The organism is Streptomyces sp. NPDC033229 (genome assembly GCF_055576875.1).
In genome coordinates, this window is sequence record NZ_JBVIQR010000029.1 from 57,473 (window position 1) to 110,971 (window position 53,499).

52 protein-coding genes are annotated in these 53,499 nt (G+C 70.9%); 44 read left to right on the top strand and 8 right to left on the bottom strand.

Annotated features, from left to right (window positions below; all coding sequences use genetic code 11):
* The first annotated feature begins 141 nt into the window (after positions 1-141).
* The 12 genes from ACZ53N_RS24380 (at position 142) to ACZ53N_RS24435 (ending at position 12,812) form a co-directional block, all read left to right on the top strand.
* Positions 142-684 (top strand): LemA family protein, encoded by a 543-nt coding sequence (locus tag ACZ53N_RS24380; RefSeq protein ID WP_469142920.1) that lies wholly within the window; start codon positions 142-144, stop codon positions 682-684.
* A 99-nt stretch (positions 685-783) separates the two neighbouring features.
* On the top strand, positions 784-1,698 hold the full coding sequence (gene pdxS / locus ACZ53N_RS24385; RefSeq protein WP_130876891.1) for a pyridoxal 5'-phosphate synthase lyase subunit PdxS: 915 nt from the start codon (positions 784-786) through the stop codon (positions 1,696-1,698).
* Between the two features lie 80 nt (positions 1,699-1,778).
* On the top strand, positions 1,779-2,390 hold the full coding sequence (gene pdxT / locus ACZ53N_RS24390) for a pyridoxal 5'-phosphate synthase glutaminase subunit PdxT (RefSeq protein WP_469142921.1): 612 nt from the start codon (positions 1,779-1,781) through the stop codon (positions 2,388-2,390).
* A 62-nt stretch (positions 2,391-2,452) separates the two neighbouring features.
* Positions 2,453-3,205 (top strand): YebC/PmpR family DNA-binding transcriptional regulator, encoded by a 753-nt coding sequence (locus ACZ53N_RS24395; RefSeq protein ID WP_130876889.1) that lies wholly within the window; start codon positions 2,453-2,455, stop codon positions 3,203-3,205.
* 122 nt (positions 3,206-3,327) lie between these two features.
* Entirely contained in the window at positions 3,328-3,891 is a 564-nt protein-coding gene (gene ruvC, locus ACZ53N_RS24400; RefSeq protein ID WP_469142922.1) for a crossover junction endodeoxyribonuclease RuvC, read from the top strand.
* Positions 3,888-4,505 (top strand): Holliday junction branch migration protein RuvA, encoded by a 618-nt coding sequence (gene ruvA, locus ACZ53N_RS24405; protein WP_469142923.1) that lies wholly within the window; start codon positions 3,888-3,890, stop codon positions 4,503-4,505. Before ruvC ends, ruvA begins: the two co-directional genes overlap by 4 nt.
* Positions 4,506-4,601: 96 nt before the next feature.
* A complete protein-coding gene (gene ruvB / locus ACZ53N_RS24410; protein WP_469142924.1) occupies positions 4,602-5,690 on the top strand; it encodes a Holliday junction branch migration DNA helicase RuvB in 1,089 nt (362 codons plus the stop codon).
* A 162-nt stretch (positions 5,691-5,852) separates the two neighbouring features.
* Positions 5,853-6,344 carry a preprotein translocase subunit YajC gene (gene yajC, locus ACZ53N_RS24415; RefSeq protein ID WP_469142925.1) on the top strand — a complete coding sequence of 164 codons (492 nt, stop codon included), beginning with the start codon at positions 5,853-5,855 and terminating at the stop codon, positions 6,342-6,344.
* 149 nt (positions 6,345-6,493) lie between these two features.
* Positions 6,494-8,290, top strand: coding sequence for a protein translocase subunit SecD (secD, locus tag ACZ53N_RS24420; protein ID WP_469142926.1), 1,797 nt, complete (start codon positions 6,494-6,496; stop codon positions 8,288-8,290).
* Position 8,291: 1 nt separating this feature from the next.
* Positions 8,292-9,434, top strand: coding sequence for a protein translocase subunit SecF (secF, locus tag ACZ53N_RS24425; RefSeq protein ID WP_469142927.1), 1,143 nt, complete (start codon positions 8,292-8,294; stop codon positions 9,432-9,434).
* Positions 9,431-9,997: an adenine phosphoribosyltransferase gene (locus ACZ53N_RS24430; protein WP_469142928.1), complete on the top strand. Its 567-nt coding sequence runs from the start codon at positions 9,431-9,433 to the stop codon at positions 9,995-9,997. Before secF ends, ACZ53N_RS24430 begins: the two co-directional genes overlap by 4 nt.
* Positions 9,998-10,214: 217 nt before the next feature.
* Positions 10,215-12,812 (top strand): RelA/SpoT family protein, encoded by a 2,598-nt coding sequence (locus tag ACZ53N_RS24435; RefSeq protein WP_469142929.1) that lies wholly within the window; start codon positions 10,215-10,217, stop codon positions 12,810-12,812.
* A 61-nt stretch (positions 12,813-12,873) separates the two neighbouring features.
* Here the strand turns inward: ACZ53N_RS24435 and ACZ53N_RS24440 are convergent, their stop codons facing one another.
* Together ACZ53N_RS24440 and ACZ53N_RS24445 are read right to left on the bottom strand one after the other, a co-directional pair.
* Positions 12,874-14,103 carry a DUF349 domain-containing protein gene (locus ACZ53N_RS24440; protein WP_469142930.1) on the bottom strand — a complete coding sequence of 410 codons (1,230 nt, stop codon included), beginning with the start codon at positions 14,101-14,103 and terminating at the stop codon, positions 12,874-12,876.
* 228 nt (positions 14,104-14,331) lie between these two features.
* Positions 14,332-15,147 (bottom strand): peptidylprolyl isomerase, encoded by an 816-nt coding sequence (locus ACZ53N_RS24445; protein ID WP_469142931.1) that lies wholly within the window; start codon positions 15,145-15,147, stop codon positions 14,332-14,334.
* A 207-nt stretch (positions 15,148-15,354) separates the two neighbouring features.
* Between ACZ53N_RS24445 and ACZ53N_RS24450 the strand changes: the two genes are divergently transcribed.
* The 4 genes from ACZ53N_RS24450 to ACZ53N_RS24465 all read left to right on the top strand — a co-directional run bounded on the left by ACZ53N_RS24450 (position 15,355) and on the right by ACZ53N_RS24465 (position 19,657).
* Positions 15,355-16,089: an MBL fold metallo-hydrolase gene (locus tag ACZ53N_RS24450; protein ID WP_418098569.1), complete on the top strand. Its 735-nt coding sequence runs from the start codon at positions 15,355-15,357 to the stop codon at positions 16,087-16,089.
* A 10-nt stretch (positions 16,090-16,099) separates the two neighbouring features.
* Entirely contained in the window at positions 16,100-17,362 is a 1,263-nt protein-coding gene (gene hisS / locus ACZ53N_RS24455; RefSeq protein ID WP_469142932.1) for a histidine--tRNA ligase, read from the top strand.
* A 59-nt stretch (positions 17,363-17,421) separates the two neighbouring features.
* On the top strand, positions 17,422-18,084 hold the full coding sequence (locus tag ACZ53N_RS24460; RefSeq protein WP_356452519.1) for a vitamin K epoxide reductase family protein: 663 nt from the start codon (positions 17,422-17,424) through the stop codon (positions 18,082-18,084).
* A 202-nt stretch (positions 18,085-18,286) separates the two neighbouring features.
* The gene (locus ACZ53N_RS24465) at positions 18,287-19,657 is read left to right on the top strand and encodes a replication-associated recombination protein A (protein WP_469142933.1); all 1,371 of its coding nucleotides are present in this window, start codon (positions 18,287-18,289) and stop codon (positions 19,655-19,657) included.
* Positions 19,658-19,703: 46 nt separating this feature from the next.
* Here the strand turns inward: ACZ53N_RS24465 and ACZ53N_RS24470 are convergent, their stop codons facing one another.
* Positions 19,704-20,450 carry a DUF2470 domain-containing protein gene (locus tag ACZ53N_RS24470; RefSeq protein WP_469142934.1) on the bottom strand — a complete coding sequence of 249 codons (747 nt, stop codon included), beginning with the start codon at positions 20,448-20,450 and terminating at the stop codon, positions 19,704-19,706.
* A 185-nt stretch (positions 20,451-20,635) separates the two neighbouring features.
* Here ACZ53N_RS24470 and rpsD point away from each other — a divergent pair, with 185 nt between their 5' ends.
* The gene (rpsD, locus tag ACZ53N_RS24475; RefSeq protein WP_130876873.1) at positions 20,636-21,250 is read left to right on the top strand and encodes a 30S ribosomal protein S4; all 615 of its coding nucleotides are present in this window, start codon (positions 20,636-20,638) and stop codon (positions 21,248-21,250) included.
* 189 nt (positions 21,251-21,439) lie between these two features.
* Here rpsD and ACZ53N_RS24480 read toward each other — a convergent pair whose 3' ends face one another.
* On the bottom strand, positions 21,440-21,754 hold the full coding sequence (locus ACZ53N_RS24480; RefSeq protein WP_469142935.1) for a hypothetical protein: 315 nt from the start codon (positions 21,752-21,754) through the stop codon (positions 21,440-21,442).
* A gap of 457 nt (positions 21,755-22,211) precedes the next feature.
* Between ACZ53N_RS24480 and ACZ53N_RS24485 the strand changes: the two genes are divergently transcribed.
* The 14 genes from ACZ53N_RS24485 to nusB all read left to right on the top strand — a co-directional run bounded on the left by ACZ53N_RS24485 (position 22,212) and on the right by nusB (position 35,315).
* Entirely contained in the window at positions 22,212-22,652 is a 441-nt protein-coding gene (locus tag ACZ53N_RS24485) for a DUF948 domain-containing protein (protein ID WP_165451501.1), read from the top strand.
* Positions 22,653-22,660: 8 nt separating this feature from the next.
* On the top strand, positions 22,661-22,987 hold the full coding sequence (locus tag ACZ53N_RS24490) for a DUF6167 family protein (protein WP_362214136.1): 327 nt from the start codon (positions 22,661-22,663) through the stop codon (positions 22,985-22,987).
* Complete coding sequence (gene alaS / locus ACZ53N_RS24495; RefSeq protein WP_469142936.1) at positions 22,987-25,656, top strand: alanine--tRNA ligase; 2,670 nt, start codon at positions 22,987-22,989, stop codon at positions 25,654-25,656. Before ACZ53N_RS24490 ends, alaS begins: the two co-directional genes overlap by 1 nt.
* Positions 25,657-25,658: 2 nt before the next feature.
* Entirely contained in the window at positions 25,659-26,123 is a 465-nt protein-coding gene (gene ruvX, locus ACZ53N_RS24500; protein WP_130876870.1) for a Holliday junction resolvase RuvX, read from the top strand.
* Positions 26,124-26,249: 126 nt separating this feature from the next.
* Positions 26,250-27,953 (top strand): endolytic transglycosylase MltG, encoded by a 1,704-nt coding sequence (mltG, locus tag ACZ53N_RS24505; RefSeq protein WP_469142937.1) that lies wholly within the window; start codon positions 26,250-26,252, stop codon positions 27,951-27,953.
* A complete protein-coding gene (locus ACZ53N_RS24510; RefSeq protein ID WP_469142938.1) occupies positions 27,950-28,795 on the top strand; it encodes a shikimate dehydrogenase in 846 nt (281 codons plus the stop codon). Before mltG ends, ACZ53N_RS24510 begins: the two co-directional genes overlap by 4 nt.
* Before the next feature lie 176 nt (positions 28,796-28,971).
* A complete protein-coding gene (aroC, locus tag ACZ53N_RS24515) occupies positions 28,972-30,156 on the top strand; it encodes a chorismate synthase (RefSeq protein ID WP_469142939.1) in 1,185 nt (394 codons plus the stop codon).
* Positions 30,153-30,698, top strand: coding sequence for a shikimate kinase (locus ACZ53N_RS24520; protein ID WP_469142940.1), 546 nt, complete (start codon positions 30,153-30,155; stop codon positions 30,696-30,698). Before aroC ends, ACZ53N_RS24520 begins: the two co-directional genes overlap by 4 nt.
* 7 nt (positions 30,699-30,705) lie before the next feature.
* Positions 30,706-31,797 carry a 3-dehydroquinate synthase gene (aroB, locus tag ACZ53N_RS24525; protein WP_130876865.1) on the top strand — a complete coding sequence of 364 codons (1,092 nt, stop codon included), beginning with the start codon at positions 30,706-30,708 and terminating at the stop codon, positions 31,795-31,797.
* The gene (gene aroQ, locus ACZ53N_RS24530) at positions 31,794-32,237 is read left to right on the top strand and encodes a type II 3-dehydroquinate dehydratase (protein WP_209514340.1); all 444 of its coding nucleotides are present in this window, start codon (positions 31,794-31,796) and stop codon (positions 32,235-32,237) included. The genes aroB and aroQ overlap by 4 nt, the downstream gene beginning before the upstream one ends.
* A gap of 16 nt (positions 32,238-32,253) precedes the next feature.
* On the top strand, positions 32,254-33,078 hold the full coding sequence (locus ACZ53N_RS24535; RefSeq protein ID WP_469142941.1) for an AAA family ATPase: 825 nt from the start codon (positions 32,254-32,256) through the stop codon (positions 33,076-33,078).
* 81 nt (positions 33,079-33,159) lie between these two features.
* Entirely contained in the window at positions 33,160-34,266 is a 1,107-nt protein-coding gene (locus ACZ53N_RS24540) for an aminopeptidase P family protein (RefSeq protein WP_469142942.1), read from the top strand.
* Between the two features lie 48 nt (positions 34,267-34,314).
* A complete protein-coding gene (gene efp / locus ACZ53N_RS24545; RefSeq protein ID WP_130876862.1) occupies positions 34,315-34,881 on the top strand; it encodes an elongation factor P in 567 nt (188 codons plus the stop codon).
* A 2-nt stretch (positions 34,882-34,883) separates the two neighbouring features.
* The gene (gene nusB, locus ACZ53N_RS24550) at positions 34,884-35,315 is read left to right on the top strand and encodes a transcription antitermination factor NusB (RefSeq protein ID WP_130876861.1); all 432 of its coding nucleotides are present in this window, start codon (positions 34,884-34,886) and stop codon (positions 35,313-35,315) included.
* Positions 35,316-35,471: 156 nt separating this feature from the next.
* Here the strand turns inward: nusB and bldD are convergent, their stop codons facing one another.
* Positions 35,472-35,972 carry a transcriptional regulator BldD gene (gene bldD, locus ACZ53N_RS24555; RefSeq protein WP_004948690.1) on the bottom strand — a complete coding sequence of 167 codons (501 nt, stop codon included), beginning with the start codon at positions 35,970-35,972 and terminating at the stop codon, positions 35,472-35,474.
* Positions 35,973-36,193: 221 nt separating this feature from the next.
* On the opposite strand from bldD, the gene pyrR reads away from it, so the two are divergent.
* From pyrR to metK, 13 genes are all read left to right on the top strand, one after another.
* Complete coding sequence (gene pyrR, locus ACZ53N_RS24560) at positions 36,194-36,793, top strand: bifunctional pyr operon transcriptional regulator/uracil phosphoribosyltransferase PyrR (RefSeq protein WP_469142943.1); 600 nt, start codon at positions 36,194-36,196, stop codon at positions 36,791-36,793.
* A gap of 127 nt (positions 36,794-36,920) precedes the next feature.
* Positions 36,921-37,955, top strand: a complete 1,035-nt coding sequence (locus tag ACZ53N_RS24565; RefSeq protein WP_469142944.1) for an aspartate carbamoyltransferase catalytic subunit — start codon at positions 36,921-36,923, stop codon at positions 37,953-37,955.
* A 2-nt stretch (positions 37,956-37,957) separates the two neighbouring features.
* On the top strand, positions 37,958-39,244 hold the full coding sequence (locus ACZ53N_RS24570; protein WP_130876858.1) for a dihydroorotase: 1,287 nt from the start codon (positions 37,958-37,960) through the stop codon (positions 39,242-39,244).
* Entirely contained in the window at positions 39,241-39,831 is a 591-nt protein-coding gene (locus ACZ53N_RS24575; RefSeq protein WP_469142945.1) for a PH-like domain-containing protein, read from the top strand. Before ACZ53N_RS24570 ends, ACZ53N_RS24575 begins: the two co-directional genes overlap by 4 nt.
* Positions 39,828-40,970: a glutamine-hydrolyzing carbamoyl-phosphate synthase small subunit gene (gene carA, locus ACZ53N_RS24580; RefSeq protein WP_469142946.1), complete on the top strand. Its 1,143-nt coding sequence runs from the start codon at positions 39,828-39,830 to the stop codon at positions 40,968-40,970. Before ACZ53N_RS24575 ends, carA begins: the two co-directional genes overlap by 4 nt.
* Positions 40,963-44,271 carry a carbamoyl-phosphate synthase large subunit gene (gene carB, locus ACZ53N_RS24585; protein WP_469142947.1) on the top strand — a complete coding sequence of 1,103 codons (3,309 nt, stop codon included), beginning with the start codon at positions 40,963-40,965 and terminating at the stop codon, positions 44,269-44,271. The genes carA and carB overlap by 8 nt, the downstream gene beginning before the upstream one ends.
* Before the next feature lie 86 nt (positions 44,272-44,357).
* Positions 44,358-45,473 carry a quinone-dependent dihydroorotate dehydrogenase gene (locus tag ACZ53N_RS24590; protein WP_469142948.1) on the top strand — a complete coding sequence of 372 codons (1,116 nt, stop codon included), beginning with the start codon at positions 44,358-44,360 and terminating at the stop codon, positions 45,471-45,473.
* Positions 45,470-46,342, top strand: coding sequence for an orotidine-5'-phosphate decarboxylase (gene pyrF / locus ACZ53N_RS24595; RefSeq protein ID WP_469142949.1), 873 nt, complete (start codon positions 45,470-45,472; stop codon positions 46,340-46,342). The genes ACZ53N_RS24590 and pyrF overlap by 4 nt, the downstream gene beginning before the upstream one ends.
* Positions 46,343-46,556: 214 nt before the next feature.
* Positions 46,557-46,880 carry an integration host factor gene (locus ACZ53N_RS24600; RefSeq protein ID WP_130876853.1) on the top strand — a complete coding sequence of 108 codons (324 nt, stop codon included), beginning with the start codon at positions 46,557-46,559 and terminating at the stop codon, positions 46,878-46,880.
* Positions 46,881-46,918: 38 nt separating this feature from the next.
* Entirely contained in the window at positions 46,919-47,509 is a 591-nt protein-coding gene (gene gmk / locus ACZ53N_RS24605; protein ID WP_469142950.1) for a guanylate kinase, read from the top strand.
* Between the two features lie 81 nt (positions 47,510-47,590).
* Positions 47,591-47,863: a DNA-directed RNA polymerase subunit omega gene (gene rpoZ / locus ACZ53N_RS24610; protein ID WP_004948662.1), complete on the top strand. Its 273-nt coding sequence runs from the start codon at positions 47,591-47,593 to the stop codon at positions 47,861-47,863.
* A gap of 102 nt (positions 47,864-47,965) precedes the next feature.
* Positions 47,966-49,174 (top strand): bifunctional phosphopantothenoylcysteine decarboxylase/phosphopantothenate--cysteine ligase CoaBC, encoded by a 1,209-nt coding sequence (gene coaBC, locus ACZ53N_RS24615; protein ID WP_469142951.1) that lies wholly within the window; start codon positions 47,966-47,968, stop codon positions 49,172-49,174.
* Between the two features lie 164 nt (positions 49,175-49,338).
* Positions 49,339-50,547 (top strand): methionine adenosyltransferase, encoded by a 1,209-nt coding sequence (metK, locus tag ACZ53N_RS24620; RefSeq protein WP_130876850.1) that lies wholly within the window; start codon positions 49,339-49,341, stop codon positions 50,545-50,547.
* Positions 50,548-50,828: 281 nt separating this feature from the next.
* On the opposite strand, the gene ACZ53N_RS24625 is transcribed toward metK, so the two are convergent.
* The 3 genes from ACZ53N_RS24625 to ACZ53N_RS24635 are packed head-to-tail and all read right to left on the bottom strand — an operon-like array spanning position 50,829 to position 53,295.
* Positions 50,829-52,442: a multicopper oxidase family protein gene (locus tag ACZ53N_RS24625; protein ID WP_469142952.1), complete on the bottom strand. Its 1,614-nt coding sequence runs from the start codon at positions 52,440-52,442 to the stop codon at positions 50,829-50,831.
* Positions 52,439-52,897, bottom strand: coding sequence for a hypothetical protein (locus tag ACZ53N_RS24630; protein WP_469142953.1), 459 nt, complete (start codon positions 52,895-52,897; stop codon positions 52,439-52,441). Before ACZ53N_RS24630 ends, ACZ53N_RS24625 begins: the two co-directional genes overlap by 4 nt.
* Before the next feature lie 56 nt (positions 52,898-52,953).
* The gene (locus tag ACZ53N_RS24635) at positions 52,954-53,295 is read right to left on the bottom strand and encodes a darcynin family protein (protein ID WP_469142954.1); all 342 of its coding nucleotides are present in this window, start codon (positions 53,293-53,295) and stop codon (positions 52,954-52,956) included.
* Between the last annotated feature and the right edge of the window lie 204 nt (positions 53,296-53,499).

The following is a 53,499-nucleotide window of genomic DNA, read 5'->3' on the forward strand; positions in this document are numbered from 1 at the left end:
CGCTTGTCTGTGGTGGTGTCGGAGCCCCCCCCAACCCAACCCCTTCCGGCGCTTGAGGACGCGCCCGCAGGGCGCCCCGCCGCCGCAGGCGGCACACACAGCCCGCGGAGCGACCCGCGGCGAGCGGTAACGTGAGGCCGCGTGACCACACTGATCTGGATCGCGGCCGCTCTGGTCGTCATCGGCATCTATCTGAGCTGGACAGCCGGCCGGCTGGACCGGCTCCACAGCCGTATCGACGCCGCGCGGGCCGCGCTGGACGCCCAACTGCTGCGGCGGGCCTCGGTCGCCCAGGAGCTCGGTACCGCCTCCGTCCTCGACCCCGCCTCCTCCATCGTTCTCTACCAGGCCGCGCACGCCGCCCGGCAGGCCGAGGAGGAGCACCGCGAGGTCGCCGAGAGCGAGCTGAGCCAGGCGCTGCGCGCCGTCTTCGCCGAGGCACCGCAGGTCGAGGCCGTACGGCAGGCGCCGGGCGGTGAGGAGTCACTGCGGGAGCTGACGGAGGCCGTACGCCGGGTGCCGATGGCCCGGCGGTTCCACAACGACGCGGTGCGCGCCGCGCGGGCGGTGCGCAGGCACCGGGTGGTGCGCTGGTTCCGGCTCGCCGGGCACGCGCCGTTCCCGCTCGCCTTCGAGATGGACGACGAGCCTCCGGTGGCACTGGGGGACCGGGCGGGCCACTAAGAAGCCACCGGCCTCGGATTGGCCCTTTTTCCGCGGGCGCGGCGCTGGGTTGTATGAGGGTGCAGTATTGCCGCCGCCCTTGATAGTGAGGTCACCATCGTGTCCAGCACGACCACCAGCACGTCCGCCAACCCCGAGACCGGCACCGCGCGCGTCAAGCGCGGCATGGCCGAGCAGCTCAAGGGCGGCGTGATCATGGACGTCGTCAACGCCGAGCAGGCGAAGATCGCCGAGGACGCGGGCGCCGTCGCGGTCATGGCGCTGGAGCGGGTTCCGGCCGACATCCGCAAGGACGGCGGCGTGGCCCGGATGTCGGACCCGAACATGATCGAGGAGATCATCGGCGCCGTCTCCATCCCGGTCATGGCCAAGTCCCGCATCGGCCACTTCGTCGAGGCCCAGGTGCTGCAGTCCCTCGGCGTCGACTACATCGACGAGTCCGAGGTCCTCACCCCGGCCGACGAGATCAACCACAGCGACAAGTGGGCCTTCACCACCCCCTTCGTCTGCGGTGCCACCAACCTGGGCGAGGCCCTGCGCCGCATCGCCGAGGGCGCGGCCATGATCCGCTCCAAGGGCGAGGCCGGCACCGGCAACGTCGTTGAGGCCGTCCGCCACCTGCGCCAGATCAAGAACGAGATCGCCCGGCTGCGCGGCTACGACAACAACGAGCTGTTCGCCGCCGCCAAGGAGCTGCGCGCCCCGTACGAGCTGGTCAAGGAGGTCGCCGAGCTCGGCAAGCTCCCCGTGGTCCTGTTCTCCGCCGGTGGCGTCGCCACCCCCGCCGACGCCGCGCTGATGCGCCAGCTCGGTGCCGAGGGCGTCTTCGTCGGCTCGGGCATCTTCAAGTCCGGCGACCCGGCCAAGCGCGCCGCCGCCATCGTGAAGGCCACCACCTTCTTCGACGACCCGAAGGTCATCGCGGACGCCTCCCGCAACCTGGGCGAGGCCATGGTCGGCATCAACTGCGACACCCTCCCCGAGTCGGAGCGCTACGCCAACCGCGGCTGGTAGTCCCGTCGTCTTCCCCGTGTGGGCGGTCCCCTTCCGCGGGGCCGCCCACCGGCCGTAGAAAGTGTTTGAGAGGTACCACCGTGTCCACTCCCGTCATCGGCGTACTCGCTCTGCAGGGCGATGTCCGCGAACACCTCATCGCCCTCGCCGCGGCGGACGCCGTCGCCCGCCCGGTCCGCCGTCCCGAGGAGCTCGACGACCTCGACGGCCTGGTCATACCCGGCGGCGAGTCCACCACCATGTCCAAGCTCGCGGTCGCCTTCGGCATGCTGGAGCCGCTGCGCGAGCGGGTGAAGGCCGGGCTGCCGGTCTACGGCACCTGCGCCGGCATGATCATGGTCGCCGACAAGCTGCTGGACGGACGGGAGGACCAGGAGACCCTCGGCGGCATCGAGATGATCGTGCGCCGTAACGCGTTCGGGCGGCAGAACGAGTCCTTCGAGGCGGCCGTCGAGGTGGCCGGCATCGAGGGCGGACCGGTCGAGGGCGTCTTCATCCGCGCCCCGTGGGTGGAGTCGGTAGGCGCCCAGGTCGAGGTGCTCGCCCGGTACGACGGGCACACCGTCGCCGTGCGGCAGGGCAACGTCCTGGCCACGTCGTTCCACCCCGAGCTGACCGGCGACCACCGGGTGCACGCGCTGTTCGTCGAGATGGCCCGTCGATGCGTGGGTACGGTGGGCGCCACGACCTGAACCGATCCCGGTAGGATCTCAGTCGTTCGTTAAGAAATTGGTTACGCGAAGGAGACAGGCGGATGTCCGGCCACTCTAAATGGGCTACGACGAAGCACAAGAAGGCCGTGATCGACGCCAAGCGCGGCAAGCTCTTCGCGAAGATGATCAAGAACATCGAGGTGGCGGCCCGTACGGGCGGCGCCGACCCGGCCGGTAACCCGACGCTCTTCGACGCCATCCAGAAGGCCAAGAAGAGCTCGGTCCCCAACAAGAACATCGACAGTGCCGTCAAGCGCGGCGCGGGTCTCGAAGCCGGCGGCGCCGACTACCAGACCATCATGTACGAGGGCTACGGGCCGAACGGCGTCGCGGTGCTCATCGAGTGCCTCACCGACAACCGCAACCGCGCCGCCTCCGACGTGCGCGTCGCCATGACCCGCAACGGCGGTTCGATGGCCGACCCCGGCTCGGTGTCGTACCTCTTCAACCGCAAGGGCGTCATCATCGTCCCCAAGGGCGAGCTGAGCGAGGACGACGTCCTGGGCGCGGTCCTCGACGCGGGCGCCGAAGAGGTCAACGACCTCGGCGAGACCTTCGAGGTCGTCAGCGAGGCCACCGACATGGTCGCGGTCCGCACCGCCCTCGTCGACGCCGGCATCGACTACGACTCGGCCGACGCCAACTTCCTGCCGACCATGCAGGTCGAGCTGGACGAGGACGGCGCGCGCAAGATCTTCAAGCTCATCGACGCGCTGGAGGACAGCGACGACGTGCAGAACGTCTTCGCCAACTTCGACGTCTCCGACGAGGTCATGGCCAAGGTCGACGCCTGATCGCCGGCACCTGATTTCCGCGAACAGAGCACAACGGGCCGACGGACACACTCCGTCGGCCCGTCGCTTTGTCAGTGGCAGCCGATAGCCTGCACAAACAGGTGACCGAAGGGAGGGGCACGATGCGGGTATTGGGCGTGGACCCGGGGCTGACGCGCTGTGGCGTCGGCGTGGTGGACGGCGTCGCCGGCCGACCGCTGAGCATGATCGGCGTCGGTGTCGTGCGGACCCCGGCGGACACCGACATCGCCGAGCGGCTCGTCCTCGTCGAGCAGGGCATCGAGCAGTGGCTGGACGAGTTCCGGCCCGAATTCGTCGCCGTGGAGCGCGTGTTCAGCCAGCACAACGTCCGCACGGTCATGGGCACCGCCCAGGCCAGCGCCGTCGCCATGCTCTGTGCCGCCCGGCGCGGACTGCCCGTCGCCCTGCACACCCCCAGCGAGGTCAAGGCGGCCGTCACCGGCTCCGGCCGGGCCGACAAGGCACAGGTCGGCGCCATGGTCACCCGGCTGCTGCGGCTCGACGCGCCACCCAAGCCGGCCGACGCCGCCGACGCCCTGGCCCTGGCCATCTGTCACATCTGGCGGGCCCCGGCCACCAACCGCCTCCAGGAGGCGGTGGCCGCCCACCGCCGCACCACGCGTCTTCAGGACGCCTCCGTACGAGCCCTGAAGGGCAGCGCATGATCGCCTTCGTCTCCGGCCCCGTCGCGGCCCTCGCCCCGGACACCGCCGTCGTCGAGGTCGGCGGCATCGGCATGGCCGTCCAGTGCACCCCGAGCACCCTCGCCACGCTGCGCGTCGGCCAGCACGCCAAGCTCGCCACCACCCTGGTCGTCCGTGAGGAGTCGCTGACCCTCTACGGCTTCGCCGACGACGACGAGCGCCAGGTGTTCGAGCTGCTGCAGACGGCCAGCGGCGTCGGACCGCGCCTCGCCCAGGCCATGCTCGCCGTGCACCGCCCGGACGCCCTGCGGCGCGCCGTCGCCTCCGGTGACGAGAAGGCGCTCACCGCCGTCCCCGGCATCGGCAAGAAGGGTGCCCAGCGCCTGCTGCTCGAACTCAAGGACCGCCTCGGCGACCCCGTCGGCCCCGGCCAGGGTGTCGGCGCGCCCGTCACCTCCGGCTGGCGCGACCAGCTGCACGCCGCCCTGATCGGCCTCGGCTACGCCACGCGAGAGGCGGACGAAGCGGTGACGGCCGTCGCCCCCCAGGCCGAGGCCGTCCTCGCCGAAGGGGCCCAGCCCCAGGTGGGCCAGCTGCTGCGGGCGGCGCTCCAAAGCCTGAACCGGGCCCGCTGACGGACGGGGTTCACCCCTCGCGGGGTGTAGCCCCCCTCAGCAACCGGCGGCCCGACCGTGCCGCCCCGCACCATTACCGACCGTGAGGTTCAATCCGTGAACTGGGACGACGAGTCCGCCCCCGAGACAGACGGCCCGTACACCGCGGGTGACCGGCTGGTCGGGTCCCTCGCCGACGGTGAGGAGCAGGCCGTCGAGGCGGCCCTGCGCCCCAAGGATCTCGACGAATTCGTCGGGCAGGAGCGGGTCCGCGAGCAGCTCGACCTCGTGCTCCGCGCCGCCCGCCAGCGCAGCGCCACGGCCGACCACGTACTGCTCTCCGGCGCGCCCGGCCTCGGCAAGACCACCCTCTCGATGATCATCGCCGCCGAGATGGGTGCCCCCATCCGCATCACCTCCGGCCCCGCCATCCAGCACGCCGGCGACCTGGCCGCGATCCTGTCCTCCCTCACCGAGGGCGAGGTCCTCTTCCTCGACGAGATCCACCGCATGTCCCGGCCCGCCGAGGAGATGCTGTACATGGCGATGGAGGACTTCCGCGTCGACGTCATCGTCGGCAAGGGCCCCGGTGCCACCGCCATCCCGCTGGAGCTGCCGCCCTTCACCCTTGTCGGCGCCACCACCCGGGCCGGACTGCTGCCGCCCCCGCTGCGGGACCGCTTCGGCTTCACCGGGCACATGGAGTTCTACGCCCCGGCCGAGCTCCAGCGCGTCATCCACCGCTCGGCCCGTCTCCTGGACGTGGAGATAGAGAGCGACGGGGCCGCCGAGATCGCCGGCCGCTCCCGCGGCACCCCGCGCATCGCCAACCGGCTGCTGCGCCGCGTGCGCGACTACGCCCAGGTCAAGGCCGACGGCGTCGTCACACGCGAGATCGCAGCCCAGGCACTGAGCGTCTACGAGGTCGACGCCCGGGGGCTGGACCGGCTGGACCGCGCCGTGCTGACCGCCCTCCTGAAGCTCTTCGGCGGCGGACCCGTCGGCCTGTCCACCCTCGCCGTCGCCGTCGGCGAGGAGCGCGAGACGGTCGAGGAGGTCGCCGAGCCCTTCCTCGTCCGGGAGGGCCTGCTGGCCCGTACCCCCAGGGGCCGGGTCGCGACCCCGGCGGCCTGGGCACACCTCGGCATGGTGCCGCCCCAGCAGTCCGCGGGCGGCCCCGGCCAGCAGGGACTCTTCGGCGGGTGACGGCGCGGGGACTTCTCGCCCCAGGAACCCCGGTGCCATGCTGAGCGTTGTTCCTTAGGCGCGGACTCGCTTAGACTCCGCCGATGCCGTCCGTATCGGTACGGCATACCACCCCCGAAGACCAGGCCGCCCCCCGCGGTCGTGTGAAGGAAACCCCGCCCCGTGAATATCGTGACTCTCCTGCCGTTCATCGTGCTCATCGGGGCCATGTTCCTGATGACGCGATCGGCCAAGAACAAGCAGCGCCAGGCCGCGCAGATGCGCGACCAGATGCAGCCGGGCACCGGTGTGCGGACGATCGGCGGCATGTACGCGACCGTCAAGGAGATCAGCGAGGACTCCGTGCTCCTCGAGGTCGCCCCGGGCGTCCACGCGATCTACGCGAAGAACTCCATCGGCGCCGTCCTGGAGGACGCGGAGTACAACCGCATCGTCCACGGCATCGAGCCCGACGAGACCGAGGTCCCCGACGACGCCTCCTCGCTGACCGAGGGCGACGCCCCGGCCGACGAGAAGAAGATCGACCTCGGCAAGGAGGCCCCCGAGGCCCCGGCTGTGGCCGATAAGGCCGACAAGGCCGACGAATCGGGCGAGGCCTCGGCGAAGGACGCCAAGCAGGACATCAAGCGGGACGGCGACGCCGACGCCAAGTAACCCCTTCAAAGAACCGCGGAACACCCACCGAGCGGTGTGCCGCGGTTCTCTTACGGTCTAGGCTCCGGCGGGGGGCAAGTCCCCACAACACATCGTGGCCGTCCGGCGAACACCCGACGCCCGGCGGTTGGACAGGGAGAAACGACAAGGTGGCAGCACCGAAGAAGGGCCGCAGGTCCCCGGGCGGCCAGGGCAGGCCGGGCCGCGTCCTGGCCCTGATCCTGATCGCCATGGTGGCGCTCATCGGGGGCATGTTCGCCTCCGGCGACACCACGCCACGGTTGGGCATCGACCTCGCGGGCGGCACCAGCTTCACGCTGGAGGCCAAGAACGAGCCCGGCAAGCCCAACGCGATCAACAAGACCAACATGGACACCGCGGTCGGCATCATGGACCGGCGTGTCAACGGTCTGGGCGTCTCGGAATCCGAGGTGCAGACGCAGGGCGCGAAGCACATCATCGTGAACATCCCCAAGGGGACGAACGCGAAGCAGGCCCGTCAGCAGGTCGGTACCACCGCCAAGCTGGGCTTCCGCCCCGTCCTGACCTCGGCGCCCGGGGTCAAGTCCCCCGAGCCCAAGCCGAGTGCCTCGGTCGGCGACAAGGACAAGGCCAAGGGCGACAAGAGCAAGGACGACAAGACCAAGCCGTCCGGCTCGCCCGCCGCGTCCGCGAGCCCCCAGGGCCGCGCCGTCACCGACGCCCTCAAGGCCAACCCGGCGGTGGACCCGAGCGCGTCCGCCTCGGCCAAGGACGACAAGGCCAAGGACGACAAGACCGGGTCCGACAAGAAGAAGGACCCGAAGGCGCCCACGCCCACGCCGGTCCCGGGTGACGTCGCCGCGCTGCAGAAGCAGCTCGCGGCGCTCGACTGCTCCACCCCGGCCTCGCGCGCCAAGGCGAGCAAGGCGGCGTCCGCGGCCAAGTCCAGTGACCCCATCGTCGCCTGCAAGACCGACGGCTCCGCCAAGGAGATCCTCGGTCCGGTGGCCGTCGAGGGCACCGGCGTCGACAAGGCGTCTGCCGTCATCGACACCCAGCAGGGCAAGGGCTGGATCGTCCAGCTCAAGTTCACCAAGGACGGCGCCAAGAAGTTCGCCGACGTCACGGGCAAGCTGGCGACCCAGCAGCCCCCGCAGAACCAGTTCGCGATCGTCCTGGACGGCGAGGTCGTCTCCGACCCCTCGGTGACCAGCTCCATCGCGGGCGGCCAGGCGGAGATCTCCGGCGGCTTCACCCAGGCGAGCTCCCGGGACCTCGCCAACGTGCTGTCCTACGGCGCGCTGCCGCTGTCCTTCGACGTCGTCAACGAGACCACGGTCAGCCCCGCGCTCGGTGGTGAGCAGCTGCGCGCCGGTCTGATCGCCGGTGCCATCGGCCTCCTCCTCGTGATCATCTACCTGGTGGCGTACTACCGCGGACTGGCGCTCGTCGCCCTGGCCAGCCTCCTGGTCTCCGCGATCCTCACCTACACGATCATGGTGCTGCTCGGTATGGCCCTCGGCTTCGCGCTGAACCTGCCGGCCGTCTGCGGTGCCATCGTGGCGATCGGCATCACCGCCGACTCCTTCATCGTCTACTTCGAGCGGATCCGGGACGAGATCCGGGAGGGCCGGTCCCTGCGCCCGGCCGTCGAGCGTGGCTGGCCGCGTGCCCGTCGCACCATCCTGGTCTCGGACTTCGTGTCCTTCCTCGCCGCCGCGGTGCTCTTCATCGTCACCGTCGGCAAGGTGCAGGGCTTCGCGTTCACGCTCGGTCTGACCACGCTCCTCGACGTCGTGGTGGTCTTCTTCTTCACCAAGCCGCTCATGACGATCCTCGCGCGCCGCAAGTTCTTCGCCAGCGGCCACCCGTGGTCCGGCCTGGACCCCAAGCGTCTCGGCGTCAAGCCGCCGCTGCGGGCCTCCCGCCGCCCCGCCGCCCCCGTCGACCCCAAGGAGGCGTGAGATGTCGAAACTCGGAAACCTGGGCGCCCGGCTCTACCGCGGCGAGGTCGGCTACGACTTCGTCGGCAAGCGGATGATCTGGTACGGCATCTCGATCCTCATCACCATCACGGCCATCGTCGGTCTGTCGGTGCGCGGCCTGAACATGGGCATCGAGTTCTCCGGCGGCGCGGTCTTCAACACCCCGAAGACCTCCGTCTCGGCCACCGAGGCCCAGCACGCCGTGGAGGAGACCTCCGGTCACACCGCGATCGTGCAGAAGCTCGGTGACAGCACGCTGCGCATCCAGGTCAGCGAGCTGACGCCCGAGCAGTCGCGGACGGCGCAGGAGGCGCTGTCCAAGAAGCTCGACGTCCCGCTCGACAAGATCAACACCGATATCGTCGGCCCCAGCTGGGGTGAGCAGATCGCCAACAAGGCCTGGCAGGGTCTCGCGATCTTCATGATCCTGGTGGTGATCTACCTCGCGATCGCCTTCGAGTGGCGCATGGCGCTCGCCGCCCTGGTCGCCCTGATCCACGACCTCACCATCACCGTCGGTGTGTACGCACTGGTCGGCTTCGAGGTCACCCCGGGCACCGTGATCGGTCTGCTGACCATCCTCGGTTACTCCCTCTACGACACCGTCGTCGTCTTCGACGGTCTCAAGGAGGGCGCGAAGGACATCACCAAGCAGACCCGCTGGACGTACAGCGAGATCGCCAACCGCAGCCTCAACTCGACCCTGGTGCGCTCGATCAACACCACGGTCGTGGCGCTGCTGCCGGTCGCCGGTCTGCTCTTCATCGGCGGCGGCTTCCTCGGCGCCGGCATGCTCAACGACATCTCGCTCGCCCTGTTCGTCGGCCTCGCGGCCGGCGCGTACTCCTCGATCTTCATCGCCACCCCGCTGGTCGCCGACCTCAAGGAGCGCGAACCGCAGATGAAGGCCCTGGCCAAGCGGGTACGCGCGAAGCGCGCCGCCGCGGCCGCCAAGGGCGAGTCGGGCACGGAGCAGCCGCAGGACGCGGTGGACGAGCAGGATGGCGAGGCCGACGACGACACGGCCGCGGCCGGTGTCGTCGGCCCGCGCCGCCAGTCGGCGGGCCGGGGCGGCCGCGACGGCCGCGGTGGCCGCGGCCGTCCGTCGGGGAAGCGCCGATGAGCGCGGCGGTCACCGGCGGGGCCGATGCGGAGCTGCGTGAGCTGCTCCTCGACCGGATCCACGACGTGCCGGACTACCCGAAGCCGGGCGTGATGTTCAAGGACATCACCCCGCTGCTCGCCGACGCCAAGGCGTTCGGCGCGCTGACCGACGCCCTCGTCGAGCTGTGCGAGCGGTACGACGCGGACAAGGTCGTGGGCCTGGAGGCCCGTGGCTTCATCCTCGCCGCCCCGGTCGCCGTCCGCGCCGGGCTCGGCTTCGTGCCCGTCCGCAAGGCGGGCAAGCTGCCCGGCGCGACGCTGTCCCAGGCCTACGACCTGGAGTACGGCACCGCCGAGATCGAGATCCACGCCGACGCGCTGAGCAGCGGCGACCGGGTGCTGGTCATCGATGACGTGCTGGCCACCGGCGGTACGGCCGAGGCGTCGCTGCGGCTCATCCGCCGTGCCGGCGCGGAGGTGGCCGGTGTGGCCGTCCTGATGGAGCTCGGGTTCCTCGACGGCCGGCAGCGGCTGGCGGGCGCCCTCGAGGGCGCCCCGCTGGAGGCACTGATCACGGTCTGATCCGTACCGACGTCATGGATCCGCGCAAACCGGTCCATGGCGGCGGTGCGAGCCCGGAAATCGGGCACGCGAGGCCACGAGGCGGGCATCGGGGAGAACCCGGTGCCCGCCTCGCGCGTCTCTTCGGGTGCCCGGCCGACGGGAGCGATCCGGCCGGGATCGATACCATGGCAGTCCGGACCTGATCGGGGGGCCGGACCCCGCATGAGGAGTGCTCTTGCCAGACAAGGCCCAGCCGCTCACCGCCGCACAGTCGGACAAGTCGTCTCCCGAGGCCGCGGCGGCCAAGGGCACGCCCGAGGGCCGCCCCCAGAGCGGCGCGCCCGAGTCCGGCTCCACGGCCGCTGGACAGAGCGCGGCCCAGCCGAACACCCCGGCGGCCGAACCGCGTCACGAGGCCGCCTCCCGCCCCGAGGCGCCCACCCCGGCCGCACGGCCGCGCGCCTCCGGCGACAAGCCGGCCACCGTCGCCGGCGCCGGCCCGGTCCGGCCCGCGCCCCCGCAGGGCCCCACGCCCCGCCCCGGCTCCTCCAGCCGTGTCCGGGCCCGCCTCGCCCGCCTCGGCGTCCAGCGCTCCAGCCCGTACAACCCCGTCCTCGAACCGTTGCTGCGCATCGTCCGGGGCAACGACCCCAAGGCCGACGTCACCACCCTGCGCCAGATCGAGCGTGCCTACCAGGTCGCCGAGCGCTGGCACCGCGGCCAGAAGCGCAAGAGCGGCGACCCGTACATCACCCACCCCCTGGCCGTCACCACGATCCTCGCCGAGCTGGGCATGGACCCGGCCACCTTGATGGCGGGGCTGCTGCACGACACCGTCGAGGACACCGAGTACGGCCTGGACGATCTGCGCCGCGACTTCGGCGACCAGGTGGCCCTCCTCGTCGACGGCGTCACCAAGCTCGACCGGGTCCAGTTCGGTGAGGCCGCGCAGGCCGAGACCGTGCGCAAGATGGTCGTCGCCATGGCCAAGGACCCGCGCGTCCTGGTCATCAAGCTCGCCGACCGTCTGCACAACATGCGCACCATGCGCTACCTCAAGCGGGAGAAGCAGGAGAAGAAGGCCCGCGAGACCCTGGAGATCTACGCCCCGCTGGCACACCGGCTGGGCATGAACACCATCAAGTGGGAGCTGGAGGACCTCGCCTTCGCGATCCTCTACCCCAAGATGTACGACGAGATCGTCCGCCTCGTCGCCGAGCGGGCCCCCAAGCGCGACGAATACCTGGCCGTCGTCACCGACGAGGTCCAGGCCGATCTGCGCGCCGCCCGCATCAAGGCCACCGTCACCGGCCGCCCGAAGCACTACTACAGCGTGTACCAGAAGATGATCGTGCGAGGCCGTGACTTCGCCGAGATCTACGACCTGGTGGGCATCCGCGTCCTCGTCGACACCGTCCGCGACTGCTACGCGGCGCTCGGCACCGTCCACGCCCGGTGGAACCCGGTCCCGGGGCGGTTCAAGGACTACATCGCGATGCCCAAGTTCAACATGTACCAGTCGCTGCACACGACGGTCATAGGGCCCAGCGGAAAGCCCGTCGAGCTGCAGATCCGCACCTTCGACATGCACCGCCGCGCCGAGTACGGCATCGCCGCGCACTGGAAGTACAAGCAGGAGGCCGTCGCCGGAGCGTCCAAGATCCGCACGGACGTCCCCAAGAACGCCGGCAAGAACCAGGACACCGTCAACGACATGGCCTGGCTGCGGCAGTTGCTCGACTGGCAGAAGGAGACGGAGGACCCGGGCGAGTTCCTGGAGTCCCTGCGTTTCGACCTCTCGCGCAACGAGGTCTTCGTCTTCACGCCCAAGGGCGACGTCATAGCGCTCCCGGCCGGCGCCACACCGGTCGACTTCGCCTACGCCGTGCACACCGAGGTCGGCCACCGCACGATAGGCGCCCGGGTCAACGGACGGCTCGTGCCGCTCGAATCGACCCTGGACAACGGCGACCTGGTGGAGGTCTTCACCTCCAAGGCACCGGGCGCCGCGCCCTCGCGCGACTGGCTCGGCTTCGTCAAGTCACCCCGCGCCCGCAACAAGATCCGCGCCTGGTTCTCCAAGGAGCGCCGCGACGAGGCCATCGAGCAGGGCAAGGACGCCATCGCGCGGGCCATGCGCAAGCAGAACCTGCCGATCCAGCGGATCCTGACCGGCGACTCGCTCGTCACCCTCGCGCACGAGATGCGCTACCCCGACATCTCCTCGCTCTACGCGGCCATCGGCGAGGGTCACGTCGCGGCGCAGGGCGTCGTGCAGAAGCTCGTCCAGGCCCTCGGCGGCGAGGACGCGGCGACCGAGGACATCGAGGAGTCCGCGCCGATCCGCGGCCGCTCCAAGCGCCGCTCCAGCGCCGATCCGGGCGTGGTCGTCAAGGGCGTCGACGACGTCTGGGTCAAGCTGGCCCGCTGCTGCACCCCGGTGCCGGGCGACCCGATCATCGGCTTCGTCACCCGGGGCAACGGCATCTCGGTCCACCGCGCCGACTGCGTCAACGTCGACTCGCTCTCGCAGCAGCCCGAGCGGATCCTCGAGGTCGAGTGGGCGCCCACCCAGTCCTCGGTCTTCCTGGTCGCCATCCAGGTGGAGGCGCTGGACCGGTCCCGGCTGCTGTCGGACGTCACCCGGGTGCTGTCCGACCAGCACGTCAACATCCTCTCCGCCGCCGTGCAGACCTCCCGTGACCGGGTCGCCACCTCGCGCTTCACCTTCGAGATGGGAGACCCCAAGCACCTGGGCCACGTCCTGAAGGCGGTGCGCGGCGTCGAGGGCGTCTACGACGTCTACCGCGTCACCTCGGCCCGCAGGCCGTGACACGGGCATGAGTAAGGGGCTCCGGCAATTGCCGGAGCCCCTTACTCATGCGAGAAAACGATCAGCCGCCGAACTCCTCCAGGCCCTTCAGGGCCTGGTCCAGCAGCGCCTTGCGGCCCTGGAGCTCCTTGGTGAGCTTGTCCGCCTTGGCGTCATTGCCCGCGGCCCGCGCCTTGTCGGCCTGCTCCTGGAGCTTGTCGACCGCGGCCTGGAGCTGACCCGTCAGACCGGCCGCACGGGCCCGCGCCTCCGGGTTCGTCCGCCGCCACTCGGCCTCCTCGGCCTCCTGGATGGCGCGCTCGACCGCGTGCATCCGGCCCTCGATCTTCGGCCGGGCGTCCCGCGGCACATGACCGATGGCCTCCCAGCGCTCGTTGATCGAGCGGAAGGCGGCCCGCGCCGCCTTCAGGTCCGCGACCGGCAGCAGCTTCTCGGCCTCCGCGACCAGCTCCTCCTTGCGCGTGAGGTTGCCCGCCTGCTCGGCGTCGCGCTCGGCGAACACCCCGCTGCGCGCCTGGAAGAAGACATCCTGCGCACCGCGGAAGCGGGTCCACAGGTCGTCCTCGGACTCGCGCTGCGCGCGGCCCGCGGCCTTCCAGTCCGCCATCAGCTCGCGGTAGCGCGCGGCCGTCGGGCCCCAGTCCGTGGACCCGGAGAGTGCCTCGGCCTCGGCGACCAGCTTCTCCTTGGTCTTACGGGCCTCCTCGCGCTGCGCGTCCAGCGACGCGAAGTGCGCCTTGCGCCGCTTGGAGAACGCCGAGCGGGCGTGCGAGAAGCGGTGCCACAGCTCGTCGTCCGCCTTGCGGTCCAGCCGCGGCAGGCCCTTCCAGATGTCGACCAGGGCGCGCAGCCGCTCGCCCGCCGACCGCCACTGCTCGCTCGCCGCCAGCTCCTCGGCCTCGGCGACCAGCTTCTCCTTGGCCGTACGGGCCTCGTCGGACTGCTTCGCCTTCGCCGCCTTGCGCTCCTCGCGGCGGGACTCGACGACGCCGACGAGCTTGTCGAGCCGCTCCCGCAGCGCCTGCAGATCGCCGACCGCGTGGTGCTCGTCGACCTGCGTCCGCAGGTGGTCGATCGCGGTCATCGCGTCCTTGGCGGACAGGTCGGTGGTCCTGACCCGGCGCTCGAGGAGGCCGATCTCGACGACCAGGCCCTCGTACTTGCGCTCGAAGTAGGCGAGGGCCTCCTCGGGAGACCCCGCCTGCCACGAACCGACGACCTGCTCGCCGTCGGCGGTACGCACGTACACAGTCCCCGTCTCATCGACGCGGCCCCATGGGTCGCTGCTCACAGCGCCTCCTCCACATGATGCCGGGGCCGGCGTGCGACCCGCGGGCATCGTCCACAGTTTGTTCCGGCAGGGCCGCGCCCTGGCCGGTCCGACGGCTTGTCATTGGGGTGCGGGTCGCCGTCGGATCAGGCACCCTACACAACGCAAACATAGGCGACCGGTGGCCTGGCTGTCCGTATCCGCGCGACCGGAATTTCACCCGCGCGGACACCGCCGGTCGCCCGGTCGTCAGGATTTCCTGACGACCGCCTTGTTGATCACCACGGTCGCGTTCGGGGCACCGTCGCCGGCGCCCGACTGCTCGCCCGCGGCGGCGATCTTCTTGAGGACCTTCATGCCGTCGGCGCCGATCGTGCCGAAGGGCGTGTACGTCGGCGGCAGCTGGCTGTCCTGGTAGACGAGGAAGAACTGGCTGCCCCCGCTGCCGGGCTGACCCGTGTTGGCCATGGCGACCGTGCCCGCCGGATAGACGTTCCCCTTGAGCCTGGGGTCCTTCAGATTCTCGTCGGGGATGTTGTAGCCCGGGTTGCCCTGGCCGGTGCCCTTCGGGTCGCCGCACTGCAGGACGTAGATCCCGCCGGTGGTGAGCCGGTGGCACTTGGTGTGGTCGAAGTAGCCCTTGCCGGCCAGGAAGTCGAAGGAGTTGACGGTGTGCGGGGCGTTCTTCGCGTCGAGCTTGATGTCGACGGTGCCGCAGGTCGTCTTCAGGTCCATCGCGTACGAGGCCGACTTGTCGACGGTCAGCTCCGGCTCCTTCTTCCACGTCGCCGTCGCGGGAACCCCCGGCTCGGCCTTCGCGCAGGGGTCCGGCTTCTTCGCCGGCGGCGAGTCCGGCGCCGCGGCGTCCGTCTTGTCCTTCTTGTCGTCGCCGGAGAGCGCGCCCGTGGCGAACGCGGTGGCCCCGGCGGCCAGGACCACCGCGAGACCCGCGGCGATCACCGCGTTGCGGCGGACCACCTTGCGCCGGGCCGCCTCGCGGCGCTCCTGCTGCCGTTCGAACTTCTCCCGGGCGAGCTGCCGCCGCCGCTGCTCGTTCGTGACCACCGGGCGTCTCCTCGTGTGCCGACTGTGTGCCGTCTGTATGCCGTCTTGTTTGTGTCTGAGCCGCGTGTTGCGCGCGTGCCCGTACCGTATACGGGTTCGCCCCGGCGGGAGTGCCGCCGGTAGGCTCTTCACCAGCCGGGAACCCCCGCCCGGGGGCTCCCGCCGACGCCACTGCCGGCTACCGCTGGTCGATCATTAAGGACGAATGTGCTCATTGCCGGGTTCCCCGCCGGGGCCTGGGGGACCAATTGCTACCTGGTCGCCCCTGCCGCAGGCGAGGAGTGCGTGATCATCGACCCGGGCCACCAGGCGGCCCAGGGCGTCGAGGACGCACTCAAGAAGCATCGGCTCAAGCCCGTCGCCGTCGTCCTCACCCACGGCCATATCGACCACGTCGCCTCGGTCGTCCCGGTGTGCGGCGCCCATGACGTCCCGGCCTGGATCCACCCCGCCGACCGCTACATGATGAGCGACCCGGAGAAGGCCCTCGGCCGCGCCTTCGGGCAGCAGCTCATGGGCGAGCTCACCGTGGGCGAGCCGGACGACGTCAAGGAGCTGACCGACGGCGCCCGGCTGGACCTCGCGGGGATGGAGTTCACCGTCGCGCACGCGCCCGGCCATACCAAGGGGTCGGTGACCTTCAGGATGCCCGAGACCGCCGAGATCCCCTCGGTGTTCTTCTCGGGCGACCTGTTGTTCGCCGGCTCCATCGGACGCACCGACCTGCCCGGTGGCGACCACACCGAGATGCTCCAGTCGCTGGCCCGTGTGTGCCTGCCCCTGGACGACTCGACCGTGGTGCTGTCCGGCCACGGCCCCCAGACCAGCATCGGCCGCGAGCGCGCCACCAACCCGTACCTGCGGGAACTGCAAGCCACCGCCGGCGACGCGCGACGCGGCTTCGGAGGCGGCGCTACCGCCCCTCCGCGACGAGGAATGTGACGATTTTTCCGTGAGCACCTTCAAGGCCCCCAAGGGCACCTACGATCTGACCCCGCCGGACTCCGCGGTCTACCTCGCCGTGCGCGAGGCCATCGCCGCGCCGCTCAAGCGCTCGGGGTACGGCTACATCGAGACCCCCGGCTTCGAGCAGGTCGAGCTGTTCTCCCGCGGCGTCGGCGAGTCCACCGACATCGTGACCAAGGAGATGTACACCCTCACCACGCGCGGCGGCGACGAACTCGCGCTGCGCCCCGAGGGCACCGCCTCCGTGCTGCGCGCGGCGCTGGAGGCCAATCTGCACAAGGCCGGCAACCTGCCCGTCAAGCTCTGGTACTCCGGCTCGTACTACCGCTACGAGCGCCCGCAGGCCGGCCGCTACCGCCACTTCTCGCAGGTCGGCGCCGAGGCCATCGGTGCGGAGGACCCGGCGCTGGACGCCGAGCTGATCATCCTGGCCGTCGACGCCTACAAGTCGCTCGGCCTGAAGAACTTCCGGCTGCTGCTGAACTCGCTCGGTGACAAGGAGTGCCGCCCCGCCTACCGCGAGGCCCTCCAGGAGTTCCTGCGCGGCCTCGACCTCGATGAGGACACCCGCCGCCGGATCGAGATCAACCCGCTTCGCGTCCTCGACGACAAGCGCGAGGCCGTCCAGAAGCAGCTGGTCGGCGCGCCCATGCTCCGCGACCACCTGTGCGAGGCCTGCAAGGCCTACCACGAGGAGGTGCGCGCAGCTCTGACCGCGGCCGGCGTCGCCTTCGAGGACGACGAGAAGCTCGTGCGCGGTCTGGACTACTACACCCGCACCACCTTCGAGTTCGTCCACGGCGGGCTCGGCTCGCAGTCCGCGGTCGGCGGCGGCGGGCGCTACGACGGCCTGTCCGAGATGATCGGCGGCCCCGCGCTGCCGTCCGTCGGCTGGGCGCTGGGCGTGGACCGTACGGTGCTCGCGCTGGCGGCCGAGGGCATCGAGCTCGAACTGCCCTCCGCGACCGAGGTCTTCGCCGTGCCGCTCGGCGAGGAGGCACGTCGGGTGCTGTTCGGTCTCGTGACCGAGCTGCGCCGGGCGGGCGTCGCCACCGACTTCGCCTTCGGTGGCAAGGGCCTGAAGAACGCGATGAAGTCCGCCAACCGCTCCGGCGCCCGCTTCGCGCTCGTCGCGGGCGAGCGGGACCTGGCCGAGGGCGTGGTCCAGCTCAAGGACCTGGGGAGCGGTGAGCAGAAGGCCGTCGCACTCGACGCCGTCGTGGCCGAACTGCGGGCCGCGCAGGGCTGATTACCAGGGCGTTGGTGCAGAATGGGCGGCAACGACCGACTGATGGGACCAACGGCGCTATGACCACTTCGGCTCTTGACCGCTCCGACCTCGACGGCGACGAGCGGGACGGCCCCGCCCCGGGCCCGGTGGGCGGCGGGCGCGGCTTCGCCCTGCTCCTGGTGATCACCGGTGCGCTGGGGCTGCTCGCGGCCTGGGTCATCACGCTCGACAAGAACAAGATCCTCGAGGCCAAGGCCGAGGGGAAGACGTTCACCCCCGGGTGCAGCCTCAACCCCATCGTCTCCTGCGGCAACATCATGGAGAGCGACCAGGCCTCGGTGTTCGGGTTCCCGAACCCGATGCTGGGCCTGGTCGCCTACGGCGCGATCATCGCGATCGGGCTGGCCCTCCTCGCCGGCGCCCGCTACCGCCGCTGGTACTGGCTGGGCATGCAGGCCGGCACGCTCTTCGGCGTCGCCTTCTGCACCTGGCTGCAGTACCAGTCGCTGTACGTGATCGGCTCCCTGTGCCTGTGGTGCTGCCTCGCCTGGGTCGCGACCATCGTCATGTTCTGGTATGTGACCGTGCAGAACCTCCGGCACGGCTTCATCCCGGCCCCGGCGGGGCTCAAGCGCGCGCTGCTGGAGTTCCACTGGGTGGTGCCCGTCCTGTGGGTCGGGATCATCGGAATGCTGATCCTCACCAAGTGGTGGTGGTTCTGGACCGGCGGCACGGCGTAGCGGGCCGCCTGCGCCGCGAGCGCCCTGCGCCCGGGTACGGGCTGGTTATGGCTGAGCTCAGCCATAACCAGCCCGTCCGGCGTTTGAGGAAACCGCCGCGCAGCGGTGGTGCGGGCGACACGGGGCCTGCGGCGCCCCCCCGCGCACATGATCCGCCGGACAGGCCCCGGCTTTGTCAGTGCTGTGCCATAGGGTTTCGAGCGTGGAACCCGACCTGTTCACCGCAGCCGCAGAGGACCGCCAGGAGAAAGACCCGGCGAGCAGCCCGCTGGCCGTCCGCATGCGCCCCCGTACCCTCGACGAAGTCGTCGGCCAGGGCCATCTCCTCAAGCAGGGCTCACCGCTGCGCCGACTGGTGGGGGAGGGGAGCGGAGGCCCCGCCGGGCCGTCCTCGGTGATCCTCTGGGGCCCGCCCGGCATCGGCAAGACGACGCTGGCCTATGTCGTCAGCCAGGCGACCAACAAGCGCTTCGTCGAGCTGTCGGCGATCACCGCCGGGGTGAAGGAGGTGCGGGCCGTCATCGACGGCGCCCGCCGCGCCTCGGGCGGGTACGGCAAGGACACCGTCCTCTTCCTCGACGAGATCCACCGCTTCAGCAAGGCGCAGCAGGACTCCCTGCTGCCCGCCGTCGAGAACCGCTGGGTCACCCTCATCGCGGCCACGACGGAGAACCCCTACTTCTCGATCATCTCCCCGCTGCTCTCGCGCTCCCTGCTGCTGACGCTCCAGGCGCTCACCGACGACGACCTGCGGGGTCTGCTGCATCGCGCCCTCACCGACGAGCGCGGGCTCGGCGGCGCGGTGACCCTGTCCGAGGACGCGGAGGGCCATCTGCTGCGGATCGCCGGAGGTGACGCCCGGCGTGCTCTGACGGCCCTGGAGGCGGGGGCCGGGTCGGCCATCGCCAAGGGCGAGAGCGAGATCTCCCTGGAGACGCTGGAGGACGCCGTCGACCGGGCGGCGGTGAAGTACGACCGCGCCGGCGACCAGCACTACGACGTGGCCAGCGCGCTCATCAAGTCCATCCGCGGCTCGGACGTGGACGCCACGCTGCACTATCTCGCCCGCATGATCGAGGCCGGGGAGGACCCGAGGTTCATCGCCCGGCGGCTGATGATCTCGGCGAGCGAGGACATCGGCCTGGCGGACCCCACGGCCCTGCAGACGGCGGTCGCGGGCGCCCAGGCCGTCGCGCTGATCGGCTTCCCCGAGGCGCGGATCGTGCTGGGGCAGGTGGCCGTGGCGCTCGCCCTCGCCCCGAAGTCCAACGCGGCGTATCTCGCGATCGACGCGGCCCTCGCGGATGTGCGGGCGGGGCTCGCCGGGCCCGTGCCCCCGCATCTGCGGGACGGGCACTACAAGGGCGCCGAGAAGCTCGGTCACGCGCAGGGCTATCTCTACCCCCACGACCTGCCCGGCGGTATCGCCGCCCAGCAGTACGCACCGGACGCGATCCACGGCAAGCGGTACTACGAGCCGACGCGCTACGGCGCCGAGGCGCGCTACGCGGACGTGGTGGAGCGGGTGCGGTCCCGGCTGCGCGGCGAGCAGCCGCCGGCCGCGGAGCAGTAGCCGGGCGGCCGGGGCGGGGTTCCCCCGTCCGGGTGGTCCCCGGCCGTCACTCCGCCGCGGCCTCGAAGAGGGTGTGCATCGCCCGGCGCAGTTCGGTGATGTCGCGTACGGGCTCGGGGAATTCGAAGCGGGCGTCGAAGGACCGGTCGGCCGGGCTGCCGCCGATCCCCGCCCGGGTGAAGCGCACCCGCAGGCCGAAGCGGTCCAGGGCGACCGGCACGGCGGCCGCACCGTTCTCCCGCGCGGCACGGCCGCCGGTGTCCTCGGCCCCGGCGCACCCGTCGCGTTCGCCGAGGAGGCCCCACAGGCCCCGCACCTGGTCGCCGTGGGCGGAGTGCAGATGCTGCAGGAGTTCCACCTCGTGGTCCACGAGCGGGTCGGCGGAGGAGCGGGCGAAGTCCTCCGGCTCGACGCCCGAGGCGCCCCACAGGTCGTCGACGCACACCTCGCCGACCTCCAGCCGCAGCAGCATCCGGCCGGGTTCGGTCACTCCGGGGCAGGACGTGAGCCAGCCGGAGATCCACGCCCGGCCGCGGATACGGTTGGGTACGGAGACCGGCGCGACGTCGGTGAGCTCCAGCACGGCGGCCAGCTCGTCGTCCTGCGCGTGGGTGGCGGCGCGTACGGCCGGTGAGTCGGCGGGGAAGACCAGGAACAGCTCCCCGTCCGGGCCGACGCTGCGCGCCTCGGGCATCAGCTGGTCCGCGCGGGCCGCCTCCATGCCGGGAATCAGCAGTACCGCGGAGCATGTACTCTGTACGAGAGTTCGTGTGCGCTCGGCTGCTGACGGCATCCGTGCGATTTCAAGCCCGCTGGGACGCGGCTGACCATGATCTGATCGGACCTCCGTCGTATCGATGCCCTGCGCGGCGTCGACGCTGTCTGTGCTGTCCGTGTGCGTGGTTTTCCCCGGGCGAGACATGCGATCTCCTTGAGTAAGGTGAGCCTAACCTAACCTACAACGGAGGTCTGGAGAACGTGCCTAACCAGTCGCGTCCCAAGGTCAAGAAGTCTCGTGCGCTCGGCATCGCGCTGACGCCGAAGGCCGTCAAGTACTTCGAGGCCCGCCCCTACCCGCCGGGCGAGCACGGCCGTGGCCGCAAGCAGAACTCGGACTACAAGGTCCGTCTGCTCGAGAAGCAGCGTCTGCGCGCCCAGTACGACATCAGCGAGCGCCAGATGGCCCGCGCCTACGACCGCGCCAAGAAGGCCGAAGGCAAGACGGGCGAGGCCCTGGTCATCGAGCTCGAGCGCCGCCTCGACGCGCTGGTCCTGCGTTCGGGCATCGCCCGCACCATCTACCAGGCCCGCCAGATGGTCGTCCACGGCCACATCGAGGTCAACGGTGGCAAGGTCGACAAGCCGTCCTTCCGCGTCCGTCCCGACGACGTCGTGATGGTCCGCGAGCGCAGCCGCGCCAAGCACCCCTTCCAGGTCGCCATGGCCGGTGGCTACGACACCGACGGTGAGACCCCGCGCTACCTGCAGGTCAACCTGCCGGCGCTGGCCTTCCGCCTGGACCGTGAGCCGAACCGCAAGGAGATCCCGGTGATCTGCGACGAGCAGCTCGTCGTCGAGTACTACGCCCGCTGACCCGGACGTCTCACTCTCCTTTCGCTCAGCCCGCTTCCTCCCCGGCCCTCGTGGCCGGGGAGGAAGCGGGCTGGTGCGTTTCCGGGGCCGGGTGCCGCCGCGAGCCCGGCACCGCGCCCGCCCGTCCGCCGTGCGCGCCCCGCAGCGCCCGTGCCACCGCCGCGTCCGGATCGAGCCGCGCGCCCTCGCTCAGGGGATGCCGTCCAGGCGCCGGCACGGCTCGGCCGCAGTGACCGGCTCGCCCGCCCCGGCGGGAAAGCCCGGCCGGACCGCCGTGGCCCGGTCCTCGAACAGCGTGACGGCATCGGCCCCGCCGCCCATCGGCGACAGCGGGAAGACCTGCTCGCCCGCGACGCCCAGCGACCGCCGCCCCGCCACCAGCACGCGCAGCCCCGGTGCCGCGCGCAGCAGCGCGTGCGCGAGCCGGGCGCACTCCCGGGCGACGTGCTCGACCCGTCCGGCACCAGCAGCAACCGGCGGTCCGCGAGCTGCTCCAGCAGACACGCGCGCGGCGGACGGCCGGTGTGATCGGTGAGCCCGAGGGCGGCGGCGACCGCGTGATCCAGCAGCGCCGGGTCGGTCAGCGCCGAGAGCCGGGCCAGCCGGGAGCGCCCCAAGTGCGCGGTCAGGGCGTCGAGTTCACGGACACGGCCGATGAAGCGGCTCGGATCGGCGGGCAGATTGCCCGGTGGCCGGGCCGGTGCGGCGCCGTCCTCGGACGACGGGCCGGGAAACGGGGAGCCGGAGAGCGGTGCCATGGCACACAGAGCGCACTGACGGGAGTGCGGACCGTAAACTCTGCCTGGTGAACCGCCCGATCACGGCCGTAATGCGGTACGGGCCCCGACGCCCGGCGCGATAAGGTCGGTACCCGACGTTTGACGATCGGCGACGACCACAGCCGACCAGTGACGAGCAGCTCGACAGACCAGCTCGACGACCAGCTAAGGAGCGGTGCAACGTGTCCGGTGGAGAGGTGGCCGGGATCCTCGTGGCCGTCTTCTGGGCGATCCTCGTGTCCTTCATCGCCCTGGTGCTGGTCCGGCTCGCGCAGACGCTGAAGGCGACCACGAAGCTGGTGGCCGAGGTCAGTGAGCAGGCCGTGCCGCTTCTGGCCGACGCCTCCGCGACCGTGCGCTCCGCGAACACCCAGCTCGCCCGCGTCGACTCGATCGCCGCGGACGTCCAGGAGGTCACGGCGAACGCCTCGGCGCTCTCCTCGACCGTCTCCTCCGCCTTCGGCGGACCGCTGGTCAAGGTCGCCGCGTTCGGCTACGGCGTGCGCCGCGCGATCGGCCGCAAGGCGGAGCCCGCGCCGAAGGCCACCGTTTTCGTCGGCAGGACCGCACAGGATCTGCCGTCCGCAAGGCGCGGCAGCCGCCGTACCCGTGGGAAGGGTTGACCCCGGAAATGTTTCGCCGCACGTTCTGGTTCACGACCGGTGTAGCAGCCGGTGTCTGGGCCACCACCAAGGTCAACCGCAAGTTGAGCAAGCTCACCCCGGAGAGCCTGGCCCTGCAGGCCGCGGACCGCGCGGTCATCGCCGGCCGCCGCGTCAAGCTCTTCGCGCTGGACGTCCGCGACGGCATGGCCGATCGCGAGGCGGCGCTCAAGGACGCGCTGGGCCTCGGCCCGGTGGCGGAGCCCGAGCGCCGGGAGCTGCCCGAGCAGCGCCGGCTGGTCGCCCTCGACCAGCACCACCCCTACAACTCGATCACCCGGAAAGAGGACCACTGATGGAGTCGGCTGAAATCCGCCGCCGCTGGCTGCGCTTCTTCGAGGAGCGCGGGCACACCGTCGTGCCGTCGGCGTCGCTCATCGCGGACGACCCGACCCTGCTGCTGGTCCCTGCGGGCATGGTGCCCTTCAAGCCGTACTTCCTCGGCGAGGTCAAGCCGCCCTTCCCGCGCGCCACCAGCGTGCAGAAGTGCGTCCGCACCCCGGACATCGAAGAGGTCGGCAAGACCACCCGGCACGGCACGTTCTTCCAGATGTGCGGCAACTTCTCCTTCGGGGACTACTTCAAGGAAGGCGCCATCAAGTACGCCTGGGAGCTGCTCACCAGCTCCGTGGCGGACGGCGGCTACGGCCTGGAGCCCGAGAAGCTCTGGATCACCGTCTACGAGCAGGACGACGAGGCCGAGCGCATCTGGCGTGACGTGATCGGCGTGCCGGCCGAGCGCATCCAGCGCCTGGGTATGGGCCCCAACTACTGGTCCATGGGCGTCCCCGGCCCGTGCGGCCCGTGCTCCGAGATCAACTACGACCGCGGCCCCGAGTTCGGCGTCGAGGGCGGCCCGGCCGTCAACGACGAGCGGTACGTGGAGATCTGGAACCTGGTCTTCATGCAGTACGAGCGCGGCGCCGGCGAGGGCAAGGAGGACTTCCCGATCCTCGGCGAGCTGCCCAGCAAGAACATCGACACCGGTCTCGGCCTCGAGCGCCTGGCGATGATCCTGCAGGGCGTGCAGAACATGTACGAGACCGACACCCTGCGCGTCGTCATGGACAAGGCCACCGAGCTGACCGGCGTCCGCTACGGCGCCGCCCACGGCACCGACGTGTCGCTGCGTGTGGTCGCCGACCACATGCGCACCTCCGTCATGCTCATCGGCGACGGCGTCACCCCCGGCAACGAGGGCCGTGGCTACGTCCTGCGCCGCATCATGCGCCGCGCCGTCCGCAACATGCGCCTGCTCGGCGCCACCGGCCCGGTCGTCGCCGAGCTGGTCGACGTCGTGCTCACGACGATGGGCGAGCAGTACCCGGAGCTCCTCACCGACCGCAAGCGCATCGAGACCGTCGCCCTCGCCGAGGAGGCCGCGTTCCTCAAGGCCCTCAAGGGCGGCACCAACATCCTCGACTCCGCCGTCACCGAGACCAAGGCCGCCGGCGGCACGGTCCTCGCCGGTGACAAGGCGTTCCTGCTGCACGACACGTGGGGCTTCCCCATCGACCTCACCCTGGAGATGGCCGCCGAGCAGGGGCTGTCCGTGGACGAGGACGGCTTCCGCCGCCTGATGAAGGAGCAGCGGGAGCGGGCCAAGGCCGACGCCAAGGCCAAGAAGACCGGCCACGCCGACGTCTCCGCCTACCGCGCGGTCGCCGACACCGCCGGCTCCACCGTCTTCACCGGCTACACCGACACCGAGGGCGAGTCCACCGTCGTCGGTCTGCTGGTCGACGGCGTGCCGTCGCCGGCCGCCCAGGAGGGCGACGAGGTCGAGGTCGTCCTCGACCGCACCCCCTTCTACGCCGAGGGCGGCGGCCAGCTCGCCGACCAGGGCCGGATCCGGCTCGACACCGGTGCCGTCGTGGAGATCCGCGACGTCCAGCAGCCGGTGCCCGGCGTCAGCGTCCACAAGGGCGTCGTCCAGGTCGGCGAGGTCACGGTCGGCTCGTCCGTGTACGCCCAGATCGATGTGCGGCGCCGCCGGGCCATCGCCCGCGCCCACAGCGCCACCCACCTCACCCACCAGGCGCTGCGCGACGCCCTCGGCCCGACGGCCGCCCAGGCCGGTTCGGAGAACTCGCCCGGTCGCTTCCGCTTCGACTTCGGCTCCCCGGCCGCCGTGCCGGGCACCGTCCTCACGGACGTGGAGCAGCGGATCAACGAGGTCCTCTCCCGTGAGCTCGACGTGCACGCCGAGGTCATGAGCATGGAGGACGCCAAGAAGCAGGGCGCCATCGCCGAGTTCGGCGAGAAGTACGGCGACCGGGTGCGCGTCGTGACCATCGGCGACTTCTCCAAGGAGCTGTGCGGCGGCACGCACGTGCACAACACCGCCCAGCTCGGTCTGGTGAAGCTGCTCGGCGAGTCCTCCATCGGCTCCGGTGTGCGCCGTGTCGAGGCTCTCGTCGGCGTGGACGCCTACCACTTCCTCGCCCGTGAGCACACGGTCGTCTCCCAGCTGACGGACCTGGTCAAGGGCCGTCCGGAGGAGCTGCCGGAGAAGATCTCCGGGATGCTCGCCAAGCTGAAGGACGCGGAGAAGGAGATCGAGCGGTTCCGCGCCGAGAAGGTGCTCCAGGCGGCCGCCGGTCTCGCCGAGGGTGCCAAGGACGTCCGGGGCGTGGCGCTGGCCGTCGGCCGGGTGCCGGACGGCACGGGCGCTGACGACCTGCGCAAGCTCGTCCTCGACGTCCGGGGCCGGATCCAGGGCGGCCGGGCCGCCGTGGTCGCGCTGTTCACCGTGGTGAACGGCCGCCCGCTGACCGTGATCGCCACCAACGAGGCCGCGCGCGAGCGTGGGCTCAAGGCCGGTGACCTGGTGCGTACGGCCGCCAAGACGCTCGGTGGCGGAGGCGGCGGCAAGCCGGACGTCGCCCAGGGCGGCGGCCAGAACGCCGACGCTCTCGACGAGGCCATGGCCGCCGTCGAGCGCCTCGTCGCCGAGGCGGCCTGATCGTGCGACGCGGCAGGCGGATCGCCGTCGACGTCGGGGACGCCCGGATCGGGGTCGCCTCGTGCGACCCCGACGGGGTCCTCGCCACCCCGGTCGAGACCGTCCCCGGACGTGACATCCCGTCAGCACACAAGCGGCTGGCGGCGATTGTCGAGGAGTACGAGCCCGTCGAGGTCGTGGTCGGCCTGCCCCGCTCGCTGAGCGGGCGGGAAGGCCCGGCGGCGGCCAAGGTGCGGACCTTCGCCAAGGAGATGGCCCGGCGCATCGCTCCCGTACCGGTCAGACTGGTCGACGAGCGGATGACGACGGTCACGGCCACGCAGGGCCTGCGGGCCTCCGGGGTCAGCTCCAAGAAGGGCCGTTCCGTCGTCGACCAGGCCGCGGCTGTGATCATTCTGCAGAACGCCCTGGAGATCGAGAAGATCTCCGGCCGTCCTCCGGGTGAATCCGTAGAAGTGGTCATCTGATCGCGATACGGTAACGTTCCGCGCGACATGGCAGCCGTTCGAACGTCTTCCGTACAGGACCGGACGCATCGAACGTGCACTCCACGGAGCGCTCACCGGCTGCCGCTGTGCGGCTCTAGGGGATCGATGACTGAGTATGGCCGGGGCTCCGGCTCCCAACCGTGGCATCCCGAGGACCCTCTGTACGGGGACCAGGGATACAGCGGACAGCAGTATCCGCAGCAACAACAGCCGCAGCAGCAGTCGCAGCCTCCGTACGGTCAGCAGTACCCCGAGCAGCAACAGCAGTATCCGGAGCAGCAGTACGGCTGGGACCCCTCGCAGAACGCGGGGGGTCAGTACGGCGCGAACCCGGGGGAGCAGTACGGCCGTCAGGACTACTACGGCCCTGACGGCTACCCGCAGCAGCCGGAGCACCACACGGGTCAGCACCAGCAGCCGCACCAGACGGGCCAGCACCAGCAGCCGGAGCATCACACCGGTCAGCACCAGCAGCCCTATGACACGGGTCAGCACCAGCAGCCGCACCGGACGGGTCAGCAGCCGCGTCCCGGCGTGCCGCAGCAGGCGCACGACACCGGGCAGCACGAGCAGTGGCACCCGGAGCCCGAGCACGAGCCGGAGCCCGAACCGGAAGAGGAGAAGCACCCCTTCTTCACCGGTGCCGACGACGCGGACGATCCCGACGGCACGGACGGCTCCCGCGAGGAGAGCCGTCGCGACCGGCGCGGCAAGGGCAAGGGCAGTGCCAAGGGCAAGAACAAGCGCCGCAACGGCACGGCCTGCCTGCTCGTCGCCGTCGTGCTCGTCGGCGTCGTGGGCGGTGGCGGCTACCTCGCCTACGACTACTGGCAGACCCACTACGGTGCCGCGCCCGACTACGCGGGCGAGGGCAGCGGCGAGGTCCAGGTGGAGATCCCCAAGGGTTCCAGCCTGACCGGGATGGGCCAGGTCCTGGAGAAGGCGGGCGTGGTCAAGAGCGTCGGCGCCTTCACCGCGGCCGCCGGCAAGGGCGTGGCGATCCAGCCGGGCACCTACACCCTCCGCAAGGAGATGTCGGGTTCGGCGGCCGTCGCGATGATGACGCACACCGGGAACTTCCTGACCATCGCCGAGGGACGCAGGGCCGTCCAGATCTACGCCGCGATCGACCAGAAGCTCGGTCTGAAGCAGGGCACGACCAAGGACGTCGCCACCAGCCAGGCGAAGAACCTCGGGCTGCCCGAGTGGGCCAACAGCGACCCCAAGATCAAGGATCCGCTGGAGGGCTTCCTCTACCCGTCGCAGTACAGCGCGGCCAAGGGCACCAAGCCGGAGGCCATCCTCAAGCAGATGGTCGCGCGGGCCAAGGAGAACTACGCCAAGGAAGACCTGGAGGGGAAGGCCAAGGAACTGGGCCTGAAGTCCCCGCTCCAGCTCATCACCGTGGCGAGCATGGTCAACGCGGAGGGCATGACGCACGACGACTTCCGCAAGATGGCGCGCGTCATATACAACCGCCTCAAGCCGACCAACATCGAGACGAACGGCAAGCTGGAGTTCGACTCGACGTACAACTACCTGAAGAACCAGAGCAAGCTGGACCTCAGCCCCAAGCAGCTCCGGTCCTTCGACGACCCGTACAACACGTACTTCTACAAGGGTCTGACACCCGGTCCCATCGGCAACCCCGGAGCCGAGGCGCTCAAGGCCGCGATGGATCCCGAGGCCGGTGACTGGTACTACTTCGTCTCCATCGACGGGAAGACGCGGTTCACCAAGAACCTCAAGGAACACCAGAAGCTCGTGGACGAGTTCAACGAGAGCCAGAAGGCGAAGAAGCAGGGATGAGTGACCCGAGGGAGCACCGCCGCCGGGCGGCGGTGCTCGGTTCGCCGATCGCCCACTCGCTCTCTCCGGTCCTGCACCGGGCCGCGTACGCGGACCTGGGCCTGGGGGAGTGGACCTACGACCGTTTCGAGGTCGACGAGGCCACGCTGCCCGGCTTCCTGGAGGGGCTCGACGGCACCTGGGCGGGGCTCTCCCTGACCATGCCGCTCAAGCGGGCGGTCATCCCGCTGCTGGACGGGATCAGCGCCACGGCCGAATCCGTCGGGGCCGTCAACACCGTCGTCCTCACCGACGACGGCCGTCGCCTCGGCGACAACACCGACATCCCCGGCATCGCGGCGGCACTGCGCGAACGCGGCGTCGAGAAGACCGACGCCGCCACCGTGCTGGGCGCCGGGGCCACGGCCTCCTCCGCCCTCGCCGCCCTCGCCCGGATCTGCACCGGCGAGGTCACCGCGTACGTCCGCAGTGCCGAGCGCGCCGCCGAGATGCGGCACTGGGGCGAGCGGCTCGGTGTCGCCGTCCGTACCGCCGACTGGAGCCGCGCCGCCGAGGGCCTCGGTGCGCCGCTGGTCGTCGCGACCACCCCGGCCGGTGCCACGGACGGCCTCGCGGCCGAGGTCCCCGAGCACCCCGGCACGCTCTTCGACGTGCTGTACGAGCCGTGGCCGACCCCGCTGGCGGCCGCCTGGGCGGGCCGCGGCGGCGCGATCCTCGGCGGCCTGGACCTGCTGGTGCACCAGGCGGTGCTGCAGGTCGAGCAGATGACCGGGTGTCCCACCGCCCCGCTGGCCGCGATGCGCGCGGCGGGCGAGGCGGCCCTCGCGGCCCGTACGGCCTGACGCGCGGGGCGGACCCCGGCCGCCCGTTCCCTCCAGCCGACGCGACCGGTCCACAACCCGGACCGGCTGCCGGACAGGGCTCCGGGTCGTGGGAGGATCTGAGGTGGCGGGCCCGGGCCGCGCACGCGCTCCGGACACGCCGCCGCATGATCCAGGCGCGAGCAAGAGGAGTCCCGTTGAGCAGGTTGCGCTGGCTGACGGCCGGGGAGTCGCACGGCCCCGCACTCGTGGCGACGCTGGAGGGCCTTCCCGCCGGCGTGCCGATCACCACCGACATGGTGGCGGACCACCTGGCCCGACGGCGCCTCGGCTATGGGCGCGGCGCGCGCATGAAGTTCGAGCGCGACGAGATCACCTTCCTCGGCGGTGTCCGCCACGGCCTGTCCATGGGCTCCCCGATCGCGGTCATGGTGGGCAACACCGAGTGGCCCAAGTGGGAAAAGGTCATGGCGGCCGACCCGGTGGACCCCGACGAGCTCGCCTCGCTGGCCCGCAATGCCCCGCTGACCCGGCCGCGCCCCGGCCACGCCGACCTGGCGGGCATGCAGAAGTATGGTGTGCCGGATGCACGGCCGATCCTGGAGCGCGCCTCCGCCCGTGAGACCGCCGCCCGCGTCGCCCTCGGCGCCGTCGCCCGTTCCTTCCTCAAGGAGACGGCCGGCATCGAGATCGTCTCGCACGTCGTGGAGCTGGCGGCGGCCAAGGCCCCGTACGGCGTCCACCCCAAGCCCTCCGACGTCGAGCGGCTCGACGCCGACCCGGTGCGCTGCCTGGACGCCGACGCGTCGAAGGCGATGGTCGCCGAGATCGACCAGGCCCACAAGGACGGCGACACCCTCGGCGGCGTCGTCGAGGTCCTCGCCTACGGCGTACCGGTCGGCCTCGGCTCGCACGTCCACTGGGACCGGCGCCTGGACGCCCGTCTGGCCGCCGCCCTGATGGGCATCCAGGCCATCAAGGGCGTCGAGATCGGCGACGGCTTCGACCTGGCCCGGGTGCCCGGCTCCAAGGCGCACGACGAGATCGTCGCCACCGAGGACGGCATCCGCCGCACCTCCGGCCGCTCCGGTGGCACCGAGGGCGGTCTGACCACCGGTGAGCTGCTGCGCGTCCGGGCCGCGATGAAGCCGATCGCGACCGTCCCGCGCGCGCTGGCCACCGTCGACGTCGTCACCGGTGAGGCGACGCAGGCGCACCACCAGCGCTCCGACGTCTGTGCCGTCCCCGCCGCCGGCATCGTCGCCGAGGCCATGGTGGCGCTCGTCCTGGCGGACGCGGTCGTCGAGAAGTTCGGCGGCGACAGCGTCACCGAGACCCGTCGCAACGTCCGGGGCTACCTCGACAACCTGGCCATCAAGTGACCCCGCCCGGCACACCCGTCGTCGTCCTGGTGGGCCCGCCCGGAGCGGGCAAGTCCACCATCGGTGCCCTGCTCGCCGAGCGGCTGGGCACCGGCTACCGGGACACCGACGCCGACATCGAGCGGACCGCCGGCAAGCCCATCCCGGAGATCTTCATCGACGAGGGCGAGCCGCACTTCCGTGAGCTGGAGCGGCAGGCCGTGGCCGCCGCCGTGGCCGAGCACCCCGGGGTGCTCTCCCTCGGCGGCGGCGCCGTCATGGACCCGGCCACCCGCGCCCTGCTCAAGGGCCTGCCCGTGGTCTTCCTCGACGTCGAGCTCGCCGACGCCGTCCACCGGGTGGGCCTGGACGCCCCGCGGCCGCTGCTCGCCGTCAACCCCCGCAAGCGGTGGCGCGAGCTGATGGAAGCGCGCCGCCCGCTCTACACCGAGGTCGCCCGCGCCGTCGTCGGCACCGGCGGCCGCACCCCGGCCCAGGTGGCCGACGCCGTGCTGGAGGCACTCCAGCTGCCCCGGGCCCACACACCGGACATCCCGCAGTGAGGAACGCATGACCGACGCCCCTACCCGTATCCAGGTCGCCGGCAGCGCGGGCACCGCGCCGTACGAGGTCCTGGTCGGCAGTCAGCTGCTGGGCGAGCTGCCCGGCCTGATCGGCACCGCCGCCCAGCGGGTGGCCGTGCTGCACCCCGAGGCGCTCGCCGAGACCGGCGAGGTGCTCCGCGCGGACCTGGCCGCGCAGGGTTACGAGGCCATCGCCATCCAGCTCCCGAACGCCGAGGAGGCCAAGACCGTCGAGGTCGCCGCCTACTGCTGGAAGGCGCTCGGGCAGACCAACTTCACCCGTACCGACGTCATCGTCGGCGTCGGCGGCGGTGCCACCACGGACGTGGCGGGCTTCGTCGCGGCCACCTGGCTGCGCGGGGTGCGCTGGATCGCCGTGCCCACCACCGTGCTGGGCATGGTCGACGCGGCCGTCGGCGGCAAGACCGGCATCAACACCGCCGAGGGCAAGAACCTCGTCGGCGCCTTCCACCCTCCGGCCGGGGTCCTGTGCGACCTCGCCGCGCTGGAGTCGCTGCCGGTCCACGACTACGTCAGCGGCCTCGCCGAGATCATCAAGGCGGGCTTCATCGCCGACCCTGCGATCCTGGACCTCATCGAGGCCGACCCCGAGGCCGCCCGCACGCCGCGGGGCCCGCACACCTCGGAGCTGATCGAGCGCGCGATCAAGGTCAAGGCCGACGTCGTCTCCTCGGACCTGAAGGAATCGGGCCTGCGGGAGATCCTCAACTACGGCCACACCCTCGCCCACGCCATCGAGAAGAACGAGCGCTACAACTGGCGGCACGGCGCGGCCGTCGCCGTCGGCATGGTCTTCGCCGCCGAACTCGGCCGGATCGCCGGCCGCCTGGACGACGCGACGGCCGACCGGCACCGCGCCATCCTCGAATCCGTGGGCCTGCCCGTCACCTACCGTGGCGACCAGTGGCCCAAGCTGGTGGAGACCATGAAGGTCGACAAGAAGTCCCGCGGCGACCGGCTGCGCTTCATCGTCCTGGACGGCCTGGCGAAGCCGACGGTCCTGGAGGCACCGGACCCGGCGATGCTGCTCGCGGCACACGCGGAGATCGCCTCGTGAGCGGGCGCCGGGTGCTCGTCCTCAACGGGCCGAACCTCGGCCGGCTGGGCTCCCGCGAGCCCGATGTCTACGGCTCGACCTCCTACAAGGGCCTGGTCGAGGAGTGCACCCGGCTCGGCGGGGAGCTCGGCCTCGCCGTGGAGGTCCGGGAGACCAACGACGAGGGCGAGTTGATCCGCTGGCTGCACGAGGCCGCGGACGGCTCGGTCCCCGTCGTCATCAACCCCGGGGCCTTCACGCACTATTCGTACGCGATGCGTGACGCGGCGGCCCAGCGCACCGCGCCCCTCATCGAGGTGCACATCTCCAACCCCTATACGCGCGAGGAGTTCCGCCACACCTCCGTCATCGCGGCGGTCGCCAGCGGCACGGTGGCCGGCTTCGGCATCGGCTCGTACCGGCTCGCGCTGCGCGCGCTGGCGGAGGAACTGACGGGCTGACGGGGCCGTTCCCACGGTGGGGATCGGAGAGCTTACTCTTTCCCCGGTCCCGCCCCTTCCCGGCTGTATCGATTTGCGGCTCCGCCGCGTGGGGGGCTCCGCCCCGGACCCCGGTCCGGCGGCTTGCCCCCGGCTACGGGAAGGGGCGGGACCGGGGAAGAACCCCCCCGCCAGTCGCCCGTACGAGACGGAGTGCCACCGGATGCAGTACCCCGTGGGGCCGCCAACGCACCCCCCGATGCCGGCAGTGCCGCCGCCCGCGCCCAGTCAGGACGCCACGGCGCAGACCGCGGCCGTCGCCGTGCTGCTCATCGGTCCGGCGGGCGCGGGCAAGACCACCGTGGCCCGGCACTGGGCCGACACCCGCCGGGTGCCCACGGCCCACATCAGCCTCGACGACGTGCGCGAGTGGGTGCGCTCCGGCTTCGCGGACCCGCAGTCCGGGTGGAACGACCACTCCGAGGCCCAGTACCGGCTCGCCCGCCGCACCTGCGGCTTCGCGGCCCGCAATTTCCTGGCCAACGGCATCTCCTGCATCCTCGACGACGCGGTCTTCCCCGACCGGCCCGTCGTGGGCCTCGGCGGCTGGAAGCGGCATGTGGGGCCCGGCCTGCTGCCCGTCGTGCTGCTGCCGGGCCTCGAGGTCGTCCTGGAGCGCAACGCCGCGCGCAGCGGCAACCGCCGCCTCAGCGACGAGGAGGTCGCCCGGATCCACGGCCGCATGGCCGGCTGGTACGGCTCCGGCCTGCCGATCATCGACAACTCCCAGCAGGACGTCACCACCACCGCCCGGCTCCTCGACGACGTGGTCGCCCGCGCACTGGCCGGCCCGCCCGGCTGACAGCCCCCGCCCTTCCGGTCCAGCCCTCGGTCGGACGCGCTGGAACGGCCGCCCACGACGCCTGACCGTACGCTCAAAAACATGTCCGAGGTCTACGCGGCACGGCGCACGCGGCTGCGCGAGCGGTGCGAGGCGGCCGGCAGTGAGGCCGCCCTCGTCTCCGGGAACGCCAATGTCCGCTATCTGGCCGGCGGAGCACCCGCCGGCGCCGCGTTGCTGGTCGGCGGGCGCGAGGACGTGCTGTTGTGCGCCGACGATCCGTACGCGGCCGGCGCGGACGGCCGGCCCGCCGAGGATCTGCGCGTCGTGGTGCTGCCGACCGCGGAGGGCGACCCGGCCGTCGCGGGTGCCGAGCGCGCCGCTGCCGCCAAGGTGGGCTCGCTCGCGGTCGAGGAGCACCATCTGACCGTGGCCCGGCACCGTGCGCTGCGCTCCGTCGCGCCCGGGCTGCGGCTGGCGGATCTGGGCACCGCCGTCGAGCAGCAGCGGATCGTCAAGGACGACGAGGAGATCTCGACCCTGCGCATCGCCGCGGAGATCGCCGACCACGCTCTGGGCGAACTGCTCGAATCGATCCTGGTCGGGCGCACCGAGCGGCATCTCGCGCTGGAACTCGAGCGCCGGCTGATCGATCACGGCGCGCGGGGCCCCGCCTTCCCGACCTCGGTGGGCACCGGGCCGAATTCGGGTCTGGTCGGTCATCCACCGAGCGACCGCCGGGTGGAGGAAGGCGATTTTCTCAGTGTCTGCCTGGGCGCCGACTATCGCGGCTACCGCAGCGAGGTGGCCCGTACGTTTGTGATCGGCACCTCCCCGGCGGACTGGCAGATCGAGCTGTACGAGCAGGTGTTCGCAGCCCAGCGGGCCGGTCGGGAGGCGCTCGCACCGGGTGCCGCGTACCGCGAAGTGGACCGCGCGGCACGGCTCGTGCTGGAGGGCGCGGGGCACGCCGAGCGGCTCGGACCGTGCATCGGCCACGGTGTGGGACTCGAAATCGGCGAGGACCCTCGGCTGGCGCCCTCGGCCATGGGTAAACTGGACGCTTGCGTGCCGGTCACCGTAGATCCGGGGGTTCACCTCCCGGGGCGGGGCGGCGTCCGGATCGATGACACGCTCGTCGTCCGCCCTGAGGCGGACGGCGGACCCGAGCTACTCACCATCACGACCAAGGAGCTGCTCGCGCTTTAGCGCGCATCTCCTGGTTCCACCAGCTTCAGTCCAGGAGATTCCGCAACCGTGGCTTCCACGAACGACCTCAAGAACGGCATGGTGCTCAAGCTCGACGGGGGCCAGCTCTGGTCCGTCGTCGAGTTCCAGCACGTCAAGCCCGGCAAGGGCCCCGCCTTCGTCCGTACCAAGCTCAAGAACGTGCTGTCGGGCAAGGTCGTCGACAAGACCTTCAACGCTGGCGTCAAGGTCGAGACGGCCACCGTCGACAAGCGCGGTATGCAGTTCTCGTACATGGACGGCGAGTACTTCGTGTTCATGGACATGGACACGTACGACCAGCTGCACGTCGACCGCAAGGCCGTCGGTGACGCCGCCAACTTCCTGCTCGAGGGCTTCGAGGCCGTCGTCGCCAAGCACGGCGACGAGGTCCTCTACGTCGAGCTGCCGGCCGCGGTCGAGCTCGTCATCGAGCACACCGACCCGGGCGTCCAGGGCGACCGCTCCACCGGTGGCACCAAGCCCGCCAAGCTGGAGACCGGTTACGAGATCCAGGTCCCGCTCTTCATCACCACGGGTGAGAAGATCAAGGTCGACACTCGCACCGGTGATTACCTCGGTCGGGTGAACAGCTAACCGTGGCCGCCCGTAGCAAGGCCCGTAAGCGCGCCTTCCAGATCCTCTTCGAGGCCGATCAGCGCGGTTCCTCCGTGCAGAACGTGCTCGCGGACTGGGTCCGGCATTCGCGGTCCGACGACCGGCAGCCGCCGGTCAACGAATACACGATGCAGTTGGTCGAGGGATACGCGCAGCACGTGTCCCGGATCGACGAGCTGATCGCGACCTACGCGGTCGACTGGGACCTGGACCGGATGCCGGTCGCCGACCGGAACATCGTGCGCCTCGGCGCGTACGAGCTGATCTGGGAGGACGAGACCCCGGACGCGGTGGCGATCGACGAGGCGGTGCAGCTCGCCAAGGAGTTCTCCACCGACGACTCGCCCGCTTTCGTCAACGGTCTGCTCGGCCGTTTCAAGGAGCTCAAGCCGGGTCTGCGGCGCGCGGAATAGCCGCCGCGGACCGCACAGCACCCGCACAGCGCAAAAAACCGCCGGGGGCGGTGAGAACCCGAAAGGGTTCCACCGCCCCCGGCGGTACGTTTCTGCTCAGTTTTCCGTTGGTTTCCACCACGGTCTGCGCAGAAGACGGCGACCGACGCCTACGCGTCAGGCGTCTTCGTGCTGCACGGCACGGCGCGCGTCCGCGTCGAGCACGCCCCAGCTGATCAGCTGCTCGGTCAGCACCGAGGGCGACTGGTCATAGATCACCGCGAGGGTGCGCAGGTCGTCCTGGCGGATCGACAGCACCTTGCCGTTGTAATCGCCGCGCTGGCTCTGGATGGTGGCGGCGTAGCGCTGGAGGGGGCCCGCCTTCTCGGCCGGCACGTGGGCCAGCCGCTCCAGGTCCAGAACGAGCTTCGGCGGCGGCTCGGCGGCACCGCCGGGCGTGGTGCCCGGCAGCAGTTCCTGCACCGGAACGCCGTAGAAATCGGCCAGCTCGGCCAGGCGCTGCACGGTCACGGCACGGTCGCCGCGCTCGTACGAACCCACTACCACGGCCTTCCAGCGGCCCTGGGACTTCTCCTCGACGCCATGGAGGGAGAGGCCCTGCTGGGTACGGATGGCGCGGAGCTTGGCCCCGAGCTGTTTGGCGTATTCGCTGGACATAAAGCTCCCCAGACAGCGTATCGATATGCGGCTCCGCCGCGGGCTGGTAACTCACTGTGAGGTTACGCAGCGTAATCTGGCTTCGTCAAGCCGAATGGTCCACACCCTCACCCGCGCGGGGCGGTGGTGAGTGTTTCCCGGGGGTCCTGGTACCGTGAAACACGTTAATCCGACGTCCTTTAATGTCCGTCCCGTGAGGCGGAGAAGGAGGTCCGTTTCGTATGGACGCAAACCGTGACGTGAAACCGGCGGCGAACGCCACCGGCTCCGCGCGTCCCGTGCTCGAAGCACCGGACATCGCCCGGGTACTGACCCGGATCGCCCACGAGATCGTCGAGCGCGCCAAGGGCGCCGACGACGTGGTGCTCCTCGGCATCCCCACGCGTGGCGTCTTCCTCGCCCGCCGACTGGCCGCCAAGCTCGAAGAGATCACCGGCGGCAAGATGCCCGTCGGCTCCCTCGACATCACCATGTACCGCGACGATCTGCGGCTGCGCCCGGCCCGCGCGCTCGCCCGCACCGAGATCCCCGGTGACGGGATCGACGGCCGGCTGGTGATCCTCGTCGACGACGTGCTCTTCTCCGGCCGCACCATCCGCGCCGCGCTCGACGCGCTCGGTGACATCGGCCGCCCGCGCGCGGTCCAGCTCGCGGTCCTCGTGGACCGCGGCCACCGTGAGCTTCCGATCCGCGCCGACTACGTCGGCAAGAACCTCCCCACGTCGCTGCGGGAGACGGTCAAGGTGCAGCTCACCGAGGAGGACGGCCGCGACAGCGTGCTCCTCGGCCTCCGCGAGCCCACCGCGGCCGACGAGCAGTAGCGCCACGCCCCGGCACCTCCTCCCAGGGTCCCCTCAGGGCCCCGACAGGCCCCGAGGCCGTGCCGCCGCATGCCCGGCAGCTGCTCGCCCAGGCACCCCCATACCTCCTCGACAACGGAGTAACCGGATGAAGCGCCACCTCATCTCGGCCGCCGACCTCACGCGCGACGACGCCGTCCTGATCCTCGACACCGCCGAGGAGATGGCGCGGGTCGCCGACCGGCCGATCAAGAAACTGCCCACCCTGCGCGGCCGTACCGTCGTCAACCTCTTCTTCGAGGACTCGACCCGGACCCGTATCTCCTTCGAGGCCGCGGCCAAGCGGCTCTCCGCCGACGTCATCAACTTCTCCGCCAAGGGCTCCTCGGTCTCCAAGGGCGAGTCGCTCAAGGACACCGCCCTGACCCTGGAGGCGATGGGCGCGGACGCCGTCGTCATCCGGCACGGCGACTCCGGCGCCCCGCACCGGCTCGCCACCTCCGGCTGGATCGGTGGCTCGGTCGTCAACGCCGGCGACGGCACCCACGAGCACCCCACACAGGCGCTGCTCGACGCCTTCACCATGCGCCGCCATCTGGCGGGCGCCGCCGACGGCGGCCCCACCCACCACCAGGGGCCCGGCGACGGCACCGGCCGCGACCTCGAAGGGCGCCGGATCACCATCGTCGGCGACATCCTGCACAGTCGCGTGGCCCGCTCCAACGTGCACCTGCTGACCTCGCTCGGCGCCCACGTCACCCTGGTCGCGCCGCCCACGCTCGTGCCCTACGGCGTCGAGCACTGGCCCTGCGAGGTCTCCTACGACCTCGACGCGGTGCTGCCGAAGTCCGACGCCGTCATGATGCTGCGCGTCCAGCGCGAGCGGATGAACGCCGCCTTCTTCCCCACCGAGCGCGAGTACGCGCGCCGGTACGGGCTGAACGGCGACCGGATGGCCCGGATGCCCGAGCACGCCATCGTCATGCACCCCGGCCCGATGAACCGCGGCATGGAGATCACCGCCGAGGTCGCCGACTCCGTGCGCTGCACGGCCGTCGAGCAGGTCGCCAACGGTGTCTCCATCCGGATGGCCGTCCTGTACCTGCTGCTCGGCGGGGCCGTTCTCGACTCCGGGAGCGTCCCCACGTCCGCCACCACCGCCCGCAACGAGGAGAACAAGTAATCATGAGCAAGATCCTTATTCGCGGTGCGAAGGTCCTCGGCGGCGAGCCGCAGGACGTCCTCATCGACGGCGAGACCATCGCCGAGGTCGGTACGGGCCTGTCCGCCGAGGGCGCCCAGGTCATCGAGGCCGACGGCCGGATCCTGCTGCCGGGCCTCGTCGATCTCCACACCCATCTGCGCGAGCCCGGCCGCGAGGACTCCGAGACGGTCCTGACCGGCACCCGCGCCGCGGCCAGTGGCGGCTTCACGGCCGTCTTCGCCATGGCCAACACCTTCCCCGTCGCCGACACCGCGGGCGTCGTCGAGCAGGTCTGGCGGCTCGGCAAGGAGTCCGGCTACTGCGACGTGCAGCCCATCGGCGCGGTCACCGTCGGCCTGGAGGGCAAGAAGCTCGCCGAGCTCGGCGCGATGCACGAGTCGGCCGCCGGGGTGCGGGTCTTCTCCGACGACGGCAAGTGCGTGGACGACGCGGTGATCATGCGCCGCGCGCTGGAGTACGTGAAGGCCTTCGACGGCGTCGTCGCCCAGCACGCCCAGGAGCCCCGCCTCACCGAGGGCGCCCAGATGAACGAGGGCATCGTCTCCGCCGAGCTCGGCCTCGGTGGCTGGCCCGCCGTCGCCGAGGAGTCGATCATCGCCCGCGATGTGCTCCTCGCCGAGCACGTCGGCTCCCGCGTGCACATCTGCCACCTCTCCACCGCCGGCTCCGTCGAGATCGTCCGCTGGGCCAAGTCCCGCGGCATCGACGTGACCGCCGAGGTCACCCCGCACCACCTGCTCCTCACCGACGAGCTGGTGCGCTCGTACAACCCGGTCTACAAGGTCAACCCGCCGCTGCGCACGGAGGCCGACGTGATGGCCCTGCGCGAGGCCCTCGCCGACGGCACCATCGACATCGTCGCCACCGACCACGCCCCGCACCCGCACGAGGACAAGGACTGCGAGTGGGGCGCGGCGGCCATGGGCATGGTGGGGCTGGAGACCGCCCTGTCCGTCGTCCAGCACACGATGGTCGACACCGGTCTCCTCGACTGGGAGGCCGTCGCCGACCGGATGTCCGTCCGCCCGGCCGCCATCGGCCGCCTCGAAGGACACGGACGGCCGATCGCCGCCGGGGAGCCCGCCAACCTCACCCTGCTCGATTCCGCTTACCGTGGTGTCGTGGACCCCGCGGGCTTCGCCTCCCGCAGCCGCAACACCCCTTACGAGGGCCGTGAGCTGCCGGGGCGCGTCACCCACACCTTCCTGCGGGGCCGGGCAACGGTCGTGGACGGGAATCTCGCGTGACATCTGCACTGATCAACCTGGCGGCGGAACAGAAGTCCGCGGACGTCACCGACTGGGCCGCGCGCGTCGGCTGGGTCGTCGGGCTGCTGCTCTTCGTCGCGCTCGTCTACTGGCTGATGCGCGAGGGCTGGAAGTGGCGGGCCACGCTCCAGGGCGACCTGCCCGAGCTGCCCGCCCTCCCCGACGAGCCGGGCACGCCCTCGCTCACCATGACCGGGCGCTACCACGGCTCCACCACCGCCGGGCAGTGGCTCGACCGGGTGGTCGCGCACGGCCTCGGCACCCGCAGCCGCGTCGAGCTCACCCTGACGGACCAAGGCCTCGGCGTCGTCCGGCCGGGGGCGCAGGACTTCTTCATCCCCGGTGACCGGCTGCGCGGCGCCCGGCTGGACAAGGGCATCGCCGGCAAGGTCCTCGCCGAGGGCGGCCTGCTGGTGATCACCTGGGAGCACGGCGGCAAGCAGCTGGACTCCGGCTTCCGCTCCGACCGGGCCGCCGAGCACGCGGCCTGGGTCGAGGCGATCACCTCGATCCAGGCACCGGCACAAGCACAGCACAACGAGAACCAGACGGAAGGCGCACGATGACGACCTCCACCCGGGGAGCCAGCAAGGTTCCCGCCGTACTCGTCCTGGAGGACGGCCGTACCTTCCGCGGCCGCGCCTACGGGGCCGTGGGGGTGACCTTCGGCGAGGCGGTCTTCAACACCGGCATGTCCGGCTACCAGGAGACCCTGACCGATCCCTCCTACCACCGTCAGGTGGTCGTCATGACCGCCCCGCACGTCGGCAACACCGGCGTCAACGACGAGGACCCCGAGTCCGGCCGTATCTGGGTCGCCGGCTACGTGGTGCGCGACCCCGCCCGGATCCCCTCCAACTGGCGCTCGCGCCGCTCCCTCGACGAGGAACTCGTCGCCCAGGGCGTCGTCGGCATCAGCGGCATCGACACCCGCGCCCTCACCCGCCACCTCCGCGAGAGCGGCGCCATGCGGGTCGGCATCTTCTCCGGCGACAACCTGCCCGACGCGGACACCATGCTCGCCGAGGTGCGCCGGGCCCCCGAGATGAAGGGCGCCGACCTCGCCGCAGAGGTCGCCACCAAGGAGGCGTACGTCGTCCCCGCGATCGGTGCGAAGAAGTTCACCGTCGCCGCGATCGACCTCGGCATCAAGGGCATGACCCCGCACCGGATGGCCGAGCGCGGCATCGAGGTGCACGTCCTGCCCGCCACCGCCACCGCGGAGGACATCTACGCCCTCGACCCCGACGGGGTGTTCTTCTCCAACGGCCCGGGCGACCCGGCCACCGCCGACCACCCGGTCTCCGTGATGCGGACCGTCCTGGAGCGCAAGACGCCGCTCTTCGGCATCTGCTTCGGCAACCAGATCCTCGGCCGCGCGCTCGGCTTCGGCACGTACAAGCTGAAGTACGGACACCGCGGCATCAACCAGCCCGTGCAGGACCGCACGACCGGCAAGGTCGAGGTCACCGCGCACAACCACGGTTTCGCCGTCGACGCCCCGCTCGACGCCGCGACCGACACCCCCTACGGCCGCGTCGAGGTCTCCCACGTCTGTCTCAACGACGACGTGGTGGAAGGGCTCCAGCTGCTCGACCAGCCGGCTTTCAGCGTCCAGTACCACCCCGAGGCAGCAGCCGGTCCGCACGACGCCGCGTACCTGTTCGACCGCTTCGTGAAGCTCATGGAGGGCCAGCGTGCCTAAGCGCACCGATATCCAGTCCGTCCTGGTCATCGGCTCCGGCCCGATCGTCATCGGCCAGGCAGCGGAGTTCGACTACTCCGGCACCCAGGCCTGCCGGGTGCTGAAGTCCGAGGGCCTGCGGGTCATCCTCGTCAACTCCAACCCGGCCACGATCATGACCGACCCGGAGATCGCCGACGCCACGTACGTCGAGCCGATCACCCCGGAGTTCGTCGAGAAGATCATCGCCAAGGAGCGCCCCGACGCGCTCCTGCCCACCCTCGGCGGCCAGACCGCGCTCAACACCGCGATCTCCATGCACGAGAACGGCGTGCTGGAGAAGTACGGCGTCGAGCTCATCGGCGCCAACGTCGAAGCGATCAACAAGGGCGAGGACCGCGACCTGTTCAAGGGTGTCGTCGAGGCCGTCCACGCCAAGATCGGGCACGGCGAGTCCGCCCGCTCGGTCATCTGCCACACGATGGACGAGGTCATCGCGGGCGTCGACACCCTCGGCGGCTACCCCGTCGTCGTCCGCCCCTCGTTCACCATGGGCGGCGCCGGCTCCGGCTTCGCCCACGACGAGGAGGAACTGCGCCGCATCGCCGGCCAGGGCCTCACGCTCTCCCCGACCACCGAGGTGCTCCTGGAGGAGTCCATCCTCGGCTGGAAGGAGTACGAGCTGGAGCTGATGCGCGACAAGAACGACAACGTCGTGGTCGTCTGCTCCATCGAGAACTTCGACCCGATGGGCGTGCACACCGGTGACTCGATCACCGTCGCCCCGGCGATGACGCTGACCGACCGCGAGTACCAGCGGCTGCGCGACATCGGCATCGCGATCATCCGCGAGGTCGGCGTCGACACCGGCGGCTGCAACATCCAGTTCGCCGTCAACCCCGACGACGGCCGGATCATCGTCATCGAGATGAACCCGCGCGTCTCCCGGTCCTCCGCGCTGGCCTCCAAGGCCACCGGCTTCCCGATCGCGAAGATCGCCGCCCGGCTCGCCGTCGGCTACACCCTCGACGAGATCCCGAACGACATCACCGAGAAGACCCCGGCGTCCTTCGAGCCCACGCTCGACTATGTCGTTGTCAAGGTGCCGCGCTTCGCGTTCGAGAAGTTCCCGGCCGCGGACGCCACGCTGACCACGACCATGAAGTCGGTCGGCGAGGCCATGGCCATCGGCCGTAACTTCACCGAGGCGCTGCAGAAGGCGCTGCGCTCGCTGGAGAAGAAGGGCTCGCAGTTCGACTTCGCCTCCACGGCCGGTGACAAGGCCGAGCTGCTCGCGAAGGCCGTCGTGCCGACCGACGGCCGGATCAACACGGTCATGGACGCCATCCGTGCCGGGGCGAGCGCGGCGGAGATCTTCGACGCCACGAAGATCGACCCGTGGTTCGTCGACCAGCTCTTCCTGATCCACGAGATCGCCCAGGAGCTCGCCGCCGCCGAGAAGCTGGAGCCGGAGATCCTCGCCGAGGCCAAGCGCCACGGCTTCTCCGACGCCCAGATCGGCGCGATCCGCGGCCTGCGCGAGGACGTCGTCCGCGAGGTCCGGCACGCGCTCGGCGTCCGCCCGGTCTACAAGACGGTCGACACCTGCGCCGCCGAGTTCGCCGCGAAGACCCCGTACTTCTACTCGTCCTACGACGAGGAGTCCGAGGTCGCGCCGCGCGAGAAGGCCGCCGTGATCATCCTCGGCTCGGGTCCGAACCGCATCGGCCAGGGCATCGAGTTCGACTACTCCTGTGTCCACGCCTCCTTCGCGCTCAGCGACGCCGGCTACGAGACCGTGATGGTCAACTGCAACCCCGAGACCGTCTCCACCGACTACGACACCTCCGACCGGCTCTACTTCGAGCCGCTCACCCTGGAGGACGTCCTGGAGATCGTCCACGCCGAGACCCTCGCCGGTCCCGTCGCGGGCGTCATCGTCCAGCTCGGCGGCCAGACCCCGCTCGGCCTCGCCCAGGCCCTCAAGGACAACGGCGTGCCGATCGTCGGCACCTCGCCCGAGGCCATCGACCTCGCCGAGGAGCGCGGCGCCTTCGGCCGGGTGCTGACCGAGGCCGGGCTGCCCGCGCCGAAGTACGGCACCGCCTTCTCCTTCGAGGAGGCCAAGGGCATCGCCGCCGAGATCGGCTACCCGGTCATGGTCCGCCCGTCCTACGTGCTCGGCGGCCGCGGCATGGAGATCGTCTACGACGAGCCCTCGCTGGGGGAGTACCTCACCCGCCACGCCGGTCTGATCTCCGAGCACCCGGTCCTCATCGACCGCTTCCTCGACGACGCCATCGAGATCGACGTCGACGCGCTCTACGACGGCCACGAGCTCTACCTCGGCGGCGTCATGGAGCACATCGAGGAGGCCGGCATCCACTCCGGCGACTCCGCGTGCGCGCTGCCCCCGATCACCCTCGGCGGCTTCGACATCAAGCGGCTGCGGAACTCCACCGAGGCCATCGCCAAGGGCGTCGGCGTCCGCGGCCTGATCAACATCCAGTTCGCCATGGCCGGCGACATCCTCTACGTGCTGGAGGCCAACCCCCGCGCCTCCCGCACGGTCCCCTTCACCTCGAAGGCGACCGCCGTGCCGCTCGCCAAGGCCGCGGCCCGCATCTCGCTGGGCGCGACCGTCGCGGAGCTGCGCGCGGAGGGCATGCTGCCCAAGGAGGGCGACGGCGGCACCCTGCCGCTCGACGCGCCGATCTCCGTCAAGGAGGCCGTGATGCCGTGGAGCCGCTTCCGCGACGCCTCCGGCCGCGGCGTGGACACCGTCCTCGGCCCGGAGATGCGCTCCACCGGCGAGGTCATGGGCATCGACAAGGTCTTCGGCACGGCCTACGCCAAGTCGCAGGCCGGCGCGTACGGCGCGCTGCCCACCAAGGGCCGCGCGTTCGTCTCCGTCGCCAACCGCGACAAGCGCTCGATGATCTTCCCGGCCCGTGAGCTGGTCGCCCACGGCTTCGAGCTGCTCGCCACCTCCGGCACCGCCGAGGTGCTCAAGCGCAACGGCATCAACGCCACCGTCGTGCGCAAGCAGAGCGAGGGCGAGGGCCCGAACGGCGAGAAGACGATCGTCCAGCTCATCCACGACGGCCAGGTCGACCTGATCGTCAACACCCCGTACGGCACCGGTGGCCGCCTCGACGGCTATGAGATCCGCACCGCCGCGGTCGCCCGCGCGGTGCCGTGCCTGACCACGGTCCAGGCCCTCGCGGCCGCCGTCCAGGGTATCGAGGCACTCACCCGCGGTGACGTCGGCGTGTGTTCCCTGCAGGAGCACGCGGAGCGCCTGACCGCCGCCCGGCAGTAGTCCCTCTCCCGCCCGCCCGCCCCGCCACCGGGGCGGGCGGGCGGTCCTGACGGATACCCCGCTCGCCCTACGAAGGTCTGGCCCCCATGTACTCCCTCCTCTTCCGACTGCTCTTCCAGCGGATGGACCCCGAGCGGGCTCATCACCTGGCCTTCGGCTGGATCCGCTGTGCCGCCCGCGTCCCGGTGCTGCGCACGTTCGTCGCGGCCGTCCTCGCGCCCCGCCACAAGGCGCTGCGCACCGAGGCGTTCGGCCTGCGCATGCACGGCCCCTTCGGCCTCGCCGCCGGCTTCGACAAGAACGCCACCGCCATCGACGGCATGACGATGCTCGGCTTCGACCACGTCGAGATCGGCACCGTCACCGGACAGCCGCAGCCCGGCAACCCCAAGAAGCGGCTCTTCCGCCTCGTCGCCGACCGCGCGCTCGTCAACCGCATGGGCTTCAACAACGACGGCTCGGCGGTCGTCGCGGAGCGGCTGGCGGCCCGCGAGGAGGTCTTCAGGACGACCGTGGGCGTCAACATCGGCAAGACCAAGATCGTCCCGGAGGACGAGGCCGTCGCCGACTACGTCACCTCCACCGAGCGCCTCGCCGCGCACGCCGACTACCTGGTCGTCAACGTCTCCTCCCCGAACACGCCGGGGCTGCGCAACCTCCAGGCCACCGAGGCGCTGCGGCCGCTGCTGACCGCCGTGCGCGAGGCAGCCGACCGCACGGTCACCACCCGGCGGGTGCCGCTGCTGGTGAAGATCGCCCCCGACCTCGCCGACGAGGATGTCGACGCCGTCGCCGATCTCGCGCTCGAGCTGGGCCTGGACGGCATCATCGCCACCAACACCACCATCGCCCGCGACGGGCTCGGCCTGAAGACGCCGAAGCGCACCGTCGAGGCCATCGGGGCCGGCGGCCTGTCCGGCGCCCCCCTCAAGGCCCGCTCGCTGGAGGTCCTGAGCCGTCTGTACGCCCGTGTGGGCGACCGGATCACCCTCGTGGGCGTCGGGGGCATCGAGACCGCCGACGACGCGTGGGAGCGCATCCTGGCGGGCGCCACCCTCGTGCAGGGCTACAGCGCCTTCATCTACGAGGGCCCGTTCTGGTGCCGGAAGATCCACCGGGGCCTGGCCGAGAAGCTCGCCGCCAGCCCCTACGCCACCCTCGCCGAGGCCGTCGGCGCCGAGACCCGGAAGGCGACCGCATGACCTCCATCACCCCTCTGGAGCCCTTCGGCGCCCGCCTGCGCCGTGCCATGGACGAGCGCGGCCCGCTGTGCGTCGGCATCGACCCGCACGCCGCCCTGCTCGCCGACTGGGGCCTGTCCGACGACATCGCGGGCCTGGAGCGCTTCACCCGCACCGTCGTCGAGGCCCTGGCCGACCGCGTCGCCGTCCTCAAGCCGCAGTCCGCCTTCTTCGAGCGCTTCGGCTCGCGCGGCATCGCCGTCCTGGAGCAGGCCGTCGCCGACTCCCGGGCGGCCGGCGCGCTGGTCCTGATGGACGCCAAGCGCGGCGACATCGGCTCGACCATGGCCGCCTACGCCGCGACCTACCTCGACCCGGCCTCGCCGCTCTTCTCCGACGCGGTCACCGTCAGCCCCTACCTCGGCTACGGCTCGCTGCGCCCCGCCCTGGACCTGGCGCGCGAGAGCGGCACCGGCGTCTTCGTCCTCGCGCTCACCTCCAACCCGGAGGGCGCGGAGGTCCAGCACGCGGTGCGCGCCGGGGGCGCGAGCGTCGCGGCGACGATTCTGGAGCACGTGAAGGCCGAAAACGCTGACGCCGCGCCCATGGGCTCGTACGGTGCGGTGGTCGGCGCGACCCTGGGCGACACGCTCGGCGCGGCCGGCGTGGACCTCGCGATCAACGGTCCGCTGCTCGCTCCGGGCATCGGCGCGCAGGGCGCCACCCCCGCCGACCTGCCCCGGGTCTTCGGCGCGGCCGTCCGCGACGTCGTCCCGAACGTCAGCCGCGGTGTGCTGCGGCACGGTCCGGACGTGGCCGCGCTGCGCGCGAGTGCCGACCGGTTCGCCGGTGAGGTACGGGACGCCGTGGACACGGCTGCGTCGCGTTAACGCCAAAATTGTTGGTCAGTATGTCCAGAAAAGTCCTGGTCGAGAGAGTCTGACCAGGACTTTTCGTCTGTTCTCGCTGACTGGAGCGGGATCGGCCGCTAGTCTCCGACGAGAGCGAACGAGCAAGCGCGTTGCTCGTTGCTCCGCAGGTGTGGGCCGACTAGGTTCCTCACCGGTCCTTATCCGACAGTTCGACATCCGAGGTGACGTAGGCGTGGCTCTTCCGCCCCTTACCCCTGAACAGCGCGCAGCCGCGCTCGAGAAGGCCGCCGCGGCTCGCCGGGAGCGCGCCGAGGTCAAGAATCGACTCAAGCACTCCGGCGCCTCGCTGCATGACGTGATCAAGCAGGGCCAGGAGAACGATGTCATCGGCAAGATGAAGGTCAGCGCTCTCCTGGAGAGCCTTCCCGGTGTGGGCAAGGTTCGCGCGAAGCAGATCATGGAGCGGCTCGGCATTTCCGAGAGCCGCCGCGTGCGCGGGCTCGGCACGAATCAGATCGCCTCTCTTGAGCGTGAGTTCGGCGGCAAAGCCGCCTGACGTTCCCAGGCACTCCCGGGAACCGGGATAATCGCTGCATGAGTACTGCAGTCTCCCGGGGGACGTCCCCCGTACCCCCGGCCAGACAACCGCGGCTGACCGTGCTCTCCGGCCCCTCCGGGGTCGGTAAGAGCACGGTCGTCGCCCATATGCGCAAGGCACACCCCGAGGTATGGCTCTCGGTCTCCGCCACCACCCGCAAGCCGCGGCCCGGTGAGCGGGACGGCGTCCACTACTTCTTCGTCGACGACGAGCAGTTCGACAAGCTCATCGCCAACGGCGAGCTGCTGGAGTGGGCCGAGTTCGCGGGCAACCGCTACGGCACGCCCCGGCAGGCGGTGCTCGACCGCCTGGAGGCGGGCGAGCCCGTCCTGCTGGAGATCGACCTCCAGGGTGCGCGGCTGGTCCGCACGTCCATGCCGGAGGCCCAGCTGGTCTTCCTCGCCCCGCCGAGCTGGGACGAGCTGGTCCGTCGGCTCACCGGCCGCGGCACCGAGTCGCCGGACGTCATCGAGCGCCGGCTGGCCGCCGCGAAGATCGAGCTGGCGGCCGAGCCCGAGTTCGATACGACGCTGGTCAACACCTCCGTCGAGGACGTCGCGCGGGAGCTGCTAGCCTTGCTGCGTTGAGCTGGGGTTGGCTCAGAGAATTGTGCCGACCCGAAACTCGAAGCTTCACCTCCTTCTCCACCCCCCTTCGGAAGGCAGAGAGTGTCCTCTTCCATCACCGCGCCCGAGGGCATCATCAACCCGCCGATTGATGAGCTGCTCGAGGCAACCGACTCGAAGTACAGCCTGGTGATCTACGCCGCCAAGCGTGCGCGCCAGATCAACGCGTACTACTCGCAGCTCGGCGAGGGCCTGCTGGAGTACGTCGGCCCGCTGGTGGACACCCACGTCCACGAGAAGCCGCTCTCCATCGCGCTCCGCGAGATCAACGCGGGCCTGCTGACCTCCGAGGCCATCGAGGCCCCGGCTCAGTAAGCATTCGGTTTTTCATCACCACAGGCCCGGCAGCGCAGCTGCCGGGCCTGTGGTGTGTCATAGACCGTACGTACGCACCACTGCGCGGGGAGAAGCGAAGCGATGGACAAGCCCAAGGTCGTCCTGGGGGTCAGCGGCGGGATCGCCGCCTACAAGGCGTGCGAGCTGCTGCGCCGCCTCACCGAGTCGGGCCATGACGTCCGGGTCGTACCGACCGCGTCGGCGCTGCACTTCGTGGGCGAGGCGACCTGGTCCGCCCTGTCCGGGAACCCGGCGGGCACCGAGGTGTGGGAGAGCGTCCACGAGGTGCCGCACGTGCGGATCGGGCAGGAGGCCGAGCTCGTCGTCGTGGCGCCCGCCACCGCCGACATGCTCGCCAAGGCCGCCCACGGCCTCGCCGACGACCTGCTGACCAACACCCTGCTCACCGCGCGCTGCCCGGTCGTCTTCGCCCCGGCGATGCACACGGAGATGTGGGAGAACCAGGCCACCCAGGAGAACGTCGCCACCCTGCGCCGCCGGGGCGCGATCGTCATCGAGCCCGCCGTCGGCCGCCTCACGGGCGTCGACACCGGCAAGGGCCGGCTGCCGGACCCGGGCGAGATCTTCGAGGTCTGCCGCCGGGTGCTGGCGCGCGGCGCCGGGCGGCCCACGGCGGACCTGGCCGGCCGCCATGTGGTGATCAGCGCGGGCGGCACCCGCGAGCCGCTCGACCCGGTCCGCTTCCTCGGCAACCGCTCCTCGGGCAAGCAGGGGTACGCCCTGGCCCGTACGGCCGTCGCCCGGGGGGCCAGGGTGACGCTCGTCGCCGCCAACAGCGAGCTGCCCGACCCGGCCGGCGCGGACGTGGTCCGGGTCGGCACGGCGGTGCAGATGCGCGAGGCGGTCCTGGCGGCCGCAGCGGACGCGGACGCCGTGGTGATGGCGGCCGCGGTGGCCGACTTCCGGCCCGAGCGATACGCCGAGGGCAAAATCAAAAAGCGCGACGGCCGGGAACCCGAGCCGGTCGCGCTCGTCCGCAACCCCGACATCCTCGCCGAGATCTCGGCGGACCGGGCGCGCCCCGGACAGGTCGTCGTCGGCTTCGCGGCCGAGACCGACGAGGTGCTGGCCAACGGTCGTGCCAAGCTGGCCCGAAAGGGCTGTGACCTGCTGGTTGTCAATGAGGTGGGGGAGCGAAAGACGTTCGGTTCCGAGGAGAACGAGGCGGTTGTGCTCGGCGCGGACGGCAGTGAGACCGCCGTTCCGCACGGCCCGAAGGAGGACCTCGCCGACACCGTCTGGGACCTCGTGGCACCGCGGCTTTCCTGAGCCCGCGGGGGCAGGTGTCGCAGGTCACGCAGGGCTTGATGCGCGACAGCATGCCCCAACCACGGGAACGCCGGATAAACTGACCTCCGGATCCGGGTCGAGCGCAGCTCTCGGCCGGGTCCATAAATGATCAGCCAGCAGCCGCTGCAACCCCAGGGAGCGATGTGTCCCGCCGCCTGTTCACCTCGGAGTCTGTGACCGAAGGTCACCCCGACAAGATCGCTGACCAGATCAGCGACACCATCCTCGACGCGCTCCTCAAGGAGGACCCGACCTCCCGGGTCGCCGTCGAGACCTTGATCACCACCGGCCTCGTGCACGTGGCCGGCGAGGTGACGACGAAGGCTTACGCGCCGATCGCCTCTCTGGTGCGCAACAAGATCCTCGAGATCGGTTACGACTCGTCCAAGAAGGGCTTCGACGGCGCTTCCTGTGGCGTCTCGGTCTCCATCGGCGCGCAGTCGCCGGACATCGCCCAGGGTGTCGACACCGCTTATGAGCAGCGGGTCGAGGGCGACGAGGACGAGCTCGACAAGCAGGGCGCCGGCGACCAGGGCCTGATGTTCGGTTACGCCTGCGACGAGACGCCCGAGCTGATGCCGCTGCCGATCCACCTGGCGCACCGGCTCTCCCGCCGTCTGTCGGAGGTCCGCAAGAACGGGACCATCCCCTACCTGCGCCCCGACGGCAAGACCCAGGTCACCATCGAGTACGACGGCAACAAGGCCGTGCGCCTGGACACCGTGGTCGTCTCCTCGCAGCACGCGTCCGACATCGACCTGGACTCGCTGCTCGCTCCCGACATCCGCGAGTTCGTCGTCGAGCACGTCCTCAAGGAGCTGATCGAGGACGGCATCAAGCTCGACACCGAGGGCTACCGCCTCCTGGTCAACCCGACCGGCCGCTTCGAGATCGGCGGCCCGATGGGCGACGCCGGTCTGACCGGCCGCAAGATCATCATCGACACCTACGGCGGCATGGCCCGCCACGGCGGCGGTGCCTTCTCGGGCAAGGACCCGTCCAAGGTCGACCGCTCGGCCGCGTACGCGATGCGCTGGGTCGCGAAGAACGTGGTCGCCGCCGGTCTCGCCACGCGCTGCGAGGTGCAGGTCGCGTACGCGATCGGCAAGGCCGAGCCGGTGGGTCTGTTCGTCGAGACCTTCGGGACCGCCACGGTCGAGGTCGAGAAGATCGAGACCGCGATCGCCGAGGTCTTCGACCTCCGTCCGGCCGCGATCATCCGCGACCTGGACCTGCTCCGTCCCATCTACGCGCAGACCGCCGCGTACGGCCACTTCGGCCGTGAGCTGCCCGACTTCACGTGGGAGCGCACGGACCGCGTGGACGCGCTGAAGAAGGCTGCCGGCCTGTAAGCCTCCACAGCCTGTCTGACGACGGCCCCGGACCGCTCGGTCCGGGGCCGTCGTGCTGCCGATCACGGGACCGGTCGGGATGTGGAAGGACGCAGCGATCCGCGACACGGTCGGTGGGCGCCGGGTTCGCAGTCCCGTCGATCCCCCTCGCGAACAACATGATGTGCTGGCAGTCTCGCCTGACGCGAGCACACTGTGCGGCCCAGCTTGCGGACGCGCAATCGCCGGTGCAGCCTCGGCTGTGGACCCGTCGGCACCACCTCCGGTGGGGCCAACGGCTCTTAGACCACTTCGAAGTTGGCCATCATGGCCATGTCCTCGTGTTCGAGGTTGTGGCAGTGCAGCATGTAGCGGCCCCGGTATCCGTCGAACCGGGCGAGGACTTCCACGACCTCGTACGGGCGCACGTCGACGGTGTCCTTCCACCCGGCGTCGCAGGGATCCGGCGGCTTGTTCCCGCGGGCGACGACCTGGAACTGGGCAAGGTGCAGGTGGACGGGATGGTGGAAGTCGCTGCTGAACCGCCAGCGTTCCACGCTGCCCAGCCGCGGGGCGGCCCACACCTTCGATGTGCTGAACGGCTTCCCGTTGATGGTCCACATCTGCCGCTCCTCACCGTCGCCCGTGCGCCGGAAGTCGAAGGAGCGCACCGGCATCGCCCGGGTCGCGGTGAGCTTGTCGAAGGCGGACAGGCGGGCGGGTACCCGGCTGTCGTCCTTCTCGGCGCGCACGATGTGGAAGCGCATCACCTGGCGCATCCTGCCGTCGGCCGCCGTGTTGGCCAGGGTGATGCGGGTGCCGACGGGATGCCGGGAGAAGTCGACGACGACGTCGAAGCGTTCGGCGGGCGCCATCGTGAGCGTGGCCAGGCGCTGGGGCGCGGCCAGCAGGCCGCCGTCGCTGCCGATCTGGACGAACGGCGGGTGTGCGCCGTCCTCGGTGTCCAGGCGCAGCTGGTAGCGGCGGGCGTTGGAGGCGTTGAGCAGCCGTAGCCGGTAGCGGGTGTTGGAGACTTCCAGTTCGGGCCAAGGTGCGCCGTTGACGAGCTGGACGTCGCCGAGCACCCCGTCCATGTAGGCGTCCTCGACGCCCGGCCGCCGGGTGCAGGTGGGGTCCAGGGCCGGGTAGCGAAAGGAGCCGTCCGCTTCGAAGGAGCGGTCGGCGAGCATCAGCGGGACGTCGCGGTCTCCGCCGGGCAGGGGGAGCCGGTCCTCCTCCTCGTCGCGGACGATGAACATGCCGGCCAGACCGCGCCAGACCTGAGGGGCGGAGAAGTCCATCCGGTGGTCGTGGTACCAGAGCGTCGCGGCCCGCTGCGGCAGCGGATAGTCGTAGGTACGCACCGCCGTGGTGGTATCACCCGGCATCGAGTCCCCGTGCGCCGAGTGAGCCGCCGGTGAGGTGGCGGTCGCGTCGTAGCGGTTCTGGCCGGGGGCGCAGCGTGTGGGCAGCACGAGGTCGGTGGGGTATCCGTCGGATTGGGGCGGGGTGACGCCTCCGTGCAGGTGCATCGCGGTCGGTACGGTGAGCATGTTCCGTACGTGCACCACCGTGCGGCGCCCGGAGCGGGCGGTGAAGGTCGGGCCGGGGAAGATCCCGTCGTAACCCCAGACCGTGGTCTTGCGGCCGGGCAGGATCTCTACCTGGCCCTCCCGCTGGTCGAGTTCGTAGAAGTCCGCGCCTGCCTCTGTGCGGGCCGGGCGCGCCGCCGGCGGCACCGCCAGCGGCGCCCGGAACGGTTCGGGAACCGGACCCACCGTGCGCAGGATCCGTCCGGTGGAGGGCTGCGCGAGGCGGGAGTAGCCGGCCGCGCCCAGGGTGATGGCCGCACTCGCACCGGCGGTCAGTCCCAGAAACCCCCGGCGGCTCAGCCTGCCCGTACGCCGCGGGCTCACCGCGCCCCGCCCGCGACGTGAGCAGTCGGCCGGTAGGTGTAGGCCCAGCACGTCAGGGCCGTCGCGCAGCCGAAGACGGCCATGCCGAGCGGCATGTGCCCGGCCAGGACGCGCGCCTCGCCCAGCCCCTGCTGCACGGAGACGAGCACGACCAGCAGGGCGCTCGCCGCGGCCGGCCAGCCCGGCCCGCGCAGCAGCCGCCACACCAGCACCGCCGCCACCGTCTGTACGACGGTCAGTGCGCCCAGTACGGCGGCGTTCGCCGCGTGCCAGGCCAGCAGATCGAGGTCGCCGGTCACGAACAGGCCCGCGAGGGCCGCCTGTACGAGGGTGTCCAGCAGCACCAGCACCGCGCCGGCCCGCAGCAGGCGCAGCGGCCAACGCCGCCGAGGCGGGGGCTCGGGCGGAGCCGTCGGAGCGGGGGCGGGTATGAGCTCGGGGACGGCATGGGGCATGACTGAACTCCCTGATTCCTGGCCTGGTCGTCTCGGGGACCGCTCGGCGGTGCGGGCTACCGGAGCCCGGCGCGGTGCGTGCGCTCGTACTCCGCGAAGCCGTCGGCGACGCCCAGGAAGATCTCACCGAAGGACAGGTAGCCCTCGGCGATGAGCGGGGTGTCGCGCAGCGCCTCGACGAGGAAGTAGTAGGCGCCGAGGTCCTCGGTCTCCAGTACGGCGAAGTCGGAGAAGCGGCCGTGGAACGCCTCGGCGTCGAAGAAGCGGGCCGAGACCCGGTCCGCGTACGCGGCGAACACCGGCTCGATGTGCTCGGCGCGCATCGCGTTGCGCGCCGGGCGAGACAGCGCCAGCCAGCGCGGGGCGAACGTGTAGGTCAAGACGATGCCGTACTTCATGGGACCCCCCGGATCACAGCCGCGAGCTTTTGCTAACGGCGTTAACTTTTGAGGGGTCAGCTAAAGTTACAGGTGTTTACTTTGTCAAGCGGGTCCGCGCCCCGGGCCCCTAGACGAGTCATTCCGAATGCTGACGGTGTGTCCGGGAACGCAGACAGGGCGTCCAAGATCGTTGTGTGACGAACAACCTGGACGCCCTGCTGA

Excerpts from the sequence above, each read along its gene's own strand:
- ACZ53N_RS24570 (WP_130876858.1), top strand. The coding sequence starts at position 37,958 with ATGAGCAAGATCCTTATTCGCGGTGCGAAGGTCCTCGGCGGCGAGCCG.
- pyrR (WP_469142943.1), top strand. The coding sequence starts at position 36,194 with ATGGACGCAAACCGTGACGTGAAACCGGCGGCGAACGCCACCGGCTCC.
- coaBC (WP_469142951.1), top strand. The coding sequence starts at position 47,966 with ATGGACAAGCCCAAGGTCGTCCTGGGGGTCAGCGGCGGGATCGCCGCC.
- ACZ53N_RS24470 (WP_469142934.1), bottom strand. The coding sequence starts at position 20,450 with ATGCCGTCAGCAGCCGAGCGCACACGAACTCTCGTACAGAGTACATGC.
- alaS (WP_469142936.1), top strand. The coding sequence starts at position 22,987 with ATGGAGTCGGCTGAAATCCGCCGCCGCTGGCTGCGCTTCTTCGAGGAG.
- ruvC (WP_469142922.1), top strand. The coding sequence starts at position 3,328 with ATGCGGGTATTGGGCGTGGACCCGGGGCTGACGCGCTGTGGCGTCGGC.
- ACZ53N_RS24395 (WP_130876889.1), top strand. The coding sequence starts at position 2,453 with ATGTCCGGCCACTCTAAATGGGCTACGACGAAGCACAAGAAGGCCGTG.
- ACZ53N_RS24565 (WP_469142944.1), top strand. The coding sequence starts at position 36,921 with ATGAAGCGCCACCTCATCTCGGCCGCCGACCTCACGCGCGACGACGCC.
- bldD (WP_004948690.1), bottom strand. The coding sequence starts at position 35,972 with ATGTCCAGCGAATACGCCAAACAGCTCGGGGCCAAGCTCCGCGCCATC.
- ACZ53N_RS24460 (WP_356452519.1), top strand. The coding sequence starts at position 17,422 with ATGACCACTTCGGCTCTTGACCGCTCCGACCTCGACGGCGACGAGCGG.
- pyrF (WP_469142949.1), top strand. The coding sequence starts at position 45,470 with ATGACCTCCATCACCCCTCTGGAGCCCTTCGGCGCCCGCCTGCGCCGT.
- ACZ53N_RS24510 (WP_469142938.1), top strand. The coding sequence starts at position 27,950 with ATGAGTGACCCGAGGGAGCACCGCCGCCGGGCGGCGGTGCTCGGTTCG.
- mltG (WP_469142937.1), top strand. The coding sequence starts at position 26,250 with ATGACTGAGTATGGCCGGGGCTCCGGCTCCCAACCGTGGCATCCCGAG.
- carA (WP_469142946.1), top strand. The coding sequence starts at position 39,828 with ATGACGACCTCCACCCGGGGAGCCAGCAAGGTTCCCGCCGTACTCGTC.
- secF (WP_469142927.1), top strand. The coding sequence starts at position 8,292 with ATGTCGAAACTCGGAAACCTGGGCGCCCGGCTCTACCGCGGCGAGGTC.
- ruvA (WP_469142923.1), top strand. The coding sequence starts at position 3,888 with ATGATCGCCTTCGTCTCCGGCCCCGTCGCGGCCCTCGCCCCGGACACC.
- ACZ53N_RS24540 (WP_469142942.1), top strand. The coding sequence starts at position 33,160 with ATGTCCGAGGTCTACGCGGCACGGCGCACGCGGCTGCGCGAGCGGTGC.
- ACZ53N_RS24630 (WP_469142953.1), bottom strand. The coding sequence starts at position 52,897 with ATGCCCCATGCCGTCCCCGAGCTCATACCCGCCCCCGCTCCGACGGCT.
- gmk (WP_469142950.1), top strand. The coding sequence starts at position 46,919 with ATGAGTACTGCAGTCTCCCGGGGGACGTCCCCCGTACCCCCGGCCAGA.
- ACZ53N_RS24635 (WP_469142954.1), bottom strand. The coding sequence starts at position 53,295 with ATGAAGTACGGCATCGTCTTGACCTACACGTTCGCCCCGCGCTGGCTG.
- aroB (WP_130876865.1), top strand. The coding sequence starts at position 30,706 with ATGACCGACGCCCCTACCCGTATCCAGGTCGCCGGCAGCGCGGGCACC.
- ACZ53N_RS24590 (WP_469142948.1), top strand. The coding sequence starts at position 44,358 with ATGTACTCCCTCCTCTTCCGACTGCTCTTCCAGCGGATGGACCCCGAG.
- ACZ53N_RS24430 (WP_469142928.1), top strand. The coding sequence starts at position 9,431 with ATGAGCGCGGCGGTCACCGGCGGGGCCGATGCGGAGCTGCGTGAGCTG.
- ACZ53N_RS24490 (WP_362214136.1), top strand. The coding sequence starts at position 22,661 with ATGTTTCGCCGCACGTTCTGGTTCACGACCGGTGTAGCAGCCGGTGTC.